At 72.4% G+C, this 56,071-nt stretch carries 53 protein-coding genes, 2 pseudogenes and 1 riboswitch (1 of these 56 cut by a window edge); of the genes and pseudogenes, 29 read left to right on the plus strand and 26 right to left on the minus strand.

Translation table 11 applies throughout. The annotated features are described in order from the left end of the window. Positions 1 to 472 (plus strand): annotated as a pseudogene (locus M8J74_RS14475) (streptophobe family protein); the annotation flags it as partial. Positions 473 to 608: 136 nt separating this feature from the next. Continuing rightward, positions 609 to 1,838 (plus strand): phosphoserine phosphatase SerB, encoded by a 1,230-nt coding sequence (serB, locus tag M8J74_RS14480; RefSeq protein WP_249836790.1) that lies wholly within the window; start codon positions 609 to 611, stop codon positions 1,836 to 1,838. 91 nt (positions 1,839 to 1,929) lie between these two features. Here serB and M8J74_RS14485 read toward each other — a convergent pair whose 3' ends face one another. From M8J74_RS14485 to M8J74_RS14495, 4 genes are all read right to left on the minus strand, one after another. Continuing rightward, positions 1,930 to 2,448: a SixA phosphatase family protein gene (locus M8J74_RS14485; RefSeq protein WP_249836791.1), complete on the minus strand. Its 519-nt coding sequence runs from the start codon at positions 2,446 to 2,448 to the stop codon at positions 1,930 to 1,932. Between the two features lie 65 nt (positions 2,449 to 2,513). Next, positions 2,514 to 2,720: a hypothetical protein gene (locus tag M8J74_RS14490; protein ID WP_058926163.1), complete on the minus strand. Its 207-nt coding sequence runs from the start codon at positions 2,718 to 2,720 to the stop codon at positions 2,514 to 2,516. Positions 2,721 to 2,886: 166 nt separating this feature from the next. Further along, positions 2,887 to 3,003: an SGM_5486 family transporter-associated protein gene (locus M8J74_RS44505; protein WP_107416183.1), complete on the minus strand. Its 117-nt coding sequence runs from the start codon at positions 3,001 to 3,003 to the stop codon at positions 2,887 to 2,889. 48 nt (positions 3,004 to 3,051) lie between these two features. Beyond that, on the minus strand, positions 3,052 to 4,356 hold the full coding sequence (locus tag M8J74_RS14495) for a CynX/NimT family MFS transporter (RefSeq protein ID WP_249836792.1): 1,305 nt from the start codon (positions 4,354 to 4,356) through the stop codon (positions 3,052 to 3,054). A gap of 82 nt (positions 4,357 to 4,438) precedes the next feature. Between M8J74_RS14495 and M8J74_RS14500 the strand changes: the two genes are divergently transcribed. Further along, a complete protein-coding gene (locus tag M8J74_RS14500; RefSeq protein ID WP_058926161.1) occupies positions 4,439 to 5,128 on the plus strand; it encodes a FadR/GntR family transcriptional regulator in 690 nt (229 codons plus the stop codon). Here the strand turns inward: M8J74_RS14500 and M8J74_RS14505 are convergent. The 3 genes from M8J74_RS14505 to fabG all read right to left on the minus strand — a co-directional run bounded on the left by M8J74_RS14505 (position 5,109) and on the right by fabG (position 7,081). Continuing rightward, the gene (locus M8J74_RS14505) at positions 5,109 to 5,450 is read right to left on the minus strand and encodes a hypothetical protein (protein ID WP_249836793.1); all 342 of its coding nucleotides are present in this window, start codon (positions 5,448 to 5,450) and stop codon (positions 5,109 to 5,111) included. The two genes, M8J74_RS14500 and M8J74_RS14505, sit on opposite strands and share 20 nt — an antisense overlap. Positions 5,451 to 5,603: 153 nt before the next feature. After that, positions 5,604 to 6,371 carry an enoyl-ACP reductase FabI gene (gene fabI, locus M8J74_RS14510; RefSeq protein ID WP_249836794.1) on the minus strand — a complete coding sequence of 256 codons (768 nt, stop codon included), beginning with the start codon at positions 6,369 to 6,371 and terminating at the stop codon, positions 5,604 to 5,606. 5 nt (positions 6,372 to 6,376) lie between these two features. Next, the gene (gene fabG, locus M8J74_RS14515; protein WP_058926158.1) at positions 6,377 to 7,081 is read right to left on the minus strand and encodes a 3-oxoacyl-[acyl-carrier-protein] reductase; all 705 of its coding nucleotides are present in this window, start codon (positions 7,079 to 7,081) and stop codon (positions 6,377 to 6,379) included. 252 nt (positions 7,082 to 7,333) lie between these two features. Between fabG and M8J74_RS14520 the strand changes: the two genes are divergently transcribed. Genes M8J74_RS14520 through tyrS form a run of 3 tightly spaced genes read left to right on the plus strand, consistent with a single transcriptional unit; the run spans position 7,334 to position 11,574 of the window. Continuing rightward, complete coding sequence (locus tag M8J74_RS14520; protein WP_249836795.1) at positions 7,334 to 8,857, plus strand: TldD/PmbA family protein; 1,524 nt, start codon at positions 7,334 to 7,336, stop codon at positions 8,855 to 8,857. After that, on the plus strand, positions 8,854 to 10,248 hold the full coding sequence (locus M8J74_RS14525) for a metallopeptidase TldD-related protein (protein ID WP_249836796.1): 1,395 nt from the start codon (positions 8,854 to 8,856) through the stop codon (positions 10,246 to 10,248). The genes M8J74_RS14520 and M8J74_RS14525 overlap by 4 nt, the downstream gene beginning before the upstream one ends. 57 nt (positions 10,249 to 10,305) lie before the next feature. Beyond that, positions 10,306 to 11,574, plus strand: coding sequence for a tyrosine--tRNA ligase (tyrS, locus tag M8J74_RS14530; RefSeq protein ID WP_249836797.1), 1,269 nt, complete (start codon positions 10,306 to 10,308; stop codon positions 11,572 to 11,574). Positions 11,575 to 11,625: 51 nt separating this feature from the next. Here tyrS and M8J74_RS14535 read toward each other — a convergent pair whose 3' ends face one another. After that, positions 11,626 to 11,904: a GlsB/YeaQ/YmgE family stress response membrane protein gene (locus M8J74_RS14535; RefSeq protein WP_249836798.1), complete on the minus strand. Its 279-nt coding sequence runs from the start codon at positions 11,902 to 11,904 to the stop codon at positions 11,626 to 11,628. A gap of 243 nt (positions 11,905 to 12,147) precedes the next feature. Between M8J74_RS14535 and M8J74_RS14540 the strand changes: the two genes are divergently transcribed. Beyond that, complete coding sequence (locus M8J74_RS14540; RefSeq protein WP_058926153.1) at positions 12,148 to 12,546, plus strand: DUF3099 domain-containing protein; 399 nt, start codon at positions 12,148 to 12,150, stop codon at positions 12,544 to 12,546. 213 nt (positions 12,547 to 12,759) lie between these two features. Continuing rightward, a complete protein-coding gene (locus tag M8J74_RS14545; protein ID WP_249836799.1) occupies positions 12,760 to 13,008 on the plus strand; it encodes a hypothetical protein in 249 nt (82 codons plus the stop codon). Between the two features lie 22 nt (positions 13,009 to 13,030). On the opposite strand, the gene M8J74_RS14550 is transcribed toward M8J74_RS14545, so the two are convergent. Next, positions 13,031 to 14,065, minus strand: coding sequence for a LacI family DNA-binding transcriptional regulator (locus M8J74_RS14550; protein ID WP_249836800.1), 1,035 nt, complete (start codon positions 14,063 to 14,065; stop codon positions 13,031 to 13,033). A gap of 287 nt (positions 14,066 to 14,352) precedes the next feature. Between M8J74_RS14550 and M8J74_RS14555 the strand changes: the two genes are divergently transcribed. The 4 genes from M8J74_RS14555 (at position 14,353) to M8J74_RS14570 (ending at position 19,225) form a co-directional block, all read left to right on the plus strand. Further along, positions 14,353 to 15,666: an ABC transporter substrate-binding protein gene (locus M8J74_RS14555; protein ID WP_249836801.1), complete on the plus strand. Its 1,314-nt coding sequence runs from the start codon at positions 14,353 to 14,355 to the stop codon at positions 15,664 to 15,666. Positions 15,667 to 15,754: 88 nt separating this feature from the next. Further along, complete coding sequence (locus M8J74_RS14560) at positions 15,755 to 16,750, plus strand: carbohydrate ABC transporter permease (protein ID WP_372500181.1); 996 nt, start codon at positions 15,755 to 15,757, stop codon at positions 16,748 to 16,750. Between the two features lie 15 nt (positions 16,751 to 16,765). Beyond that, positions 16,766 to 17,698 carry a carbohydrate ABC transporter permease gene (locus tag M8J74_RS14565; protein WP_058926149.1) on the plus strand — a complete coding sequence of 311 codons (933 nt, stop codon included), beginning with the start codon at positions 16,766 to 16,768 and terminating at the stop codon, positions 17,696 to 17,698. Between the two features lie 66 nt (positions 17,699 to 17,764). After that, entirely contained in the window at positions 17,765 to 19,225 is a 1,461-nt protein-coding gene (locus M8J74_RS14570; protein WP_249836802.1) for a GH1 family beta-glucosidase, read from the plus strand. 152 nt (positions 19,226 to 19,377) lie between these two features. Here M8J74_RS14570 and moaA read toward each other — a convergent pair whose 3' ends face one another. The 3 genes from moaA to M8J74_RS14585 form a co-directional block, all read right to left on the minus strand. Then, the gene (moaA, locus tag M8J74_RS14575) at positions 19,378 to 20,367 is read right to left on the minus strand and encodes a GTP 3',8-cyclase MoaA (RefSeq protein WP_249836803.1); all 990 of its coding nucleotides are present in this window, start codon (positions 20,365 to 20,367) and stop codon (positions 19,378 to 19,380) included. Positions 20,368 to 20,530: 163 nt separating this feature from the next. Then, the gene (locus tag M8J74_RS14580; RefSeq protein WP_249836804.1) at positions 20,531 to 22,156 is read right to left on the minus strand and encodes a monocarboxylic acid transporter; all 1,626 of its coding nucleotides are present in this window, start codon (positions 22,154 to 22,156) and stop codon (positions 20,531 to 20,533) included. After that, positions 22,153 to 22,509, minus strand: a complete 357-nt coding sequence (locus M8J74_RS14585) for a DUF485 domain-containing protein (RefSeq protein ID WP_058926145.1) — start codon at positions 22,507 to 22,509, stop codon at positions 22,153 to 22,155. The genes M8J74_RS14580 and M8J74_RS14585 overlap by 4 nt, the downstream gene beginning before the upstream one ends. 251 nt (positions 22,510 to 22,760) lie before the next feature. Here M8J74_RS14585 and M8J74_RS14590 point away from each other — a divergent pair, with 251 nt between their 5' ends. From M8J74_RS14590 to M8J74_RS14605, 4 genes are all read left to right on the plus strand, one after another. Beyond that, positions 22,761 to 24,290, plus strand: coding sequence for a S8 family peptidase (locus M8J74_RS14590; RefSeq protein ID WP_249836805.1), 1,530 nt, complete (start codon positions 22,761 to 22,763; stop codon positions 24,288 to 24,290). A 101-nt stretch (positions 24,291 to 24,391) separates the two neighbouring features. Continuing rightward, positions 24,392 to 25,924 (plus strand): S8 family peptidase, encoded by a 1,533-nt coding sequence (locus tag M8J74_RS14595; protein ID WP_249836806.1) that lies wholly within the window; start codon positions 24,392 to 24,394, stop codon positions 25,922 to 25,924. Between the two features lie 53 nt (positions 25,925 to 25,977). Next, entirely contained in the window at positions 25,978 to 27,342 is a 1,365-nt protein-coding gene (locus M8J74_RS14600; protein WP_249836807.1) for a CoA transferase, read from the plus strand. Positions 27,343 to 27,443: 101 nt separating this feature from the next. Then, complete coding sequence (locus tag M8J74_RS14605; protein ID WP_249836808.1) at positions 27,444 to 28,454, plus strand: CopD family protein; 1,011 nt, start codon at positions 27,444 to 27,446, stop codon at positions 28,452 to 28,454. A gap of 14 nt (positions 28,455 to 28,468) precedes the next feature. Here the strand turns inward: M8J74_RS14605 and M8J74_RS14610 are convergent, their stop codons facing one another. The 3 genes and pseudogenes from M8J74_RS14610 to M8J74_RS14620 form a co-directional block, all read right to left on the minus strand. Then, the gene (locus M8J74_RS14610) at positions 28,469 to 29,515 is read right to left on the minus strand and encodes a zinc-dependent alcohol dehydrogenase family protein (protein WP_249836809.1); all 1,047 of its coding nucleotides are present in this window, start codon (positions 29,513 to 29,515) and stop codon (positions 28,469 to 28,471) included. Positions 29,516 to 29,551: 36 nt separating this feature from the next. Beyond that, positions 29,552 to 29,920, minus strand: a pseudogene (locus M8J74_RS14615) (lysoplasmalogenase family protein); the annotation flags it as partial. A gap of 81 nt (positions 29,921 to 30,001) precedes the next feature. Next, the gene (locus M8J74_RS14620; protein WP_249836810.1) at positions 30,002 to 30,715 is read right to left on the minus strand and encodes a VIT1/CCC1 transporter family protein; all 714 of its coding nucleotides are present in this window, start codon (positions 30,713 to 30,715) and stop codon (positions 30,002 to 30,004) included. 199 nt (positions 30,716 to 30,914) lie between these two features. Here M8J74_RS14620 and M8J74_RS14625 point away from each other — a divergent pair, with 199 nt between their 5' ends. The 5 genes from M8J74_RS14625 (at position 30,915) to M8J74_RS14645 (ending at position 35,681) form a co-directional block, all read left to right on the plus strand. Beyond that, on the plus strand, positions 30,915 to 31,895 hold the full coding sequence (locus M8J74_RS14625; RefSeq protein WP_249836811.1) for a DEDDh family exonuclease: 981 nt from the start codon (positions 30,915 to 30,917) through the stop codon (positions 31,893 to 31,895). An 80-nt stretch (positions 31,896 to 31,975) separates the two neighbouring features. Further along, positions 31,976 to 32,209: a metallothionein gene (locus M8J74_RS14630; RefSeq protein WP_063824492.1), complete on the plus strand. Its 234-nt coding sequence runs from the start codon at positions 31,976 to 31,978 to the stop codon at positions 32,207 to 32,209. A gap of 50 nt (positions 32,210 to 32,259) precedes the next feature. Further along, complete coding sequence (locus M8J74_RS14635) at positions 32,260 to 33,051, plus strand: SURF1 family cytochrome oxidase biogenesis protein (protein ID WP_249836812.1); 792 nt, start codon at positions 32,260 to 32,262, stop codon at positions 33,049 to 33,051. Positions 33,052 to 33,132: 81 nt separating this feature from the next. After that, positions 33,133 to 34,920 carry a glycoside hydrolase family 15 protein gene (locus M8J74_RS14640; protein WP_249836813.1) on the plus strand — a complete coding sequence of 596 codons (1,788 nt, stop codon included), beginning with the start codon at positions 33,133 to 33,135 and terminating at the stop codon, positions 34,918 to 34,920. A 5-nt stretch (positions 34,921 to 34,925) separates the two neighbouring features. Next, positions 34,926 to 35,681: an SDR family oxidoreductase gene (locus tag M8J74_RS14645; RefSeq protein ID WP_249836814.1), complete on the plus strand. Its 756-nt coding sequence runs from the start codon at positions 34,926 to 34,928 to the stop codon at positions 35,679 to 35,681. Between the two features lie 15 nt (positions 35,682 to 35,696). On the opposite strand, the gene amaP is transcribed toward M8J74_RS14645, so the two are convergent. From amaP to M8J74_RS14670, 5 genes are read right to left on the minus strand one after another with little or no spacing between them, the layout of a single operon-like run. Further along, a complete protein-coding gene (gene amaP / locus M8J74_RS14650) occupies positions 35,697 to 36,275 on the minus strand; it encodes an alkaline shock response membrane anchor protein AmaP (protein WP_249836815.1) in 579 nt (192 codons plus the stop codon). A gap of 5 nt (positions 36,276 to 36,280) precedes the next feature. Then, on the minus strand, positions 36,281 to 36,925 hold the full coding sequence (locus M8J74_RS14655) for a DUF6286 domain-containing protein (RefSeq protein WP_249836816.1): 645 nt from the start codon (positions 36,923 to 36,925) through the stop codon (positions 36,281 to 36,283). Then, complete coding sequence (locus tag M8J74_RS14660; RefSeq protein WP_283948176.1) at positions 36,922 to 37,305, minus strand: Asp23/Gls24 family envelope stress response protein; 384 nt, start codon at positions 37,303 to 37,305, stop codon at positions 36,922 to 36,924. Before M8J74_RS14660 ends, M8J74_RS14655 begins: the two co-directional genes overlap by 4 nt. A gap of 5 nt (positions 37,306 to 37,310) precedes the next feature. Then, positions 37,311 to 37,496, minus strand: a complete 186-nt coding sequence (locus tag M8J74_RS14665) for a hypothetical protein (RefSeq protein WP_062649848.1) — start codon at positions 37,494 to 37,496, stop codon at positions 37,311 to 37,313. 37 nt (positions 37,497 to 37,533) lie between these two features. Beyond that, a complete protein-coding gene (locus tag M8J74_RS14670) occupies positions 37,534 to 38,031 on the minus strand; it encodes an Asp23/Gls24 family envelope stress response protein (protein ID WP_249836818.1) in 498 nt (165 codons plus the stop codon). 88 nt (positions 38,032 to 38,119) lie between these two features. Here M8J74_RS14670 and M8J74_RS14675 point away from each other — a divergent pair, with 88 nt between their 5' ends. After that, complete coding sequence (locus M8J74_RS14675; protein ID WP_249836819.1) at positions 38,120 to 38,830, plus strand: nucleopolyhedrovirus P10 family protein; 711 nt, start codon at positions 38,120 to 38,122, stop codon at positions 38,828 to 38,830. Between the two features lie 4 nt (positions 38,831 to 38,834). On the opposite strand, the gene M8J74_RS14680 is transcribed toward M8J74_RS14675, so the two are convergent. The 6 genes from M8J74_RS14680 to M8J74_RS14705 form a co-directional block, all read right to left on the minus strand. Next, positions 38,835 to 39,638 (minus strand): enoyl-CoA hydratase/isomerase family protein, encoded by an 804-nt coding sequence (locus M8J74_RS14680; RefSeq protein WP_058926128.1) that lies wholly within the window; start codon positions 39,636 to 39,638, stop codon positions 38,835 to 38,837. 123 nt (positions 39,639 to 39,761) lie between these two features. After that, on the minus strand, positions 39,762 to 39,983 hold the full coding sequence (locus M8J74_RS14685; protein WP_004002281.1) for a helix-turn-helix domain-containing protein: 222 nt from the start codon (positions 39,981 to 39,983) through the stop codon (positions 39,762 to 39,764). A gap of 352 nt (positions 39,984 to 40,335) precedes the next feature. After that, positions 40,336 to 41,934, minus strand: a complete 1,599-nt coding sequence (locus M8J74_RS14690; protein WP_058926127.1) for an ABC-F family ATP-binding cassette domain-containing protein — start codon at positions 41,932 to 41,934, stop codon at positions 40,336 to 40,338. Positions 41,935 to 42,083: 149 nt separating this feature from the next. Further along, positions 42,084 to 43,481, minus strand: coding sequence for a hypothetical protein (locus M8J74_RS14695; RefSeq protein WP_249836820.1), 1,398 nt, complete (start codon positions 43,479 to 43,481; stop codon positions 42,084 to 42,086). A 169-nt stretch (positions 43,482 to 43,650) separates the two neighbouring features. Continuing rightward, positions 43,651 to 44,769 (minus strand): alpha/beta hydrolase, encoded by a 1,119-nt coding sequence (locus tag M8J74_RS14700; RefSeq protein WP_249836821.1) that lies wholly within the window; start codon positions 44,767 to 44,769, stop codon positions 43,651 to 43,653. Positions 44,770 to 44,885: 116 nt separating this feature from the next. Then, complete coding sequence (locus M8J74_RS14705; protein WP_249836822.1) at positions 44,886 to 45,614, minus strand: class II aldolase/adducin family protein; 729 nt, start codon at positions 45,612 to 45,614, stop codon at positions 44,886 to 44,888. Between the two features lie 236 nt (positions 45,615 to 45,850). Between M8J74_RS14705 and M8J74_RS14710 the strand changes: the two genes are divergently transcribed. The 7 genes from M8J74_RS14710 to cobO all read left to right on the plus strand — a co-directional run. After that, on the plus strand, positions 45,851 to 47,095 hold the full coding sequence (locus tag M8J74_RS14710; protein WP_249836823.1) for an inorganic phosphate transporter: 1,245 nt from the start codon (positions 45,851 to 45,853) through the stop codon (positions 47,093 to 47,095). A gap of 34 nt (positions 47,096 to 47,129) precedes the next feature. Continuing rightward, positions 47,130 to 47,357, plus strand: a complete 228-nt coding sequence (locus M8J74_RS14715) for a hypothetical protein (RefSeq protein ID WP_058926122.1) — start codon at positions 47,130 to 47,132, stop codon at positions 47,355 to 47,357. Between the two features lie 127 nt (positions 47,358 to 47,484). Further along, a riboswitch (cobalamin riboswitch) is annotated at positions 47,485 to 47,624 on the plus strand. Positions 47,625 to 47,725: 101 nt separating this feature from the next. Continuing rightward, positions 47,726 to 48,667, plus strand: coding sequence for a cobalamin biosynthesis protein (locus tag M8J74_RS14720; RefSeq protein WP_249836824.1), 942 nt, complete (start codon positions 47,726 to 47,728; stop codon positions 48,665 to 48,667). After that, the gene (locus M8J74_RS14725; RefSeq protein ID WP_249836825.1) at positions 48,664 to 50,175 is read left to right on the plus strand and encodes a cobyric acid synthase; all 1,512 of its coding nucleotides are present in this window, start codon (positions 48,664 to 48,666) and stop codon (positions 50,173 to 50,175) included. Before M8J74_RS14720 ends, M8J74_RS14725 begins: the two co-directional genes overlap by 4 nt. Beyond that, the gene (cobN, locus tag M8J74_RS14730; protein WP_249836826.1) at positions 50,172 to 53,825 is read left to right on the plus strand and encodes a cobaltochelatase subunit CobN; all 3,654 of its coding nucleotides are present in this window, start codon (positions 50,172 to 50,174) and stop codon (positions 53,823 to 53,825) included. Before M8J74_RS14725 ends, cobN begins: the two co-directional genes overlap by 4 nt. Further along, positions 53,822 to 55,810, plus strand: a complete 1,989-nt coding sequence (locus tag M8J74_RS14735; RefSeq protein ID WP_249836827.1) for a putative cobaltochelatase — start codon at positions 53,822 to 53,824, stop codon at positions 55,808 to 55,810. Before cobN ends, M8J74_RS14735 begins: the two co-directional genes overlap by 4 nt. Next, a protein-coding gene (gene cobO / locus M8J74_RS14740; RefSeq protein ID WP_249836828.1) for a cob(I)yrinic acid a,c-diamide adenosyltransferase crosses the window boundary here: on the plus strand, positions 55,810 to 56,071 show its start. It continues 338 nt past the right edge of the window; the window shows 262 of its 600 coding nt (coding positions 1–262); its start codon is at positions 55,810 to 55,812; its stop codon lies beyond the right edge, outside the window. The genes M8J74_RS14735 and cobO overlap by 1 nt, the downstream gene beginning before the upstream one ends.

The raw sequence follows: 56,071 nt of genomic DNA on the forward strand, positions 1-56,071 counted from the left end.
CGCCGCGCGGCCGCGGTACGCGCCGGAGTCCGGGGTGCCCGCGGGGGCGACGGGCGCGCAGGGGCCGTATGCGGGTGGCTCGGGGCCGTACACGCCCGCCGGGTCCTACCGGGCGCCCAATCCCGCCACCAATCCGTACCTTCGGGTGCCGGACGAGGCCAGGGAGCCCGAGGACGCGCGGCCACCCGACCGCCCCGCCACCGGCTCCGGCTCCGGCTCCGGCTCCGGCTCCGGCTCCGGCTCCGGCTCCGGCTCCGGCTCCGGGGAGGGCGTACCGCCGCCCGGCGCCGGGAACCGCGACGTGTACGGCGCTCCCACCGTCGTCCGGCCGCTCGGCAACCCGCCGCCCGGCCGGCAGCCGCCGCGGCCCGGCCGCGGGGACCGTCCCCGGTCGTCGTGGGGCGACGGCCCGCCACCACCGCCTCCGCCGCCACCCGCTCCCCCGCCGGGGAGCCCGAAGAAGGATCACTGAGCACCGCCGCGGGGAGGTCCGGACGTCGCCACCGCGTCGCAAGGTGCCGGTCACCCGCCCGACACCCGATGTTCGGTGTCCGCCAGACGGACCGCGGCGGCGGACGGCACTGGGTGCCGGATACGGTGGGTACACCATGAGCGCTTCGCAGACCTCGCCCTCCGACGTGGCCCCTGACGCCCCCACTCTCCTCGTCAAGATCTTCGGCAAGGACAGGCCGGGCATCACGGCCGGACTCTTCGACACCCTCGCCGCCTACTCCGTCGACGTGGTCGACATCGAGCAGGTCGTCACCCGTGGCCGTCTCACGCTCTGCGCGCTCGTGACGCAGCCGGTGGCCGCCGGACTCGAGGGCGACCTGCGGGCGACCGTCCACAGCTGGGCGGAGTCGATGAAGATGCAGGCGGAGATCATCTCCGGCCACGGCGACAACCGTCCCCGCGGTCTGGGCCGCTCCCTGGTCACCGTCCTCGGTCATCCGCTCACGGCGGAGGCGACCGCCCGGATCGCGGCGAAGATCGCCCACGCCGGCGGCAACATCGACCGTATCTTCCGGCTCGCCAAGTACCCGGTCACGGCCGTCGAGTTCGCGGTCTCCGGCGTCGAGACCGGACCGCTGCGCACGGCCCTGGTGACGGACGCGGCGGCACTGGGTGTCGACGTGGCGGTCGTCGCCGCGGGGCTGCACCGGCGGGCGCAGCGGCTCGTCGTCATGGACGTCGACTCCACCCTCATCCAGGACGAGGTGATCGAGCTCTTCGCCGCGCACGCGGGCTGCGAGGACAAGGTCGCCGAGGTCACCGCGGCCGCGATGCGCGGGGAGCTGGACTTCGAGCAGTCGCTGCACGCGCGCGTGGCGCTGCTGGAGGGCCTGGACGCGTCGGTCGTCGACAAGGTGCGCAGCGAGGTGCGGCTGACACCGGGTGCCCGGACGCTGATCCGCACGCTGAAGCGGCTGGGCTACCAGGTGGGTGTGGTCTCCGGCGGCTTCACCCAGGTCACCGACGATCTCAAGGAGCGGCTCGGGCTGGACTTCGCCCAGGCCAACACGCTGGAGATCGTCGACGGGCGGCTGACCGGCCGGGTCACCGGCGAGATCGTGGACCGCGCGGGCAAGGCGCGGCTGCTGCGCCGGTTCGCCGCTGAGGCGGGCGTGCCGCTCGCCCAGACCGTGGCGATCGGTGACGGCGCCAACGACCTGGACATGCTGAACGCGGCCGGTCTCGGGGTCGCCTTCAACGCCAAGCCGGTCGTCCGGGAGGCGGCGCACACCGCGGTGAACGTGCCGTTCCTGGACACCGTCCTGTATCTGCTGGGCGTCACCCGCGAGGAGGTCGAGGCCGCGGACACCCAGGACGACCGGTAGCCGGCCGGCGCGCGGACCACGCCTCACGCCGTACGCCCGAGGGGCCCGGCACCACCATGGTGCCGGGCCCCTCGGGCGTCCGCGCGGGGTGTCACTCGCTGGGCGCCCAGTAGTCGGTGAGGGTGGCCACGGCCGGCTCCAGGGATTTCCAGGAACCGTCGAAGGTCAGGACGGCGAAGGCGGCGGCCGGGAAGCCTCGGCCGTTCATCCGCTCGCGGGCGTCGCCCTCGGCCGAGCCGGCCAGGATGTCGGCGAGGCCCTGCACGCCCGGGTTGTGACCGATCAGGATGACGTTCTGGGCGTCGTCCGGGGTCTCGTTCAGCAGGGCGATCAGCTCGCCGGGCGAGGCCTCGTAGATCCGCTCCTCATAGACGGTTTTCGGCCGGTGCGGGAACTCGTGGACGGCGAGTTTCCAGGTCTCCCGGGTCCGGGTCGCGGTGGAGCACAGGGCCAGGTCGAAGGTGACGGCGGAGTCGGCCAGCTTGCGTCCGGCGACTGCGGCGTCCATGCGTCCCCGCTCGGCGAGGGGGCGCTCGTGATCGGTCACCTGGGGCCAGTCGGCTTTCGCATGCCGGAAGAGGACGATCCTGCGGGGTTCTGCGACGCTCATGCCACCCAGCTTCGCATGAAACAGGCCAACGGGCGCAGGGAGTTGACCGGCGGCTTCGGGCGTGCTCAGCGGGCCATGAGCTGCTGCACGCGCTCGAAGAGGTGCGTGATCGCCGGGTCGCCGGCCGCCGCCTGCGCGTCCGTCGGGTTCAGCATGAGCGCCAGCAGCACGATGAAGGCGAGGGTGGGCAGGGCGAGGGCCCACCAGGGCAGCCGGATGTCGACGCGGCCCGTGGTCGCCGCGTGGGGCCGGGTGTGCGACTGGGCCGACATGGGTTCCTCCGTGGGTCTTCGGGCCGGTGGTCCGCCGGTCGCGGCCACACTTCGAAGGTACGGAGCCGGGCGCCCTCAACCCATCCGGAGATCCACCCAGTTGACCCTGACACTCACCCCCTAGGGGATGGTGGGGCTAGCACCACCATGGCCCCCGCAGGGGGTGTCAGGGGGAGGCGAGCGTCGCGATGACGGCGATGATCACGAAGATGGCGAAGAACGCGCCGAAGACGATCAGCATCTTCTTCTGGCCGTTCTGGGGGTTCGGATCGAGCACTGGCATACGGCAAGTCTCGCACCCCTCCCCCGCCCGGGGGCCGCCGGGGTGAGGTCAGCGGGCCGCCTCGTCCTCGACCGTGCGGTTCCGGCCCGCCAGCACGCCGACCACCATCTGCGGGATCATCAGCGCGGACATGAGGGCGATCGGCAGGCCCCAGCCGCCGCTGTGCTGGTAGAGCACGCCCACCAGCAGCGGGCCGGGGATGGAGATCAGATACCCGGTGCTCTGCGCGAAGGCCGACAGCTGGGCGACGCCGGCGCCGGTCCTGGCCCGCATGCCGACCATGGTCAGGGCGAGCGGGAAGGCGCAGTTGGAGACGCCGAGCAGCAGGGCCCAGGCCCAGGCGCCGCCGGCCGGCGCGAGGTAGAGGCCGGCGTATCCGGCCAGTCCGCAGACGCCGAGCGCGAGCACGATCGGGCCCTGGTGCGGCAGCCGGGTGGCGACGCGCGGGATGACGAAGGCGAGCGGCACGCCCATCACCATGGTGACCGCCAGCAGCAGTCCCGCGGTGCCGGCGGACACGCCCGCGTCCCGGAAGATCTGCGCCATCCAGCCCATGGTGATGTAGGCGGCGGTGGCCTGGAGGCCGAAGAAGACGGCGAGGGCCCAGGCGGTACGGCTGCGGGTGATGCGCAGCGCGGGCGCCGCGTCGTGGGCGGAGCGCTCCCGCACGCGCCCTTCTTCCCGCGTCGCCGGCTCCTCGGCGGGGGTCGCCTCCCGGCGCCGTACGAACGGGATCCACGGCAGTACGGCCGCCCCGGCGAGCGCCGCCCACACCGCGAGGCCGGTCCGCCAGGAGCCGCCCAGGGCGTCGGTCATGGGGACGGTGATCGCGGCGGCGGACGCGGTGCCCAGGGCGAGGGCCATGGAGTACAGGCCGGTCATGGAGCCGACCCGGTCGGGGAACCAGCGCTTGACGATGACCGGCATCAGGACGTTGCTGACGGCGATGCCCATGAGGGCGAGCGCGCTGGCGGCCAGGAAGCCCGCCGTGCCGCCCGCGTACGGGCGTATCAGCAGGCCGGCGGTGATGGCGAGCATGCCCGCGCACACCACTGCGGCGAGGCCGAAGCGGCGGGCCAGGCGCGCGGCCATGACGCCGAAGACGGCGAAGCAGAGCGGGGGCACGGAGGTGAGCAGTCCGGCGACGCTGCCGCTCATGCCCAGCCCGTCGCGGACCTCCTTCAGGAGCGCGCCGAGGCTGGTGATGGCGGGGCGGAGGTTCAGCGCGGTCAGCACGATGCCGATCAGGAGCAGTCGTGTCGTCCACGCGTGCGTGGCGGGTCGCGGTGGCTCCTGGGCGGCCGGGCCGCGAACCGCCGTGGACGTCGTCGTGCTGGTTTCCTCACGTGCCATGAGACCCATCATAGAATCATGGGATGATTGGTTGTCCATGCCCGGGTCCGCCGTACCCGGCCGCCGCGTGCGAAGGTGTGCCATGCCCCTGAGCCATCCCCGTCGTTCGGCCCTGTCCGAGCAGGTCATCGCCGCGCTGCGGAACCAGATCACCTCCGGCGAGTGGCCGGTGGGCTCGCGCATCCCGACGGAGCCGGAGCTGGTCGAGCAGCTCGGCGTCGCCCGCAACACGGTCCGCGAGGCCGTCCGCGCCCTCGCGCACAACGGCCTGCTGGACATCCGCCAGGGCTCGGGGACCTACGTCGTCGCCACCAGCGAGCTGGCCGGCGTGATGCACCGCCGGTTCGCCGACGCCGACCCCCGGCACATCGCCGAGCTGCGCTCCACGCTGGAGTCCTCCGCGGCGCGGCTGGCCGCCCGGCGGCGCACGGAGAAGGACCTCAAGCAGCTCGACGCGCTGCTGGTGCGGCGCGAGGAGGCGTGGGCGTCGGGCGACACGGAGGCGTTCGTGACGGCCGACTCCACCTTCCACCTCGCGGTGGTCTCCGCGTCCCACAACGACGTGATGACCGAGATGTACGCCGACCTCGGCGAGGTGCTGCGGGACTGGCTGCGCGAGGACGTCGGCGAGGAGCTGACGCCGGAGACGTACATGGACCACACGCGGCTGGTCGACGCGATCCGCGCGGGCGACGCCGAGGCGGCGGGCACGGAGGCGGCGAGCTATCCGTTCCTGTGCCGTCCCGGGCGGTTCAGCCCTTCTGGTGACTGACCCACGCCGTGCGCACGTCCTCCCAGCAGCGCCCGGTGAGCCGTACGGTCAGCGCCGGCGGGACGTCGACGAGGGTGCCGTCGCTGTCGATGTCCCACCACTGGTCGCACTCGATGTGCAGGCTGACGCGGTCGGTCTCGGGATAGGGGTTGTGGCAGTAGGCGGTCACATGGGAGCCGGTGACCCTGGTGCGGCACTCGGCCCCGAAGGGCTCGGCGGAGGCGGCTCTCGGCACGCGCGCGTGCGGCACCGCCTCGAACGGCAGGGACATCACGAGAGCGACGGCGGCGGTCACTGAGGCCAGGCTGCGGGACAGGCGCACAACGGGGACCTCCTCGGCCGGGCTGGGGAGGGAGCGTGTGGTGAACGCCCCTCCAGCGTGCCCGGTCACCGGCCGCCGGCGCCCGGCCGGATAGGCCGAACGGGCGACGCCCCGCTGCCTTGCGGAAGCGGGGCGTCGAGAGAACGCGGGCGGTCAGGCGCCGATGGCGTGCAGACCGCCGTCCACGTGGATGATCTCGCCGGTCGTCTTCGGGAACCAGTCGCTCAGCAGGGCGACGATGCCCTTGCCGGCCGGCTCCGGGTCCTTCAGGTCCCACTCCAGCGGGGAACGGCTGTCCCAGACGGCGGCCAGGTCGCTGAAGCCCGGGATGGACTTGGCGGCCATGGAGCCGATCGGGCCCGCGGAGATCAGGTTGCAGCGGATGTTCTGCTTGCCCAGGTCGCGGGCGATGTAGCGGCTGGTGGCCTCCAGGGCGGCCTTCGCCGGGCCCATCCAGTCGTACTGCGGCCACGCGTACTGCGCGTCGAAGGTCAGGCCGACGACCGAGCCGCCGTTCTGCATCAGCGGCAGGCAGGCCATGGTCAGCGACTTCAGGGAGTACGCCGAGACGTGCATGGCCGTGGCGACCGACTCGAACGGCGTGTTGAGGAAGTTGCCGCCGAGCGCGTCCTGCGGCGCGAAGCCGACGGAGTGCACGACGCCGTCGAGGCCGCCGAGCTCCTCGCCGACCACGTCGGCCAGACGGCCCAGGTGCTCGTCGTTGGTGACGTCGAGCTCGATGACCTTGGTGGGCTTGGGGAGCTTCCTGGCGATGCGCTCGGTCAGCGTGGGCCGCGGGAACGCGGTCAGGATGATCTCGGCGCCCTGCTCCTGGGCCAGCTTGGCGGCGTGGAAGGCGATGGAGGACTCCATCAGCACACCGGTGATCAGGACGCGCTTGCCCTCGAGGATTCCGCTCATGGTGTTCAGTGACCCATTCCCAGTCCGCCGTCAACGGGGATGACGGCTCCAGTGATGTACGAGGCGTCGTCCGAGGCGAGGAACCGCACCGTCGCGGCGACCTCCTCGGGCTGTGCGTAACGGCCGAGCGGCACCTGGGACACGATGTTCTCGCGCTGCTCGTCGGTGAGCGCCTTGGTCATGTCGGTGTCGACGAAGCCGGGCGCGACGACGTTGAAGGTGATGTTGCGCGAGCCCAGCTCACGGGCGAGGGAGCGCGCGAAGCCGACCAGTCCGGCCTTGGAGGCGGCGTAGTTGGCCTGGCCGGGGCCGCCGAACAGGCCGACGACCGAGGAGATCAGGACCACGCGGCCCTTCTTGGCGCGCAGCATGGCGCGGTTGGCCCGCTTGACCACGCGGAAGGTGCCGGTGAGGTTGGTGTCGAGGACGGACGTGAAGTCCTCCTCCGACATGCGCATCAGGAGCTGGTCCTTGGTGATGCCGGCGTTGGCGATCAGGACCTCGACGGGGCCGTGGGCGTCCTCGATCTCCTTGTAGGCCTGCTCCACCTGCTCGGTGTCGGTGATGTCGCACTTGACGGCCAGGAAGCCGGCCGGCGGCTCACCCGAACGGTATGTGATCGCGACCTTGTCGCCGGCATCGGCGAACGCGCGGGCGATGGCGAGGCCGATGCCCCGGTTGCCTCCGGTGACGAGAACCGAGCGGCTCAACGGATCACCCTTTCGATAGGGGTCTGACACATCCGCCCGGACAGCTGGACGACAGGCGGCTTCCCTCGAAAACCTATCGGGCCGGGCCCTCCCGCGGACAATCGGGCACCGACAGTGGCTCGGGGGACTCGCTGTCGGGTCCCTACAGAAAGTCGCCGGGCACGCCCGCAAACGTGTGGTCCGCCACCCGGTCGTCGCGACATGATCGGGGGCAACCGCCGGTCACTGTCGGGTCAACAGGAAGAGACGCAGGTGCCTCATACCATCGACGAAGCCTTCACGGCACTCCCGCTACGCGCCCTCGCGGACGCCGCGCTCGCCCGCGCGCGTGCGCTGGGAGCCGAGCACGCGGACTTCCGCCTGGAACGGGTGCGCAGCGCTTCCTGGCGCCTGCGGGACGCCAAGCCCGCCGGGTCGTCGGACACCACCGACCTCGGGTACGCGGTGCGCGTCGTGCACGGCGGTACCTGGGGCTTCGCCTCGGGCGTCGACCTGACCCTGGACGCCGCGGCCAAGGTCGCCTCGCAGGCGGTGGCGATGGCGAAGCTGTCCGCTCAGGTGATCAAGGCCGCGGGTTCCGACGAGAGGGTGGAGCTCGCCGACGAGCCCGTGCACGCCGACCGGACGTGGGTGTCGTCGTACGAGATCGACCCGTTCTCGGTGCCGGACAAGGAGAAGTCGGCGCTGCTGGCCGACTGGAGCGCGCGGCTGCTCGCCGCGAACGGCGTCAACCACGTCGACGCCTCCCTGCTCACCGTGCACGAGAACAAGTTCTACGCCGACACGGCCGGGACCGCGACGACGCAGCAGCGCGTCCGGCTGCACCCGTCCCTGACGGCCGTGTCGGTCGACGAGTCGAGCGGCGAGTTCGACTCGATGCGGACCGTCGCGCCGCCCGTCGGACGGGGCTGGGAGTACCTGACCGGCACCGGCTGGGACTGGGACGGGGAATTGGAGCAGATTCCGGAGCTGCTCGCCGAGAAGATGCGGGCGCCGAGCGTCGAGGCGGGCCTGTACGACCTGGTCGTCGACCCGTCCAACCTGTGGCTGACCATCCACGAGTCCATCGGCCACGCCACCGAGCTGGACCGCGCGCTCGGCTACGAGGCCGCCTACGCCGGCACCTCCTTCGCCACCTTCGACCAGCTCGGCAAGCTGCGCTACGGCTCCGAGCTGATGAACGTCACCGGCGACCGCACCGCCGAGCACGGTCTCGCGACGATCGGCTACGACGACGAGGGCGTCGAGGGCCAGTCCTGGGACCTGGTCAAGGACGGCACGCTCGTCGGCTACCAGCTCGACCGCCGCATCGCGAAGCTGACGGGCTTCGAGCGCTCCAACGGCTGCGCCTTCGCGGACTCCCCCGCACACGTGCCCGTGCAGCGCATGGCCAACGTCTCGCTCCAGCCGGACCCGGCCGGGATGTCCACGGAGGACCTGATCGGCGGGGTCGACCGCGGGATCTACGTCGTCGGGGACCGCTCCTGGTCCATCGACATGCAGCGCTACAACTTCCAGTTCACCGGCCAGCGGTTCTTCCGGATCGAGAACGGGCGGATCACCGGGCAGCTGCGGGACGTCGCCTACCAGGCGACGACCACCGACTTCTGGGGCTCGATGGCCGCGGTGGGCGGCCCGCAGACCTATGTCCTGGGCGGCGCCTTCAACTGCGGCAAGGCCCAGCCGGGCCAGGTCGCCGCCGTCTCCCACGGCTGCCCCTCGGCGCTCTTCCGGGGCGTCAACATCCTCAACACCACGCAGGAGGCCGGTCGATGAGCGCCCGCAGCAGCAAGCCGCACGAGATCGTCGAGCGGGCGCTGGAGCTGTCCACCGCCGACGGCTGTGTCGTCATCGCCGACGAGCAGTCCACCGCCAACCTGCGCTGGGCGGGCAACGCGCTCACCACGAACGGTGTGACCAGGGGCCGTACGCTCACCGTGATCGCGACCGTCGGCGGCAAGGAGGGCACGGCCTCCGGTGTCGTCTCGCGCTCGGCCGTCACCGTCGAGGAGCTGGAGCCGCTGGTGCGGGCCGCGGAGGCCGCCGCGCGCGCCGCGGGCCCGGCCGAGGACGCGCAGCCGCTCGTCACGGACGTGCCGGCCTCCCCGGACTTCACCGACGCGCCCGCGGAGACCGGCTCCGCCGTGTTCGCCGACTTCGCACCGGCGCTCGGCGAGGCCTTCGCCCGCGCGCGTGCGGGCGGACGCGAGCTGTACGGCTTCGCCAACCACGAGCTGGTGTCGACCTACGTGGGGACGTCGACGGGGCTGCGTCTGCGCCACGACCAGCCCAACGGCACGCTGGAGATCAACGCCAAGTCGCCCGACCGCAAGCGCTCGGCGTGGGCCGGGCGGTCCACGCGGGACTTCAAGGACGTCGACCCGGCGGCGCTGGACGCCGAGCTCGCCGTACGCCTCGGCTGGGCCGAGCGGCGGATCGCGCTGCCCGCCGGGCGGTACGAGACGCTGCTGCCGCCGACCGCCGTGGCCGACCTGCTGATCTACCAGCTGTGGTCCGCCTCGGGCCGGGACGCGGTCGAGGGGCGCACGGTGTTCTCCAAGCCCGGCGGCGGCACGCGCGTGGGCGACCGGCTCAGCGAGCTGCCGCTGACGCTGCGCAGCGACCCGAACGAGCCCGGCCTGGAGTCGGCGCCCTTCGTGATCGCCCACTCCTCCGGCGGCGACCAGTCGGTGTTCGACAACGGCCTGCCGCTCACGGCGACCGACTGGGTGCGCGAGGGAGTGCTGACGAACCTCGCCACCACCCGGCACAGCGCCGGTCTGACCGGACTGCCGGTGGCCCCGGCGATCGAGAACCTGATCCTGACCGGCGGCGAGGACCGCTCCCTGGAGGAGATGGTCGCGAACACCGAACGCGGGCTGCTGCTGACCTGCCTGTGGTACATCCGCGAGGTCGATCCGGCCACGCTGCTGCTGACCGGCCTGACCAGGGACGGCGTCTACCTCGTGGAGAACGGCGAGGTGACCGGTGAGGTGAACAACTTCCGCTTCAACGAGTCGCCGGTGGACCTGCTGGGCCGGGCCACCGAGGCCGGGCGTACGGAAAAGACGCTGCCCAGGGAGTGGAGCGACTGGTTCACTAGGACCGCGATGCCCGCCCTGCGGGTGCCCGACTTCAACATGAGCTCTGTCAGCCAGGGCGTATAACCTCGTAGGCGGCTGTCAGCCGACTGCCCGAGGATCATCCAAGGAGATACGAGAACCGTGACGGACATCGTCGACGAGCTGAAGTGGCGTGGGCTGTGGGCCCTGTCCACTGACGAGGACGCTTTGCGCAAGGCGCTCGCGGACGGTCCCGTCACGTTCTATTGCGGTTTCGACCCGACCGCGGCCAGTCTGCACGTCGGTCACCTGGTGCAGGTCCTCACCATGCGCCGGCTCCAGCGGGCCGGACTGCGCCCGCTGGCGCTGGTGGGCGGGGCGACCGGCCAGATCGGCGACCCGCGGCCCACGGCGGAGCGCACGCTGAACGACCCGGAGACGGTCGCGAACTGGGTGACCCGGCTGCGCGCGCAGATCGAGCCGTTCCTGTCCTTCGAGGGCGCGAACGCCGCGGTGATGGTGAACAACCTGGACTGGACGGCCGGCATGTCGGCCATCGAGTTCCTGCGGGACATCGGCAAGCACTTCCGCGTCAACAAGATGCTGACCAAGGACTCCGTCGCCCGGCGGCTGGAGTCGCAGGAGGGCATCAGCTACACGGAGTTCAGCTACCAGCTGCTCCAGGGCATGGACTTCCTGGAGCTGTACCGGCGCTACGGCTGCACGCTCCAGCAGGGCGGCAGCGACCAGTGGGGCAACCTCACCGCGGGCCTCGACCTCATCCACCGGCTGGAGCCCGAGGCCGAGGTGCACTGCCTCGCGACACCGCTCATGGTCAAGGCGGACGGCACCAAGTTCGGCAAGACCGAGGGCGGCGCCATCTGGCTCGACGCCGAGATGACCACGCCGTACGCGTTCTACCAGTTCTGGCTGAATGTCGACGACCGGGACATCTCCACGTACATGCGCATCCTGTCCTTCCGATCCCGTGAGGAGCTGGAGGAGCTGGAGAAGCAGACCGAGGAGCGCCCGCAGGCCCGCGCCGCCCAGCGCGCGCTGGCCGAGGAGCTGACGACCCTGGTGCACGGGACCGACCAGACGGCCGCGGTGATCGCCGCGTCCAAGGCGCTGTTCGGGCAGGGCGAGCTGGCGGACCTGGACGACAGGACGCTGGCCGCGGCGCTGTCCGAGGTCCCGCACGTCCAGGTCACCGAGCTGGGCCCGGTCGTCGACCTGTTCGCCGAGGTCGGCCTGGTGGCCAGCAAGTCGGCCGCGCGACGGACGGTGAAGGAGGGCGGCGCGTACGTGAACAACGTCAAGGTCGCCTCCGAGGACGCCGTGCCCGACAAGGAGGACCTGCTGCACGGTCGGTGGCTGGTGCTGCGCCGGGGCAAGAAGAACCTGGCGGCGGTCGAGGTCGCGTCCGCCTAGACGCACGTCGAAAGGGGCCGGCTCCGATGGGAGCCGGCCCCTTTCCCGTGCTCAGGCGGTCTGCTTCTGCTTGCCCAGGGTCGCCATGTACAGCATGTCGACCACGAAGACGATGACGATCGCGGCGACGAGCTGGAAGGCGTGCCGGCTCCAGTCGATGCCCGAGGTCGACTCCACTCCGAACGCCCTCGCGATCGCGTTGCCGACGATGGCGCCGAGCATGCCGCAGATGGTGGTCAGCCAGAGGGGGCTGTGCTGCTTGCCCGGGATGATCGCCTTGGCGATCAGACCGAGCACGAATCCCACGATGATCGCCCACAACCAGCCCATGGCTGCCTCCTTGTACGGCTCGACGCGAGCATTACGACAAGCCTCGGGCGGTACGCCGTACGGCGCATGTCGGGTACGGCCGTACGTGCTCCGGACGAGGGCGTTCGCCCAGCGTGGAGGGGACCCGGTCTCGTAGGCGGCGCAGGCGCGGCGTACCGTGGAAGCAGTCCGGATCCCCACCCCGGCCGGGGTGGACCGGACACGGGGACAGGCAGGGCCGATGCGGGCGGATGGTGGAATGTGATGCGAAAGCAGCACGGCGGCGGCAACGGCCAGGTGTTCCGGATCACCGGCGCCCGGACGGGCCTGCAGGAGGACGTGCGCGGGCGGCAGCGCCGGTACGTCATCTCCATGTCGATCCGTACGGTCTCGGTCATCCTCGCGGCCTCGCTGTGGAACGTGGAACGGCCGGTCGCGATCGTGGCGTTGGTGCTCGGCGCGGTCCTGCCGTACATCGCGGTGGTGGTCGCGAACGCCGGGCGGGAGAACGCGCCGAGTCTGCCGTCGACGTTCGTCTCGGTGCCGATGCGCCCGATGATCGCGCCGTCGCGGACGAACGACGGTTTCACGGAACCGGCTCCGGAAGATGTCGCGGCGGAGCCAGCGGCGGGCGCACGAAGCGAGCCGCACGACCCGGCGTGACCCGCACCGGGGCGTGACAAACGGAAGGCGTCTTCGCGCCAAGCTCAAGAAATGCTCAGATCAATCATGTTGTTCAGGTGCCGGGCGACGGGTGACCCGTGACATACTTCGTAGGCGCTCCGCATCCCCCGTCGGAGCGACGGACCGACGCCGGGCAGCTCCCCCCGTGGCTGCTCGGCGTCGCCTTGTTTGCAGCGGTTGTGAGACATACCTGTGAGTGACACCCCCATCTGCTCCGCCAAGGGCTGCCGTGCCGACGCCGTGTGGGTGCTGGCGTGGAACAACCCGAAGATCCATACGCCGGAGCGCCGCAAGACCTGGCTCGCCTGCGACGAGCACCGCGAGCACCTGTCGCAGTTCCTCGGGGTGCGGGGGATGCTCAAGGACGTCGTGACCCTCGCGGAGTGGGAGTCCACGAGGGCCGCCGACCCCCCGGGCACGGACGGGGTCCGCGACCGCTGACGCCGGTGCCGTCGCCCTTCCCTCAGTCGGCCGACGGCCCCCCGGACGACTCGCGTACGACCAGCCGGGTCGGCAGGACGACGTGCCGGCGCGGGGTTCGCGGGTCGTCGATCTCCTCCAGGAGCAGCCGCGCGATGGTGCTGCCGATCTTCTCGACGGGCTGGCTGACGCTGGTCAGCGGGGGGTTGCTGTGCCGGGCGAGGATCGAGTCGTCGAACCCGACCACGGCCACGTCGTCGGGGACCCGGCGCCCCGACCGGCGCAGCTCCAGCAGCGCGCCGACCGCCATGACGTCGGAGGCGGCGAACACGGCGTCCAGATCCGGGAGTTGTTCGAGAAGTGAACGCATCGCGGCCCGTCCGCCGTCCTCGGTGAAGTCGCCCCTGGCGACCAGCTCGGGACCGGCCGGCAGGCCCGCCCGCTCCAGCGCCTCCCGCCATCCCTGAAGCCTGCTGCGGGCCACGTCCATGTCCAGCGGTCCGGTGATGGTGGCCACTTTCGTACGCCCCTGGTCCAGCAGGTGCCGGACCGCCGCCGCGGCCCCGCCCTCGTTGTCCGAGTGGACGTGGCTCAGCGGCTCCTGCCGGCCGCGCCGGCCGGCGAGCACGGTGGGCAGGCCCATCTCCTCCAGCATGCCCGGCAGCGGATCGTGCTCGTGGACGGAGACGAGGAGCACCCCGTCGACCCGCCGCTCCGCCACCGACGCGGTGAGCTGGTCGCGTTCGCCCTGGTCGCGGACCAGCATGAGCTGGAGCTGGGTGCGGGTCTCCGCGAGGACCGTGCTCACGCCGCGGATGACGGCCGAGAAGTACGGTTCCGAGCCGAGCCGGCTCTCGGACTCCGGGATGACGAGCGCCACGGAGTTGGTCTTGCTGGTGACCAGGCCGCGGGCCACGGAGTTGGGGACGTAGTTCAGTTCGGCGATGGCGGCCAGAACGGCGGCCTTCGCCTTGTCGCTGACGAGTTCCGAGCCGTTGATGACTCGTGAAACCGTGGTCCGCCCGACACCGGCGCGTGCGGCGACGGTCTTGATCGTCGGCCGCTGCCTCTCCCCCATGGCCCCTCCTTGCCTGCCGCGCCGCCGGACGCGTGCCACCTGCGCATTGTGCCAGAGGCGTGCGGGCGCCGATCCGACCGGCCGGGGGGCCGCCGCGACATCGCCCCGTAACCGACCGCGTTCACCTTCTTGACATGACGACGGCCGCACGGTCAGTCTTCACCCACCTTGGTGGGCACGTTCCCACCAACGTTTGGGAACGTACCCACCAGACTAATCCGGACAAATAGCCGTCCTGTTTCGACTGGTGTCCCGGTGCGTCGGCAGCCACGGCTAGGGAGACGGAAATGAGCAGCACCCGCACGAAGTTGCGTACAAGAATCGCGGCCGCGATATCGGCCGCGACGGTCCTCGGGCTGGTCGCGGGCTGCGGTTCGGGCGGTGGCTCCGGCACCGGCGGAGGCCACGAGAACGGCAAGACCGTGATCACCATGGGTCTCTTCGGCGTCATGGGCTTCAAGGAGACCGGTCTGCTGGAGAAGTACATGAAGCTGCACCCGGACGTCGTCATCAAGGCGGACGTCGCCGGCGACGAGCAGACGTACTACACCGCTCTGCAGACCCATCTCGCCGCAGGCAGCGGCCTGAAGGACATCCAGGGCATCGAGGTGGGCCGCGCCAAGGAACTGGTCGACACCCAGAAGGACAAGTTCGCCGACCTCTCGGACGTCCCCGGCACCGCCCACTTCCTGCCCTGGAAGCTCAGCCAGGTCACCGCCCCCGACAAGAAGGTCATCGGGCTCGGCACGGACATCGGCCCGATGGCGGTCTGCTACCGCAAGGACTTCTTCGAGAAGGCCGGGCTGCCCACCGACCGGGACCAGGTGGCCAAGCTGTGGGCGGGCGACTGGTCGAAGTACGTCGCCGTGGGCAAGCAGTTCAAGGCCGGCCTCAAGGGCTCCAAGGCCGCCTACATGGACAGCTCCAGCGGCCTGTTCAACGCCATGATCTACGGCAACTCCGAGCAGTTCTACGACAAGAGCGGCAAGCTGATCTACGCGAAGAACCCGGTCGTCAAGGACGCCTGGAAGCTCGCCTCACAGGCCGCGACCTCGGGGCTCACCGCGAAGCTCCGGCAGTTCCAGCCGGGCTGGGACCCCGGTCTGGCGAACAGCACCTTCGCCACCACGGTCTGTCCGGCGTGGATGCTCGCCCACATCAGCGAGAAGGCCGGGCCCGCGAACAAGGGCAAGTGGGACGTCGCCAAGGCGCCGAAGGGCGCGAACTGGGGCGGCTCCTTCCTCGGCGTCATGGAGAAGAGCCCGGTCAAGAAGGAGGCGAAGGAGCTCGTCGCCTGGCTCACCGCTCCCGAGCAGCAGTCCTACCTCTTCGAGAAGATCGGCAACTTCCCGTCGTCGGCGACGGCGCTGAAGTCGCCCGCGGTGACCGGGGCGAAGTCGGAGTACTTCAGCGGCGCGCCCATCGGCAAGATCTTCGGTGAGGCCGCCACGGAGATCCCCGACGAGCAGGTGCTCGGCCGCAAGGACGGCACGATCAAGGACATCTTCTCGCAGGGCCTGACGCTGATCGAGTCGCAGGGCAAGAGCCCCGACGACGCCTGGAAGACCACGGACGAGCGCATCAAGAAGGCCACCGGCTGAGCCGTCCCTCCCGTCGCACCAGCCCGGCGGCCCGGTTCGGGCCGCCGGGTCCTCGAGCCCGTCACCCCGCGAAGGAAGGAAGCCTCCGGTGGCCACCTCCACCCCGATCACCCAGGGTGGTGCTCCAGGCACCGCTCCCCCGCCCGCCAAGAGGGCGCGCGAAGACCGCCAGGGCCTGCGCAACCTGCTGCACCGTCTCGACCTGCGAGGAGCGCCGTACGCGTTCATCGCCCCGTTCTTCGTGGTCTTCGCGGCCTTCAGCTTCTACCCGCTGATCTACACGGCCTGGATCTCCCTCCACCACGTCGAACTGTCGTCGCTGAGCCTGATGGAGTGGGTCGGCTTCGACAACTACACGGCCCTGTGGAACGACGACCGCTTCTGGAACGCGCTGGCCAACACCATCACCATCGGCGTGATCTCCACGGTCCCGCAGCTGCTGATGGCCCTGGGCCTGGCACACCTGCTCAACTACCGGATGCGCGGGTCGACGTTCTTCCGGGTCGCCTCCCTCACCCCGTACGCCACCTCGGTCGGTGCGGCCGCCCTGGTGTTCACCATGCTGTTCGAGCGGGACTTCGGCATGATCAACTGGATGCTGAGCCTGGTCGGGGTGGACCACATCGACTTCGAGAACAACAAGTGGGCGGCCCAGATCGCGATCTCCACGATCGTCATCTGGCGCTGGACCGGCTACAACGCCCTCCTCTACCTGGCCGCGATGCAGGCCGTCCCGCGCGACCGCTACGAGGCCGCGGCCATCGACGGGGCCTCCCGCTGGCAGCAGTTCCTCAAGGTCACCGTGCCGGGCATCCGGGCCACGATCGTCTTCACCATCGTGCTGTCCACGATCGGTGCCACGCAGCTCTTCGGAGAGCCGCTGATCTTCGGGCAGGGGCCCAACGGCATCACCGGCGGCGCCGACAACCAGTACCAGACGCTGGGCCTGCTGCTGTACGAGGAGGGCTGGAAGAACTACCAGATGGGCCGCGCCGCCACCGTCGCCTGGGCGATGTTCCTGCTGCTCATCCTCGTCTTCGTCGTCCAGCGAGTCCTCAAGCGCGCGCTGGCGCGCAGGTCCTGACCAGGAGTGCTTCCCATGACCACTGACAGTCTCCCGGTCCGGACGGCGGACACCCGGCCCCGCACCGGCGCCCCCGAAGGGTCCACCGGCCGGCGCCGGACGCGCCTGTGGCTGCGGCCGCGCGCCGGACGCCAGCACCACGCCGGTCCCCTGGCCTACGTCCTGCTCGGCTTCGCCGCACTGGTGTCGCTGTTCCCGCTGTACTGGACGATGGTGGCCGCCTCCAGCGACAACACCCGTGTGACGCAGAGCCCGCCGCCGTTCCTGCCCGGCCCGCACCTGCTGGAGAACCTGGGCAAGGCCTGGCGCGACGCGGCGCTGGGCAAGGCCATGGTCAACAGCCTGATCGTGGCCGGCGTGATCGCGCTGTCCACCGTGCTGTTCGCCACCCTGGCCGGGTTCGCCTTCGCCAAGCTGCGCTTCAAGGGCCGCAACGCGCTGCTGATGCTGGTCATCGGGACGATGATGGTGCCGCCGCAGCTCGGTGTGGTGCCCCTGTTCATGATGATGACGGACCTCGGCTGGGGGCAGCAGCTGCCCGCCGTCATCTTCCCCACCCTGGTGAGCGCCGTCGGCGTGTTCTTCATGCGGCAGTACCTCGCCGAGGCCCTTCCCGACGAGCTGGTCGAGGCGGGCCGGGTGGACGGCGCGCACTCGCTGCGCATCTTCTGGAGCATCGTGCTGCCCGTCGCGCGCCCGGCCATGGCGGTGCTGTTCATGATCACGTTCGTGCACGCCTGGAACGACTTCTTCTGGCCGTTCATCGTGCTCGACATGACCAACCCGACGGTTCCCGTCGCCCTCACCCAGCTCAGCGCGGGGTATGTGCGCGACCAGTCGCTGATCATGGCCGGCGCCCTGCTGGGCACCCTGCCGCTGCTCGCCCTGTTCGTCGTCTTCGGCCGCCAGATCGTCGGCGGCATCATGCAGGGCGCGGTCAAGGGCTGACCCGCGCGGTCCCCCCACGCCTTCCCCTGCACCGGCATGTCCCTCGCCCCACCCGAAAGGATCTCCGTGACCACCGCTACCCGACGTGTCGCACCCGGGCCGCAGAACACCTCCGCCCTGGTCTTCCCCAGCGGTTTCCGCTGGGGCACCGCGACCGCCGCCTACCAGATCGAGGGCGCCGCCGCCGAGGACGGCCGCACCCCCTCGATCTGGGACACCTACTCGCACACGCCCGGACGGGTACGCAACGGGGACACCGGCGACGTGGCCTGCGACCACTACCACCGGTGGCGCGAGGACGTCGACATCATGGCCGACCTCGGCGTGGACGCCTACCGTTTCTCGATCTCGTGGCCGCGGGTGCAGCCGACCGGCCGCGGCCCCGCCGTCGAGAAGGGCCTGGACTTCTACCGGCGGCTGACCGACGCGCTGCTGGAGAAGGGCATCGAGCCAGTGGTCACCCTCTACCACTGGGATCTGCCGCAGGAGCTGGAGGACGCCGGCGGCTGGCCCGAGCGGGCAACCGCGGAGCGGTTCGCCGAGTACGCCTCACTCGCGGCCCGTGCGCTGGGCGACCGGGTGAAGATCTGGACCACGCTCAACGAGCCCTGGTGCAGCGCCTTTCTGGGATACGGCTCCGGGGTGCACGCCCCCGGACGCACCGACCCGGTGGCGGCGCTGCGGGCCGCCCATCACCTGAACCTGGCCCACGGCAGGGCGGTTCAGGCGCTGCGGGCCGAACTGCCCGGTGACGCGCAGACGTCGATCACCCTCAACATCCACCACGTCCGGGCGCTGACCGACCGCCCGGAGGACGTCGACGCGGCCCGCCGGATCGACGCGCTGGCCAACCGCGTCTTCACCGGACCCCAGTTGCTCGGCGCCTACCCGGACGACCTCGTCGCGGACACCTCCCGGCTGACGGACTGGAGCTTCGTGGAGGACGGCGACCTCTCCGCCATCCACCAGCCGCTGGACTTCCTCGGCGTCAACTACTACTCGCCGACGCTGGTCTCGGCCTCGGACGGGCGCGGCACCCACACCTCGGACGGCCACGGCCGCAGTGAGCACAGCCCGTGGCCCGCCGCGGACCAGGTGGCCTTCCACCTGCCGCCGGGCGACCGGACGGCGATGGGCTGGGCGGTCGACCCGAGCGGTCTGTACGAGCTGCTGCTGCGGCTGAAGGCGGACTTCCCCGGGCTGCCGTTGATGATCACGGAGAACGGCGCGGCCTTCGACGACTACGTGGACCCGCAGGGACGGGTCGCCGACCCCGACCGCATCGCCTATCTGCGCGGGCACCTGAGCGCCGTGCACCGGGCGATCGAGGAGGGCGTCGACGTCCGCGGGTACTTCCTGTGGTCGCTGCTGGACAACTTCGAGTGGGGCTACGGCTACAGCAAGCGGTTCGGCGCGGTGTACGTGGACTACCCCACCGGCCGGCGCATCCCGAAGGCGAGCGCACGGTGGTACGCCGAGGTGGCGCGCACCGGTGCGGTTCCCACGGAGGAGCCCGGCGACGTGTGACCTGAGCGGGGGGCGGGGCGGCGTCCGGCTTCGGAAGCGGCACGGTGTCACCCGTCGCCAGGCCGGTGTCGCCCGTCGGGAGGCCGGTGTCGCCCGCCATGCGTTCGCGCCCGGAGGCCGGCCGGGCTCGTCCGCCGGAAGGCAGGTGCCGGTCAGCCGCCGATGGCCGACATCGGCCGGTCCGGCTGGACGAACGACGGGTCGTCCAGGCCCGCGCCCGCCTTCTTGCCCCACATGGCCAGCCGCCAGATGCGGGCGATCTCCTCGTCCGGGGAGCCGTCGCGCAGGGCGGTGCGCAGGTCCGTCTCCTCGCGGGCGAACAGGCAGGTGCGTATCTGGCCGTCGGCCGTCAGGCGGGTGCGGTCGCAGGCGGCGCAGAAGGGCCGGGTCACCGAGGCGATGACGCCCACGCGGTGCGGCCCGCCGTCGACCAGCCAGCGTTCGGCCGGGGCCGAGCCGCGCGCGTCGGCGCCCTCGGGGGTGAGGTCGAAGCGGGTGCGCAGGGAGGCGAGGATGTCGCCGGCGGTGACCATGCCCTCGCGCTTCCAGCCGTGCTGGGCGTCCAGCGGCATCTGCTCGATGAACCGCAGTTCGTAGTCGTGCTCGACGGCCCAGGCCAGCAGGTCGGGGGCCTCGTCGGCGTTCAGGTCCGGCATCAGGACCGCGTTGACCTTCACCGGGGTCAGGCCCGCGTCGCGGGCGGCCCGCAGGCCCTCCAGGACGTCCTTGTGGCGGTCCCGGCGGGTGAGGGTCTTGAAGACGTCCGGGCGCAGGGTGTCCAAGGAGACGTTGACCCGGTCCAGGCCCGCGGCCTTCAGGGCCTTCGCCGTGCGCCCCAGGCCGATGCCGTTGGTGGTCAGGGACATCTGGGGGCGGGGGTCCAGCCGCGCGACCCGCTCGACGATGCCGACCAGGCCGGGGCGGAGCAGGGGTTCCCCGCCGGTGAAGCGGATCTCCTGGATGCCCAGGGTGGTGACGGCGATGTCGATCAGGCGGACGATCTCGTCGTCGGTGAGCAGATCGGGCTTGGCCAGCCACTGCAGGCCCTCCTCGGGCATGCAGTACGTGCAGCGGAGGTTGCACCGGTCGGTCAGCGAGACCCTCAGGTCGGTGGCCACCCGGCCGTAGGTGTCGATGAGCACGTGGGCCCCCTCCCTCGTAGCGGATCAGTGCGGGTCGTCATGTCCGTCCCTTGCGAGCCTACGTGACGTCACCGACAACGACAGCGGCCCGGATCCCACGAGGTGCGGCGCGGCCGCGTCGTAGGGATCTACGACGCGGCCGCTCAGGGGGCGTGCGGGGGTGTCAGTGGGCGCCGGTGCCGGTCAGCGAGCGGACCTCCAGCTCCGCGTACTTGCCGGCGTCCGGCTCCTCCTTGGAGAGGTAGGTGCCGAGAATGCCGAGCAGGAAGCCGACCGGGATCGAGATGATGCCCGGGTTCTCCAGGGGGAACCAGTGGAAGTCGACGTCCGGGAACATCGACGTCGGCTTGCCCGAGACGACCGGCGAGAACAGCACCAGACCGACCGCGCTGACCAGGCCGCCGTAGATCGACCACAGGGCGCCGGAGGTGGTGAACCGCTTCCAGAAGAGGCTGTAGATGATCGTCGGGAGGTTGGCGGAGGCGGCGACCGCGAAGGCGAGGGCGACCAGGCCGGCGACGTTCAGGTCGCGGGCGAGGGCGCCCAGGACGATGGAGACGGCGCCGATGCCGACGGTGGCCCAGCGGGCGGCGCCGAGCTCCTGCTTCTCGGTGGCCGTGCCCTTCTTGATGACGTTGGCGTAGATGTCGTGGGCGAAGGACGAGGACGAGGCCAGGGTGAGGCCGGCGACGACCGCAAGGATCGTGGCGAAGGCGACCGCCGAGATCGTGGCGAGCAGGATGGCGCCCCAGTTGGAGTCGACGCCGCCGAGGTGGAGGGCGAGGAGGGGCGCGGCGGTGTTGCCCGCCTTGTTGGAGGCGATGATCTCGTCCGGCTTGATCAGCGCGGCGGCGCCGAAGCCGAGGGCGAGGGTCATCAGGTAGAAGGCGCCGATCAGGCCGATCGCCCAGATCACGGACTTACGGGCGGCCTTGGCGGTGGGCACCGTGTAGAAGCGGATCAGGATGTGCGGCAGGCCGGCGGTGCCCAGCACGAGGGCGATGCCGAGGGAGATGAAGTCCAGCTTGGTGGTGCCCGTGGCGCCGTACTTCAGGCCAGGCTCCAGGAAGGCCGAGCCCTTGGCGCTGTTGTCGGCGGCCGAGCCGAGCAGGTCGGAGATGTTGAAGTGGAACTTCAGCAGCACCAGGAAGGTGAGCAGCAAGGCGCCGGCGATCAGCAGGACGGCCTTGACCATCTGCACCCAGGTGGTGCCCTTCATGCCGCCGATGGTGACGTAGACGATCATCAGGACGCCGACCAGGGCGACGATGCCGATCTTGCCGCCGTCGCTGGTGATGCCGAGCAGCAGGGAGACCAGGACGCCGGCGCCGGCCATCTGGGCCAGCAGGTAGAAGATCGAGACGACGATGGTGGAGGTGCCGGCCGCGGTGCGGACGGGGCGCTGGCGCATCCGGTAGGCGAGGACGTCGCCCATGGTGTAGCGGCCGGAGTTGCGCAGCGGTTCGGCGACCAGGAGCAGGGCGACCAGCCAGGCGACGAGGAAGCCGATGGAGTACAGGAAGCCGTCGTAGCCGAAGAGGGCGATGGCGCCGGCGATGCCGAGGAAGGACGCGGCGGACATGTAGTCGCCGGAGACGGCGAGGCCGTTCTGGAAGCCGGTGAACTGACGGCCGCCGGCGTAGAAGTCGGCCGCGTCCTTGGTCTGGCGGCCGGCCCAGATGGTGATCACGAGGGTCGCGGCGACGAACACCGCGAACAGCGTGATGATCAGCGTCCGGTGCTGGCTCGCCTCGCCGGCCGCGATCAGGGTGTGCTGTGCGGGGCTCATGCGCCGCCCTCCATCCGGGACTTGATCGCCTCGGCCTTGGGGTCGAGCTTGGCGGCGGCGTGCCGTGAGTACCACCAGGCGATGAGGAACGTGGTCAGGAACTGCGCGAGGCCGAGGACGAGGGCCACGTTGATGTTGCCGAACAGCTTCGTGCCCATGAAGTCGCCCGCGTAGTTCGACAGCAGGACGTACAGCAGGTACCAGGCGATGAAGCCGACGGTCAGCGGAAAGGCGAACGAGCGGTAGGAGCGGCGCAGTTCACCGAATTCCGCGCTCTCCTGCTCGGCGACGAACGCCTCGGTGGCAGGGAGCCGGGTGGGGGTCTTCGAGGGGGGCGGTGTCTCGGTGGCCACGTAGTCTCCTCGCGTTGCGGATGCGGTCGTCTCGGGGAGCCGGCACGTGTCCCGCTGCTCCCTGCCCAAGGTCACGGCGCCGCGCGAGGGCGGGTTCAACTCCCTTGACCGTTTTCCTAACTCGCCTTGGGCAACTCATTGCTGACCAGCGACTTCCAGAGATAGTTTTCGGCCTGGACCGCCCGTCATGTACCTGCCCGAGCACCACCTGTGTCTCGGGCGGCTTCGTTTCCGGATGATGTGGAGACCCCATGGTTCATCTGCGTTCCAGACGTCGGCTCGCTCTCGCGGTGCCGGTCGTGCTGTCGCTGACCGCCTCGCTCGGCTTCCTGCCGGCGGCGGCCCAGGCCGCTCCGCGCGTGGAGTCTGCCGCTCAGGCGGCCGCCGGCGCGGACACGTATGCATACCTCGTCAACACGAAGACGGACTCCTCCACGATCAAGTCGGTCAAGGCGGCGATCAAGGCGGCCGGCGGTTCGATCGTGGTGTCGTACGACAGGATCGGTGTCATCGTGGTCCACTCCGCGGACCTCGACTTCGCGAAGAAGATACGCGGGGTGCGCGGTGTGCAGTCCGCGGGTGCCTCGCGGACCTCGCCGGTGCAGGCGGCGGGGACGACGGACGAGGGCGCCGCGCAGTACCTGTCCGAGGCCGAGGCCGCGAAGGTGGAGAAGGGCTCGGCGGCCGGTGAGGAGCCGCTGGAGGCCGACCAGTGGGACCTCAGGGCGATCGGCGCCGACAAGGCGGCCGCGATCGACCCGGGCAGCAGGAAGGTGACGGTCGCGGTGATCGACGTGGGCGTCGACGACACCCACCCCGACCTGGCCCCCAACTTCTCCCCCTCGCAGTCCGCGAACTGCGTCAGCGGCAAGGCGGACACGACGTACGGCTCCTGGCGGCCGGTGGACGCCGAGCACTACCACGGCACCCATGTGGCGGGCGAGATAGCCGCCGCCCGCAACGGCATCGGTGTCGCGGGCGTCGCGCCCGGCGTGAAGGTCGCCGGCATCACGGTGGCCCAGCCGGACGAGAACCAGCTGTTCTTCCCCGAGAGCGTGGTCTGCGCGTTCGTGTTCGCCGCCGACCACGGCGTCGAGATCACCAACAACAGCTACTACGTCGATCCCTGGCAGTACAACTGCATGGCCGACCCCGATCAGCGCGCCATCGTCGACTCGGTCAACAGGGCCCAGCTGTACGCGCAGAGCAGGGGCACGCTCAATGTGGCCGCCGCGGGCAACGCCAACGACGACCTCGACTCGGACGCCCTGGTCGACGACGCCAGCCCCGACGACTCCACCCCGGTGACGCGGACGGTCGACCCGCACAAGTGCTTCGACCTGCCGACCCAGCTGCCGGGCGTCGTCACCGTCAGCGCGGTGGGCGTCAAGGGCACCAAGTCGTACTACTCCAGCTACGGCTACGGGGTCGTGGACGTCGCGGCACCGGGCGGCGACAAGTACCAGATCCCGGACACGCCGTCCAAGAACGGCCGCATCCTCTCCACCATGCCCAACGACCAGTACGGCTTCCTGCAGGGCACGTCGATGGCCACACCGCACGTGGCGGCCGTCGCCGCGCTGCTGAAGTCGGCGCACCCGTGGGCGACCCCGGCCCAGCTGCAGGCGCTGCTCAAGGCGGAGGCCGTCAACCCGGGCTGCCCGAGCGACCCCTACGACGGGAACGGCGACGGCGTGGTGGACGCGACCTGCGTGGGCGCCAAGCGGGTCAACGGCTTCTACGGCTTCGGCGTCGTCGACGCGCTGCGCGCGGTGAAGTGACCCCGGCCGGCTCACCGTCCACCCGCTCCGGGGGACGCCTGCGTCCCCCGGGGCTCCCGCACGGCCCTCTCGTACCGCGAACGAACTGGAGACCCCGACACATGACAGCGCCTCATCCGCGCTCGCGCCGCGCGCTCGCCCTTCCGCTCGGGATGGCGATGGCGACGGCTCTCGCGTTCCTGCCGAACATCACGGCCTCGGCGGCGGAGACCGCGTCGACGGCCGCGGCCACGACCACGGCCGGCGACGCCACCTCGCTCAGCTACGTCGTCAACGTCCGCCCCGGGCACGGCCCTTCGGCGCGCGTGAAGAAGGCGATCGCCGAGGCCGGCGGCACGATCGTGACGTCGTACGACCAGATCGGCGTGATCGTCGTCCACTCGTCGAACGCCGACTTCGCCAAGATCCTGCGCGCGGTGCCCGGCGTGCAGTCGGCGGGCAACACCCGCAACGCGCCGCTGCCCGCGCAGTCGACCGACGACATGGGCACGCCGAAGGTGCTCTCCGCGCGGGAGGTCGCCGCCGCGCGGGCCGCCGACGGGCAGGACCCGCTCGAACCCCAGCAGTGGGACCTGGCCGCCATCAAGGCGGACAAGGCGCACGAGGTGTCGCTGGGCAGCCCGAAGGTGACGGTCGCCGTCATCGACACCGGCGTCGACGACACGCACCCGGACATCGCGCCCAACTTCGACCGCAAGGCGTCGGTCAACTGCGTGGCGGGCAAGCCGGACACGGCGGACGGCGCCTGGCGGCCGAGCGCCTCGGAGAGCCCGCACGGCACGCACGTGGCGGGCGAGATCGCGGCCGCGAAGAACGGCGTCGGCATGACGGGCGTGGCGCCCGGGGTGAAGGTCGCCGGCATCAAGGTGGCCAACCCGGACGGCTACTTCTACACGGAGGCCGTGGTCTGCGGCTTCGTGTGGGCGGCCGAGCACGGCGTCGACGTGACGAACAACAGCTATTACACCGACCCGTGGTACTTCAACTGCACCGACGACCCGGACCAGAAGGCGCTGGTGGACGCCGTCACCCGGGCCTCGCGGTACGCGGAGCGACGGGGCGCGGTCAACGTGGCGGCGGCCGGCAACGAGAACTACGACCTCGCCGCCGACACGATCACCGACCCGGTGTCGCCGAACGACGGCACGCCCTCGGACCGGGTGATCGACCCGACCAAGTGCTTCGACATACCGACCCAGTTGCCGGGTGTGGTGACGGTCGCGGCCACGGGCGCCAAGGGCCTGAAGTCGTCCTTCTCCAACTACGGCCTCGGCGTCATCGACGTCGCCGCGCCGGGCGGCGACTCCACCCGCTACCAGACCCCGGCCCCGCCGGCCACCAGCGGCCTGATCCTGGGCACGCTGCCCGGCGGCAAGTGGGGCTACATGGCGGGGACGTCGATGGCGTCGCCGCACGTCGCGGCGGTCGCCGCACTGATCAAGTCGACGCATCCGCACGCCTCGCCGGCCCTGGTGAAGGCGCTGCTGTACGCCGAGGCCGACGGCACGCCGTGCACGGACCCGTACGACATCGACGGCGACGGCAAGGTCGACGCGGTGTGCGAGGGCACGAAGAACCGCAACGGCTTCTACGGCTGGGGCACCGTGGACGCGCTGGCGGCGGTGACGAAGTAATCGTCCGTTGACCGGTCAATATATTGATTGAGTCAATACTGCATAGTGCAGTCATGACTGCAATCAAGTTCGCATGGTCGGAGCTGGGCGGCGATCCCGCCCTGCTCTCCGGGGTGTCGACCACCGCGCGGGAGGGCGCTCTTCAGGGGCGCCTTCCCGCGCGGGAGCTGGCGCGGGCCTGCGTCGGGGCGTGCGCGCTGGCCGCCGCCGAGCTGGGGGCGCGGCGGGCCGGGCTCGCGCGGGTGCCCCGGGTGCGGATCGACGACGGGGCGGTCGCGACCGCGTTCCACAGTGAGCGGCATCTGCGGGTCGACGGGCGGACACCGGTCGTCTTCGCGCCGCTGTCGCGGTTCTGGCGGACCGCGGACGGATGGGTGCGCACGCACGCCAACTACCCCCACCACCGGGCCCGGCTGCTGGACGTGCTGGGGACGCCCGAGGACGTGGCCGCCGTCGAGGCGGCGCTGGCGCGAAGGTCGTCGCTGGAGGCCGAGGAGGCCGTGTACGAGGCCGGTGGTCTCGCGGTGGCGCTGCGGACGCCGAAGGAGTGGGCCGCGCACGAACAGGCCACCGAGGTGCGCCGACGGCCGCTCGTCGAGCGCGGGCGGCTGGACTCCGCTCCCGCGCGCGTGCTCCCGCCGCTCGACGGACCCGTCCTGCTGCCCGCCGCCGGGCTGCGCGTCCTGGACCTGACCCGGGTGCTCGCGGGACCGGTCGCCACCCGCACGCTCGCCCTGCTGGGCGCGGACGTCCTGCGCCTGGACCCCCCGGATCTGCCCGAACTGCCCGACCAGCACGCGGACACGGGCTTCGGCAAGCGGTCGGCGCTGCTGGACCTCGGGGCCGACCGGCGCGCCTTCGACGACCTTCTCGCGCGCGCGGACGTCGTCGTCACCGGCTACCGTCCGGGCGCCCTGGACCGGTTCGGCCTGTCGCCCGAGGCGCTGGCCGAGCGGCGGCCGGGACTGGTCGTGGCGCAGGTGTCGGCGTGGGGCGCGTGCGGGCCGTGGGCCGGGCGCCGGGGCTTCGACAGCCTGGTGCAGGTCGCGACCGGCATCGCCGCCCTGGAGGGTTCGCCGGAGCGGCCGGGCGCGCTGCCGGCGCAGGCCCTGGACCACGGGACGGGGTATCTGCTGGCGGCAGCGGTGCTGCGGGCGCTGACCGAGCAGTCGTACGACGGCGGCGGCCGGTCCGTGCGGCTGGCGCTGGCCCGGACGGCCGGCTGGCTCGTGGACGGCGTCGAGGCGGGCGGTCACGGCGAGGCCGCGTACGACGGACCGGAGCCCTGGCTGACCGAGACCGACAGCGCCCTGGGAAGACTGCGGCACGCCCGGCCGCCGGTGTCCTTCGACGGCGGACCGGCCGGCTGGGCGCGCCCGTCGGAGCCGTGGGGGTCCGCTCCCGCGCGTTGGGTCTGAGCCAAGGGACGGCCAAGAACCTCTTGTGCGGGCGGAATGGCGTACCGTCAGTTGTTTTACTTCGGTTGCCCTGTTCTGCGACGGCTGGTGAAGTTCTCGAGGTGACGTCGATACGACCCTCCGCCGGGGTGGCGGACGCGAGCGGGCCCGGACGGCGCCCCGGCGCCGGCGGGGCCGTCGCCGTCCTGGTCCTGGTCGCGCTGGCGGCGCTGATACCGCTGCTGGGCCCGTCCGCCGCCCTGCACGGCACCGGGGAGGCCGCCGCGCCCGGCACGCGGGGCATCGGGCTGCTGCGGGCCGTGCTGTTCGCCGCGCTGTGCGTCCCGGTCGGCGAGGCGTTCGTGGACCGTCTGGCGCGCTCGCTGCCCGGCGCCCCCGGGGACGCGCCCCGCAGCTGGGCCCCGTACGCGGCGATCGCCGGTCTCGTGGCCGCCCTGGGGCTGGCGTCGGTCGTCTCGACGGGCAACCTGGTGCCGCACAGCCCGGCCCAGATCGACGTCGGGGGGCTGTACGGCTCGCGGGACGGCAGGCTCGCCCTGGTCGAGGTCAACGCCTTCCTCGCGGCCCTCCTGTGCGCCCGCTCGCGCCGCCCGGCCGTCCGGCTCTGGCCGGTGGCCGCGGTGATCGTGGCGGAGGCCCTGCGGGCGCACCCCGCCGCCGAGCACGCCCCCCTGGTCGGATCCGGGCTGACGCTCCTCCACCTGACGTGCGCGTCACTGTGGACGGGCGGTCTGCTGCACGCGCTGCGGACGCTGCGCCGCTGGGGGCGCGCCGAGGCCGGCCCCGCGCTGCTGGGGCTGTACGCGCGCGTGGCGGCCGTGCTGCTCGGCGTCATCACCGCGACGGGCGTGTGGAGTTCGCTGCGCCGCATGCCGTCGGCGACGATCCTGGACCAGCTGACGACGACGGGCTACGGGCGCACCCTGCTGGCCAAGGTGATCCTGGTGGCCGCCGTCGCCGTGCTCGCCGGGTGGGCGCGGCTGCGGCTGCGCCGCGCCGCCGACCCGCTGACGGCCTGTGCTCCCGCCCGCGCGGAGGTCGTGGCCCTCGGCGCGGTGGTCGCCGTGTCGGGTCTGCTGACGGCGCTGCCGCTGCCGATCCGCTGGTCGTGACGTCGACGCGTCGATCAGCCGTTGGTGACGAGGACCTTGAGGGCGGTGCGCTCGTCCATCGCCTTGTAGCCGTCGGGCACGCCCTCGACGTCGACGGTCATGTCGAAGACGGGCGAGGGGTCCACGGTGCCGTCGAGGACGTCGGGCAGCAGCTGCGGGATGTAGGCGCGCACGGGTGCCACCCCGCCGCGCAGCGCGATGTTCCGGTCGAACATGACGCCCAGGTCGAGACCGGTGCCGCTGCCGTGCGGCACCCCGACGAAGCCGATGGCGCCGCCGTCGCGGGTGATCTCGACCGCCGTGCGCATGGACTGCTCGGTGCCCACGGCCTCGACCACGGCGTGCGCGCCCTGGCCGCGGGTGAGTGCGCGCACGGCCTCGACGGCCGCTTCCCCGCGCTCGGCGACGACGTCGGTGGCGCCGAAGCGGCGGGCGATGTCGGTGCGCACTTCGTGGCGGCCGAGGGCGATGATCCGCTCGGCGCCGAGCCGCTTGGCGGCGAGGACCGCGCACAGGCCGACGGCTCCGTCGCCGACGACGGCGACCGTGGCGCCCGGGCGGACGCCGGCGCCGAGGGCCGCGTGGTGGCCGGTGCCCAGGACGTCGGAGAGGGTCAGCAGGGCGGACAGCAGGTGCTCGTCGGAGGCGGCCTCCTTGGGCAGTTGCACGAGGGTGCCGTCGGCGAAGGGGACGCGCACCGCCTCGCCCTGGCCGCCGTCGTAGCCGACGGAGCCCCAGAAGCCGCCGTGCTCGCAGGAGGTGGTCAGGCCCTCCCGGCAGTAGTCGCAGACGCCGTCGGACCACATGAACGGGGCGACCACGAGGTCTCCCCGCCGGAAGCCCGCGACCTCGCTGCCGGTCTCCTCGACGACACCGAGGAACTCGTGCCCGATCCGCTGTCCCGGCTGCCGGGCGGCCTCGCCGCGGTACGCCCACAGGTCGCTGCCGCAGATGCAGGCACGCAGCACCCGCACGACGGCGTCGGTGGGCAGCTGCACCACGGGCTCGGGGACGTCCTCCACGCGCATGTCGTACGGGGCGTGGATGGTGGTGGCGCGCATGGCGAGGATCCCTCTCGTGCGGTGTCGTGGGCGCGCTCAGGGGGTGGTCGAGCGCACTTCACGGTACGCCGTCGCCGTCGCGGGCCGCTCGTCGAGGGCCCCTTGGACCAGCAGGAACTGGGCTGCGGCATAGGTCAGCATGATCCACAGGTCGGGCCGCGGCGGCTGCGGCCAGTCGGCGACGCCGGTCGCGATCAGGGTGTCGGAGAGCATGAGGAGCGCGCCGCCGGCGGCGGCCCGGGGGCCGAGCCGGGTGGCGGCGCCGTACGCCATGGCCGTGAGCAGGGTGCTGTAGCCGGCGACCGGGACGCGCAGGTCCGCCGGGAGGTCCGGCCACAGCAGGGCGACCGTGGCGGCGAGGGCGACGGCGTAGACCGGGGCGAGAAGACGGGCCCGCGCGTGGGGGGGGCGCCGTGGCGCAGGGCCGGGGTACGCGCTTGCTTTTGGGGATCTCCGCCAAGGCGCCCCCGCCGCCGCGGTGCGCGGCTACACCCCGACCGCTCCCAGCAGCGCCCCCGCCGCGTAGGTGATCCCCATGGCCAGCGCCCCGCCCACCGCGTTGCGCAGCACCGCGCGCCCCGGCTCGGCCGCGCCGAGGCGGGCGCTGCTCCACCCGGTCAGGACGAGGGCCGCGAGGACCGACACCACGGTGATCCACAGCCGCCAGCCCGCGGGCGGCAGCACGATCGCGAGCAGCGGCAGCAGCGCGCCGACGGTGAACGCGAGGAAGCTCGCCCACGCCGCGTGCCAGGGGTTGGTCAGCTCGTCGGGGTCGATGCCGAGCTCTACGCGCGCGTGCGCCCTGAGCGCGTCACGTTCCGTCAGCTGCTCGGCCGCCTCCCGGGCGACGTCGTGGGACAGCCCGCGCTCCTGGAGCAGCTGGGTCAGCTCCTCCAGCTCGGCCTCCGGCTGTTCGCGCAACTCCCGCTTCTCCAGGGCGAGGGCGGCCACCTCGGAGTCGCGCTGGGTGGAGACGGAGACGTACTCGCCCGCGGCCATCGACATCGACCCGGCGAGCAGCCCCGCGAGGCCGGCGGTGAGCAGCGCGGAGCGGCTGTCGGTCGCGCCGGCCACGCCGACGACGAGGCCGGCGGTGGAGACGATGCCGTCGTTCGCGCCGAGCACGGCCGCGCGCAGCCAGTTCAGCCGCTGTCCCAGCGCGCCCCCGTGGGCTTCGCCGCTGTGCGTTGGTTCGGTCACACCCGGAGGATGCCACCCGAACGCCGTTCGCACGCGCACCGACGCTCTCGCGGCCCCCACCGGTATCGCACAGGGGCTCGACCAACGAACGGGGCGTGCCCGTGGATTGGGGAGGGCCCATTGCCGCGAGAACGGACATTCCGTACGTGGAGCCCCTGTTGGACGGGACTGTCAGTCATGGCCCGTATCCTCAGGGACCATGCTCGAAGACCCCACGACCGCAGCGTCCTTGCCCACCGGGTGGCCGGCGGCGTATCCCCCTGGATACGCGGTCGTTGACGTGGAGACGACCGGCCTGGCCCGGGACGACCGCATCATCTCCGCGGCCGTCTACCGGCTGGACGCGCACGGCGAGGTCGAGGACCACTGGTACACGCTCGTCAACCCGGAGCGGGACCCGGGCCCGGTGTGGATCCACGGCCTGACGAGCGAGATGCTGGAGAGCGCTCCTCTTTTCACGGACATCGCCGAGGAGTTCGCGACCCGCCTGGAGGGCCGGGTGCTCGTCGCGCACAACGCTGTCTTCGACTGGCAGATGATCGCGCGGGAGTACGCGCGCGCCCGCCGGGAGGCGCCGGTGCGGCAGCGGCTGTGCACCATCGCGCTCTCCAAGGAGCTGGCGTTGCCGCTGCCCAACCACAAGCTGGAGTCGCTGGCCGCCCACTTCGGCGTGGTGCAGCGGCGCGCGCACCACGCGCTGGACGACGCGCGGGTGCTGGCGGAGGCGTTCCGGCCGAGCCTGCGGGCCGCGGCGGCGGGCGGCGTACGGCTGCCGCTGCTGGAGTGCCGGCCGCTGACGGAGTTCACGGACCGGCCGGTGCCCCGCCAGGCGGGCGGCTACGGCGGCTATCGGCCGACGAGTTGGCGCCCCTCCCGCAAAAGGCCCGCATGCCCCCATCCCAACCCGGGCCGCTACGAAGACGGCAAACCGCTCAAGCAGGGCATGCGGGTCGCCTTCTCCGGGGACACCTCCGTCGAGCGGGAGCTGCTGGAGGACCGCGCGGCCGAGGCAGGCCTGCACGTCGCCACCAGCCTGTCCCGGCTGACCAGCCTGCTGGTCACCAACGACCCCGACTCGGGCACGTCGAAAGTGGTCAAGGCCCGGCAGTACGGGACGCCGGTGGTGGACGAGGCGGCGTTCGGACAGCTGCTCAGGGACGTCGAACCGGCGGACGAGTGACCCGTACGGACGGGTGATTGCCGCGCGACTCGCCCGGCGCCCGCTCGCCCGCGCGGCGCCGACGGCCCACCCTGTGGCCCATGGCGAGATGCGAAGTTTGCGGCAATGACTACGGAATGAGCTTTGAGGTGCACGCGCAGGGCGCGGTGCACGTCTTCGACTGCTTCTCCTGTGCGATCCATCGCATGGCACCGATCTGCGAGCACTGCCGGGTGCAGATCATCGGTCAGGGCGTCGAGGCCGACGGCCAGTGGTACTGCGGTGCCCACTGCGCCCGCGCGGCCGGGAAGGCCGGCATCGTCGACCGCGTCTGAGGCACACCCCTGGCGACGGCACCCCGCGGCCCGAGAGGTACGGTCGTGGGGTGTACCGCTTCCTGTTGACCCGGCAGTGGGTGATCCTCACGCTGGTCGCCCTGCTGCTCATCCCCACGATGATCAGGCTGGGCATCTGGCAGATGCACCGCTACGAGATGCGCTCCGCGCGCAACCAGCTGGTGTCGGACGCGCTGCACGCCAAGCCCGTCCCCGTGGAGGAGCTGACCTCCCCCGGGCACGCCGTCACCACCCACGACCGCTACCGCACGGTGACCGCGACGGGGCGCTTCGACACCGCGCACGAGGTCGTCGTCCGCCGCCGCACCAACTCCGACGACGAGGTCGGCTACCACGTCCTGACCCCCTTCGTGCTGTCGGACGGCCGGGTGCTGCTGGTCAACCGGGGCTGGATCCCCTCCGACGGCCCGAGCCAGACCACCTTCCCCAGGGTTCCCGCGCCGCCGAGCGGCCAGGTCACCGTCCAGGGCCGGCTGATGCCCGACGAGACGACGTCGGCGAGCGGCATCAAGGACCTCAAGGGGCTGCCGGCCCGGCAGATCATGCTGATCAACAGCGAGGAGCAGGCCCGGCGCCTGCACGCCGAGGTCCTCGGCGGCTACATCCAGCAGACGGCGCCCGAGCCGAAGGGCGGCAGCCCGGAGCAGATCTCCGACCCGGGCAAGGAGGACGCCCCGCTGAACTACGCGTACATGATCCAGTGGTGGCTGTTCGCGGCCGGTGTGCCGTACGGCTGGTGGGTCCTGGTGCGCCGGGAGCGCCGCGACCGGGCGGCGGCGGCCCGGGAGGCCCAGACGGAGGCGACCCCCGCCTCGGTGTGACCCGCCGGTCCGCCCCGGCGCACTCACTCCCCCGGCCCACCCCCTGATTGCCCGCTCCGCAGGCCGGGAACCCGCACCTTCGTGCATCCCCGTATCGAGGACTACGCCCTCATCGGCGACGAGCAGACCGCGGCCCTGGTCGGCCGGGACGGCTCCGTGGACTGGCTGTGCCTGCCCCGCTTCGACTCGGGGGCCTGTTTCGCCCGGCTGCTCGGCGACGAGGAGAACGGCCACTGGCGTATCGCCCCCAGGGACGTCGACGGGCCCTGCACCCGCCGCGCCTACCGCCCGGACACCCTCGTCCTGGACACGGAGTGGGAGACCGCCGAGGGCGCGATCCGCGTCACCGACCTGATGCCGCAACGCGACCGCGCCCCCGACCTGGTGCGCGTCGTCGAGGGCCTGAGCGGCCGGGTGACCGTCCGCAGCACGCTGCGCCTGCGCTTCGACTACGGCTCGATCGTGCCGTGGATGCGCAAGTCCGACGGGCACCGCGTCGCGGTCGCCGGGCCGGACTCGGTGTGGCTGCGCAGCGAGCCCTCCGTGCGCACCTGGGGCGAGGACCTGACCACCTACTCGGAGTTCACCGTGGAGGAGGGGGAGAAGGTCGCGTTCGTCCTGACCTGGCATCCCTCGCACCAGCAGCGGCCACCCCTCGTCGACCCGCACAAGGCGGTGCACGCCAGCGTCAAGGACTGGCGCAAGTGGGTGCGGCGCTGCCGCTACGACGGCCCGTACCGCGACGCCGTCGTGCGCTCCCTGATCACCCTCAAGGCGCTGACCTACCGGCCGACCGGCGGCATCGTCGCCGCCGCCACCACCTCGCTGCCCGAGGAGCCGGGCGGCGTCCGCAACTGGGACTACCGCTACTGCTGGCTGCGCGACTCCACCCTGACCCTCAACGCCGGCCTGGCGGCGGGCTACCGCAAGGAGGCGGAGGCCTGGCGGAACTGGCTGCTGCGCGCGGTCGCCGGCGACCCCGCCGACCTGCAGATCATGTACGGCCTCGCGGGCGAGCGGCGGCTGCCGGAGACGGAGCTGCCGTGGCTGTCGGGCTTCGACGGCTCGGCGCCCGTACGGATCGGCAACGAGGCCGTCAACCAGCTCCAGCTCGACGTGTACGGCGAGGTCATGGACTCGCTGGCGCTGGCCCGCCGTTCGGGCCTGCCCCCGCGGCCGCACATGTGGTCGATCCAGCGGGCGCTGATGGACTGGCTGTGCGACGAGTGGCGGCAGCCCGACGAGGGGCTGTGGGAGGTGCGCGGCGGCAGACGCCACTTCGTCCACTCCAAGATCATGGTGTGGGTGGCCGCCGACCGCGCGGTGCGGACGCTGGAGGAGGAACCGGATCTCGGCGGGGACCTCGACCGCTGGCGCGCGCTGCGCGAGGAGGTGCACCAGGAGGTGTGCGAGAAGGGCTACGACGCCGAACGCAACACCTTCACGCAGTCCTACGGCTCCCGCGAGCTCGACGCCGCGCTGCTGCTGATCCCGCGCCTGGGCTTCCTGCCGCCGGACGATCCACGGGTCACCGGGACCATCGAGGCGATCCGCGGCGAGCTGGGGCACCACGGCCTGCTGCGCCGCTACAGCACGGACGGCACGACCGTCGACGGGCTGCCCGGCGACGAGGGCACGTTCCTGGTGTGCTCGTTCTGGCTCGCGGACGCCCTGCACATGACGGGCCGCAGCGAGGAGGCACGGGAGCTGTTCGAACGGCTGGTGGGCCTCTGCAACGACGTGGGACTGCTGTCCGAGGAGTACGACCCGGTGAGCGGACGTCAGCTGGGCAACTTCCCGCAGGCCTTCAGTCACGTCGGTCTGGTCAACACCGCCCTCGCCCTGTCCGGGGACGGGGAGGCAGGATAGGGGCCATGGATCTTGGACTGAAGGACCGGGTGTACGTCGTCACCGGGGCCACGCGCGGCCTGGGCAACGCGGCGGCACGGGAGCTGGTGGCCGACGGCGCGAAGGTCGTCGTGACCGGCCGGGACGAGAAGCGGGTGGCCGACGCGGCGGGCGAGTTGGGGCCGAACGCCTTCGGGGTGGCCGTCGACAACGCCGACCCGCAGGCGCCGGCCCGGCTGATCGAGGCCGCGCGGGAGAGGTTCGGCGGGTTCGACGGCATCCTGGTGAGCGTGGGCGGGCCCGCGCCCGGGTTCGTCGCCGACAACACCGACGAGCAGTGGGACGCCGCCTTCGAGTCGGTGTTCCTCGGCGCGGTGCGGCTGGCCCGGGCGGCGGCGCAGGAGCTGGAGGCGGGGGGTGTCATCGGGTTCGTGCTGTCGGGGTCCGTGCACGAGCCGATTCCGGGGCTGACGATCTCCAACGGTCTGCGCCCGGGGCTCGCCGGGTTCGCGAAGTCGATCGCCGACGAGCTGGGGCCGCGCGGCATCCGGGTCGTCGGGCTGCTGCCGGCCCGGATCGACACCGACCGGGTCCGCGAGCTCGACGGCATGTCCGCGGACCCGCAGGCCACGCGGACGGCCCATGAGTCCCGTATCCCGCTGCGGCGCTACGGCAGGCCGGAGGAGTTCGGGCGGACGGCGGCATTCCTGCTGTCGCCGGCCGCCTCCTACCTGACCGGGATCATGGTGCCGGTCGACGGCGGTATGCGGCACGGGTTCTGAACCCGGACCGCAGGCTCAACTGACCCTCTCCGCACGGTGCTTGACCGCCTTCATGCGGACCTCGGAGGGCAGCGCGGCGAGTCCCGCCGAGGCGCGGGCGCGCGTCAGGGACCCGGTGGCGAGGTGGTGCAGGGCCGCCGCCGGGTCCACGTGGGGTTCCAGCAGGAGCCGCACACGGGAACCGGGGGCGGTACGGCGGCCGGTCAGCCGGGCCTGCGCGTGGGCCACGCCGTCGAGTTCGGCCGCGTCGCCCGCCAGGACGTTCTCCAGGGCCCGGCCCCGCAGCAGCGCGCCCTCGCCGTCTCCGGTGTCGACCAGGACCTCGGTGAGACGGCGGCGGCGCAGCACGGCCGTCAGCCACCACAGGGCGAGCAGCACGAGGACCGCGAGGACGGCCAGAACGGTCGGCCACCACCAGCCGTGGCCCTGCCACTTCGTCCGCTCGGCGTCGCTGAGCAGGACGTCGTGCCGCCCGTCGTGGATCCACCAGGAGGGCGGCGGCGCGCCCAGCCCGACGGCGAGCACCGAGCCACCGACGACGACCAGCACGAGCCCGACGAGCCCGATCAGTACGCGGTTGACGATGCGGAGCATCCCGCTCACCCCTTTCGCCCGGGTCGCCGTACATGGACCGACAGCGCGGGGGGACGGGCGAGGCCGAGGCCCTCGATCGCGTACTCCAGGGCCGCGTTCAGGTCGGCCCGCACGTCGTCCAGGTCACGGAAGTGGGAGACGGCGCGGACGTCTGCGCGGGAACGGCGCACGCGGATGCGCACCGACTGGACGCCGGCCACCTCCATGGCGCGGTCGCGCAGGACGAGGGCGGCGGCCTCGCGGTGCAGGCCGGCGTGGACGTCGGGGTGCACGCGCCGCATCGGCAGGACGCCGCGCAGGCCGGGGGTGCAGGCGAGCACGATCAGCCAGAGGCCGAGAGCCGCGGCGACCCCGGCGCCGACCAGGACCCAGAGGTCGTCGAGGGGGCGCTGCGCGAGCTGCCGGGCCAGTTCGCGGCGCCAGGCCATCGCGGGCCGGTGGGCCCGGACGGCCGCGACGTCGTAGAGGAAGGTGCCCGCGACGGCCAGCAGCAGCACCGCCACGACGGCCGCGGGGACGCGGCGCGCGGACCAGAAGCGGCCCTGAACGCCCGTCGGCGGTAGCGGCCCGTGGTCGGGCTCCTCCTCCGGTGCTCTCTCGATCACCGGCAGCCGCTGTGTGATGCCCTCGGAGCCCTGGAGCTCGCTCATCGCGTCCTCCCCTGTGCCGCGCCGTGTGCCGGGGGCAGGTGCAGCCGCTCCACGTGAACGGCGACCTCCGGCACCTCCATGCCCACCAACGCGCGTACCCGGGAAGCGACATGTCGACGCACATCCGCGCACCGGGCCCCGATGTCGCAGGGGTAGTCGAGTTCGAGATGGAGCCGGACACGGACGGTCCCGTGGTGGACGGCGACCGTGGCGTGCGGGGACGCGGCCCGCCTCGACTGGTCGCCGAGGCGTTCACGGGCCGCCTGCGCGGCGATCTTGGCCACGACCCGGTCGGCGATCCGGGTGGCACCGCGCTCCCCCGGCGCGACGGCGCCGCGCGGTCCGCCCCGCTCGCCGACGCCCTCGTGCACTGTGGTCAACGCCGTCACCGCCGCCGGTCGTCACGGGTGCGGAAGAAGTCGCCCAGTTCCAGGTCCCCCTCCAGGAACCGGCCCACCACGAAACCGACGGCGCCCAGGGCGGCCACCAGCAGGAAGGCTCCGAAGCCGCCGAAATAGCCGGCGAAGCCCAGGGCCATTCCGGCGATCATGCCGACCACGGCCATGCTCATCGTGCGCTCCCCTCACGGTTGTCCGCTCGCCCACCGGTCACTGGAGCCGGGGCTCCGGCTCCTCGTCCTCTTCCTCGGGCAGCTTCACGTCGCTCACCGCGATGTTGACCTCGACCACTTCCAGGCCGGTCATCCGCTCCACCGCCGCGATGACGTTCTCCCGCACGGCGCGGGCGACGTCGGAGATCGACACGCCGTAGTCGACGACGAGCTCCAGGTCGAGCGCCGTCTGCACCTCGCCGACCTCGACCTTCACGCCGCGTGTCACGGACTTCGAGCCGCCGGGCACCCGGTCGCGCACCGCCCCGAAGGTGCGGCTGAGCCCGCTGCCCAGGGCGTGGACGCCGAGCACGTCCCGGGCGGCCAGCCCGGCGATCTTCTCCACGACCCCGTCGGCGATCGTCGTCCGGCCGCGGGCGCCGGGGTCTCCGCCACCGCGCCGGGTCATCTGCGCCTTCCGGGTACCGGAGGTCTCCGGCACCTCCGTCTCGACTCCCGGGGTCCCCGTCCGGTTCGGTTCCGTCATGTCCGTCATCGCCGCACGTCCCTTTCGGTTCGTCGTCCTGTGACCACGGTAAGTGGCGCAACGCCGCAGCGCGCCCGGGATGCGGCAGGCTGGAGGAATGACGGCGGACGGATGGACGCGGACGGTGCGGCACCGGCTGGGGCTGGGCAGGCTGCTGCCGCTGGGCGGGCCGCGCGACGGCGCGTGGATCTCGGAGGAGGCCGCTGCGGCGGCACTGCGGCGGGCCGCGGGGGAACTGCGCGGCGTACGGCTGGACGTGCTCCGCATCGGCCTCGCCGATCCGCAGGACACGGACGAGCCCGTCGTCCCGCCGCCGCCGAGCGCCCTGCCGCCCGGTCCGCTGCGGGTGTCGGCGGACCTCGCGGCGTCGCCGGCCGAACCGCTGCCGGTGACGGCCGCCTGGGTGCGGACGACGCTGGCGGACGCGGCGGCGGAGCTGCTCGGCCTGACGGTGACGGAGGTGGACCTGCGGGTCACGTCCCTGCTGGACGAGGTGCCGCCACCGGCCGCGGTGGCGGCGCCCGGTCCGCCGCCGGCCGGGGAGCCGGCCGCCGGGGAGGAGACGCGCGCGGCCTCCGCCGCGCTGTCGGTCCCCGGCGTCGACCGTCTCACCGCCGGCCTGGGCCGCGCGGTGCACCTCGAGGAGCGGCACCGGGAGGGCGCCCTGCCGCGCCGCCACGCGCGCGTGGAGATCGCGGTGCGCGCGGACCACCGGGCCGTGGAGGTGGCCCGGGAGGTCCGGGCGGTGGTCGCCGAGGCGCTACCGGATCACCCGACGGTGGCGGTGCTCGTCACGGCGATCGTCTGAGAGGTCACTCGCCGAGGCCGGCGAGGTCCCGCAGGCGCCGGGCCTGCGCGGCCCGCTCGGCAGCCCGCTGGTCGTCGTAGGAACGCCCCTGCGCCCCGCGGATCAGGGCCTTGGTCTCGATCACGGCGTCGCGGGGCGCGGCCAGGATCGCCGAGGCGAGGTCCCGTACGGCGGCGTCGAGCTGGTCGGCGGGGACGGCGAGGTTGGCGAGGCCGGTGGCGACCGCCTCCTCGGCCTGGACGGAGCGGCCGGTGACGCAGATCTCCAGGGCACGGGCGTAGCCGACGAGGGCGACGAGCGGGTGCGTGCCGGTCAGGTCCGGCACCAGTCCGAGGCTGGTCTCGCGCATGGCGAACTGCACGTCGTCGGCGACGACGCGCAGGTCACAGGCGAGGGCGAGCTGGAAGCCCGCGCCGATGGCATGCCCCTGCACGGCGGCGACGGAGATGAGGTCGCTGCGCCGCCACCAGGTGAAACCGTCCTGGAAGCCGGCGATGCTCGCGTCGAGTTCACCGTCGCTGCTGCGTGCCAGGTCGATGAACGTCGGCTCGCCCTCGATGCCCTCGGGCGTGAACATCTGCCGGTCGAGGCCGGCGGAGAAGGACTGCCCCTCGCCCCGCAGCACGACGAGGCGGACGGAGCCCGGCAGGACCCGCCCGGCCTCGGCGAGCGCGCGCCACATGGCGGGGCTCTGCGCGTTGCGCTTGGCCGGGTTGGTCAGCGTCACCGTGGCGATCGCGTCGTCGACGGTGAGCCGTACGCCGTCCTTGTCGAGTACGGGACCGAGGTCCTTGGCGGGCGTGGCCATGGGGCGCCTCCGATGAGTGCGGTCAGCAGAGCAGACGTACAAGCTAAGTGACTGCACAGTAACCACCCGGCCGGTCAGCCGACCGACCGGGTGGCCACCATCGAAGCCGGTGGGCCGCCCGGGTCAGGACGAGGCGGCCTTCTTGCCCCGTGTCGCGCCGCCACGCCCACGAAGCGTGACGCCCGACTCGCTGAGCATCCGGTGAACGAAGCCATACGAGCGGCCGGTTTCCTCGGCCAGTGCCCGAATGCTCGCACCGGAGTCGTACTTCTTCTTCAGGTCTGCCGCGAGCTTGTCGCGCGCGGCGCCGGTCACCCGGCTGCCCTTCTTCAGAGTCTCGGCCACCCGTGCCTCCTCATGGGAAGTGCGCTCTGGTCTCCTCATGATCACCCCTCCGGGGCGCGATGGCCACCCATTCGGCAAGGTCCGTGAGACAGGGTTTTGACGACAGGAGCGCATCCCCACAAGCGGAATCAGGAATTCCACGACGGGGCGTTCGTACCGCCGAACGGGTTCTTTCGACAACCGGCAGGTCAGGGACGTACGACGGCCGAGCCCTTGTCGATAAAGGACTCGGCCGCGAAATGGATGTAGGACACACGACGGTACGAGGAGATCTCACACAGATGGTGGATCACCGGTCGGCCGAATGATCCATACGCCGTTGATCACACATTCGATCAAGCGGTGCTGACCCTCAGGCCAGGGCCACGAGGTCCGCGTAGTCGGCACCCCACAGGTCCTCGACGCCGTCCGGCAGCAGGATGATGCGCTCCGGCTGCAGCGCCTCGACGGCGCCCTCGTCGTGGGTGACGAGCACGACCGCGCCCTTGTAGGTGCGCAGCGCGCCGAGGATCTCCTCGCGGCTGGCGGGATCGAGGTTGTTCGTCGGCTCGTCGAGCAGCAGGACGTTCGCGGAGGACACCACGAGCGTGGCCAGGGCGAGACGGGTCTTCTCACCGCCGGACAGGACGCCGGCCGGCTTGTCGACGTCGTCGCCGGAGAACAGGAAGGAGCCGAGCACCTTGCGGACCTCCACGAGGTCCATGTCGGGGGCGGCCGAGCGCATGTTCTCCAGGACGCTGCGGTCGGCGTCGAGGGTCTCGTGCTCCTGGGCGTAGTAGCCGAGCTTGAGGCCGTGACCGGGCACGACCGCGCCGGTGTCGGGCTGCTCGACGCCCGCGAGGAGCCGGAGCAGGGTGGTCTTGCCGGCGCCGTTGAGGCCGAGGATGACGACCCGGGAGCCCTTGTCGATGGCCAGGTCGACGTCGGTGAAGATCTCCAGCGAGCCGTACGACTTCGACAGGCCCTCGGCGGTCAGCGGGGTCCTGCCGCACGGCGCGGGCTCGGGGAAGCGGAGCTTGGCGACCTTGTCCTGCATCCGCACCGCCTCGAGGCCCGCGAGGAGCTTGTCGGCGCGCTTGGCCATGTTCTGCGCGGCGACCGTCTTGGTCGCCTTGGCGCGCATCTTGTCGGCCTGCGAATGCAGGGCCGCGGCCTTCTTCTCGGCGTTCTGCCGCTCGCGCTTGCGGCGCTTCTCGTCGGCCTCGCGCTGCTGCTGGTAGAGCTTCCAGCCCATGTTGTAGACGTCGATCTGGGCGCGGTTGGCGTCCAGGTAGAACACCTTGTTGACGACCGTCTCGACCAGGTCGACGTCGTGGGAGATCACGATGAAGCCGCCGCGGTAGGTCTTCAGGTAGTCCCGCAGCCAGATGATCGAGTCCGCGTCGAGGTGGTTGGTGGGCTCGTCGAGCAGCAGGGTGTCCGCGTCGGAGAACAGGATGCGCGCCAGCTCGATACGGCGGCGCTGACCGCCGGAGAGCGTGTGCAGGGGCTGGCCGAGGACCCGGTCGGGCAGGTTGAGCGCCGCGGCGATCGTGGCGGCCTCGGCCTCGGCGGCGTACCCGCCCTTGGTGAGGAACTCCGTCTCCTGGCGCTCGTACTGCCGCATGGCCTTCTCGCGGGTGGCGCCCTGGCCGCTGGCGATGCGCTGTTCGTTCTCGCGCATCTTGCGCAGCAGGACGTCCAGGCCGCGCGCGGAGAGGATGCGGTCGCGGGCGAGGACGTCGAGGTCGCCGGTGCGCGGGTCCTGCGGGAGGTAGCCGACCTCGCCGGAGCGCGTGATGGTGCCGCCGGCGGGGATGCCCTCGCCGGCCAGGCACTTGGTGAGGGTGGTCTTGCCGGCGCCGTTGCGGCCGACCAGGCCGATGCGGTCGCCCTTGGCGACCCGGAAGGTGGCGGACTCGATGAGGACTCGGGCGCCGGCGCGCAGCTCGATACCGGAGGCGGAGATCACGGACAGACTCCAGGGCGGATATGGGTGTTGACGGGTGGGCGGCTGAGGACGTTCCCGCCGTCTAATGCGCGAGGAGAATGGCCATGGGAGAAGTCTAACGGGGCCGTGCAAGCACTTTTCCGGCGTCCAGGTGTTCGTTACGGCACTCCTCAGCTGCCTCCGGTGTGCACCTGGAAGGCGGCCCGGCGCACGGCCTTGGCGAGGGCCGGGTCGGGGTGCGCGGCGGCGAGGGCGACCAGCACCTGGACGGTACGGGGGTGGCCGACGGCGCGGACCTCGTCGAGGAGCATCGGCACGGTGGGCTGCACGGCCGACTCCAGGTGCCGCACGAGCATCGGGGCCTCGCCGTGGTCGGCGACGGCGGCCGCGGTGTCCACCCACAGCCAGGTGGCCTCCTGCCGGGTGAGCACCTCGTGGGCGTCCTCGGCGTCGGCGCCGTCGTGCTCGGCCAGCCACAGCAGGGCGTACGGCCGCAGGGTGGGCTCCTCGGCGACGGCGCGGACGTCGGGCTCGGCGGGGGCGCCGACCACGCGCAGCGCCTCGAAGGCCAGGCCGCGCAGCAGGGCGTCGTCGCCGCGGGCGGCGGCGATGAGCTCGGTGACGGCGCTGCCGACCGGGCGGGCGGCGAGCCAGGCGCGGTACTCGGCGCGGGCCGCGTTCGGGCGGAGCTGGGCGCAGCCGCGCAGCATCTCCTCGGCGACGGCCTCGATGTTCCCGGCGGGGCTCTGCGCGGCCACGCAGATCTGCTCCAGCTTGACCCACACCGCCCAGCTGCCGAGCGGGGTGAGCGTGGCGTGCCCGTCGCCGTAGGTGAGGGCGCCGACGGAGGCGAGGGCGTGCAGGGCCCAGTCCAGGAGGGGGGCGAGCGGCGTGTCCTCGGACCGCGGGGGCTCGACGCGCTCGGGCTGCGGCCCGTAGGGGATCTCGCAGCGTTCGGTGCGCAGTTCGGTGACGCGCTGCTCCAGCAGGTCCAGGAGCTGCTCGACGGGGACGGGCCCGGCGGAGAGCTGGAGGAAGGAGAGTACCTGGGGCATGGCCGAGACGACCTCGGCGACGGCGGCGGGCTCGTGGTCCGCGGGCTCCGGGTACGCGAGCGACCAGGCGTCGAAGAGGGCGACCCAGCCGCGCAGCACGGCGCTGTCGTCGCGGTCCCACGCGCGCAGCCGCCAGCCGGGGCGGGCGCTGTCCCCGTGCACCTCGACGAGGCCGGCGAGGCGGGCGGTGTCCCAGTCGGCGCGGACCTGAGCGGCGGTCAGGCCGAGGTCCCCGGCCGCGCGTTCGGCGGTCGTGTCGGCGAGGGTGGCCTTGCCGTCTCCCGCGCCGTCGCTGCCCGGGCCGAGCGCGACGTCGGCCCAGCGGGCGACGCGGGCGGCGGCGGCCAGGTGGGAGCGCGCCATTCTGGCCAGCTCCGCGGGGGCCGGTGTGCCCTCCGGGGGGCGGGGCGCGGGGCGGCGCGGGCGCCGCTGGTTCACAGCTGTGGGGGCGGCGGCCAGGGGTCGGGGGCGGACGAGTCGAAGCCTGGAGTCGCGCGGGATACGGGACGTCACGGGTGCAGTCTTCCGGTTGACGGTCCGAAAACCCAAACGGAAGGTCACGGGCGGCGACGGGACTGGCCAAGGGCGGGCCCCCGGGGACGGCCCGGGACCGAGTTCAGGCCAGCGGTTCGACGTTAAACGGAACCGGGGCCAACGGTTCGGGCCGAGGGGGCCGGGGAGGTCACATCAGCGGGGTCAGGAAGCGGCGCAGCGCCTCCTCGTAGGCCTTCGGGTCGGCGTTCCACATGGCCGAGTGCGGGGCGTCCCGGACGGTGTGCAGGGCGACGAGGTTCGGGTGGGCGTCGGCGAGGCGGCGGGAGTGCTCCCAGGGGGCGAGGGTGTCGTCGGGGCCGTGGAAGAGCAGGGTCGGGACGGTGAGCCGGACGGTCTCGGCGGTGCGGTCGCGGTCGAGTCCGGTGCGGCCCTGGGCGGCGCGCACGGCGAGCGGCAGCAGGGCGCCGGGGGTGCGGTGGGCCGCGGCGAGGGCGCGCAGGGTGGTCGGCCAGTCGAGCACCGGGGAGTCCAGGATCAGTCCCGAGATCTTCCCGCGCAGACCGGAGTGCGCGGCGGCGCGCAGGGCCATGGCGGCGCCGGTGGACCAGCCGTGCAGGACGATACGTCCGGCGCCGTGGCTCATGGCGTAGCGGATGGCCGCGTCCAGGTCGCGCCACTCGGTCTCGCCGAGGTGGTTCAGGCCGTCCGGGGAGCGGGGGGCGCCGAGGTCGCCGCGGTAGGCGGGCGCGAGCACCGGGAAGCGCTGGCGGTGCAGGAACTCCATGACGTTCATGGGGAGTTCGCGGGTGGTGCCGAGGCCGTGCACCGCGATGACCCAGGTGTCGCGCACGCCGGGGACGAACCAGGCGGGCAGGGGGCCGAGTTCGCCGGGGATGTCGACGTCGGCGTGGTCCAGGCCGAGGGCGTCGCGGGGGTTGCCGACGTGGAGGTTGGGGGTGAACCAGACCTTGTCGCGGCGTTCGAGGGTGCCGTGCGTGACGCGCTCCAGCCGGCGCACGACGGTGTCGGCGGAGTGGTCGGCGGAGTCGAGCACGGGGCCGACGACCGCGTGGCTGGAGTCGCCCGCGAGACCGTAGACGCCTGGGCGCAGCGCCGCCAGGTGGCGGGTGAGGGTGACGCGGCCGGCCGCGGTGGCGTGCACGGTGAGGCGGGGCTCGGTGGGCAGGGGCCTGCCGGGCACCGTCTTGAGCGCGGCGCCGCTGGCGAGGCGGCCGGCGGCCACGGAGGCCGCGCCGGCGGCGAGGGCTACGGTGACGGCGGCGGCCGTCGCTTTGGCAGTACGCACCTGTCCAGTGTCCTGGCGGTGGGGGTGACCGGCCAGCGGAAGGCGGGAGCGGGGTGACGTCGTGCGGCGGCGATGTGGTGTGCTCACGCCCTCCCGGTTACCCCGTGACGCCCCCGTCAGCGCTGCCCGTACCCCTTCAGCTTCTCCCCCACCTCGTCCAGCTGTTCGCGGGTCAGGAGGTTCGGCGACAGGCCCGGCACCGAGGACGCGGTGAGCCACAGGCGGCACATCCACTCCAGTTGGGCCGTGCGGTCGTAGGCCTGGTCGAGGGTGGCGCCGTGGGCCATCGTGCCGTGGTTCTGCAGCAGGCACGCGGTGCGGCCGTCGAGGGCGTCGAGCATGTTCTCGGCCAACTCGCCGCTGCCGTACGTCGCATAGGGGGCGACTCGGACGGGTCCGCCGAGGGCGGCGGACATGTAATGGATCGTCGGGAGCTCGGGCACGAGGGTCGAGACGGCCGTCGCGTGCACGGCGTGGGTGTGGACGACGGCACGGGCGTCGGTGGAGCGGTGGATCGCGAGGTGCATGGGCAGCTCGCTGGTCGGCACCAGGGTGCCGAGGACCTGACGGCCGTCGAGGGCGACTCCTGTGATGTCGGCCGGGCCGAGGCGGTCGTAGGGCACGCCGGAGGGGGTGACCAGGACGGTGTCACCGACCCGCACCGAGACGTTGCCGGAGGTGCCGACGACCAGGCCGTCGGCGACGGTGCGGCGGGCCGTGGCGACGAGCGCCTCCCAGGCACGGGCCTCCTCGGGGAGGGCGGCCCTCCCCTGTCCCGGCGGCACGTCCCGCGCGTCCTGTCGGAGATCCCGCCCGTCACCCTGTTCCCGCCGCTGATCAGCCATACGGCGATCCTGCCAAAGAGGGTGCCGGACGTCTCCAGGCGCGTGCGATTCAGGGCGGAAGCCGCCCGTCCGAAACGCGCGGACGTATACAACCCGACGTGCTGCGGGCCGAGCGCGGACCGCACGACGCCCGGCGCCCCGTTTCCGACACCCTGATGCCCACCTCAGTTCATCTTCCGTTCACCCAGGTTATTTACGGTCAACCGTCCGATGACTTCGAACGATTGCCTGGGTAAATGGAAAACTTCTCGCTGATCCTCGCGATTGTGGTGGTAACCGCACTCGCGTTCGATTTCACGAACGGTTTCCACGACACCGCCAACGCGATGGCCACCACCATCTCGACCGGTGCACTCAAGCCCAAGGTCGCGGTGGCCATGTCCGCCGTGCTGAACCTTGTGGGCGCTTTCCTCTCCGTGGAGGTCGCCAACACGATCTCCAAGGGTCTCGTCGACGAGACCGGCATCCGTCCCGAGGTCATCTTCGCCGCCCTGGTCGGCGCGATCCTCTGGAACCTGCTGACCTGGCTGGTGGGCCTGCCCTCCAGTTCCTCGCACGCCCTCATGGGCGGTCTGATCGGCGCCACCGTCGCCTCGGCCGGCTTCGGCGCGGTCCACGGCGACGTGCTCGCGACCAAGGTTCTCCTCCCCGCGCTCGCCGCCCCGATCGTGGCCGGTCTGGCCGCGTTCCTCGCGACGCGCTTCTCCTACACCCTGGACAAGAAGGCCGACGGCAAGGCGGCGGCCAAGGGCTACCGCGCCGGGCAGGTCGCCTCCGCCGGCCTGGTCTCCCTGGCGCACGGCACGAACGACGCGCAGAAGACGATGGGCATCATCACCCTCGCCCTGGTCGCCGGCGGTGTCGTCGCCCCCGACGCCGACCCGCCCACCTGGGTCATCCTCTCCGCCGGTCTGGCCATCGCGCTCGGCACCTACATCGGCGGCTGGCGCATCATCCGCACCATGGGCAAGGGCCTGACCGAGCTGCGGCCGCAGCAGGGCTTCGCCGCCCAGACCAGCGCCGCCACGGCGATCCTGGCCTCCTCGCACCTCGGCTTCTCCCTGTCCACCACGCACGTCGTCTCCGGCTCGGTGATGGGCGCGGGCCTGGGCCGCAAGGGCGGTGTGGTGCGCTGGTCCACCGCGACCCGCATGCTGGTCGCCTGGGTCCTCACCCTCCCGGCCGCCGCGCTCGTCGGCGCGGGCGCCGAGTCCGTCACGGACCTCGGTGACTGGGGCACCGCCGTCGTCGCCGTCTTCCTGGTCGCCGCGAGCGCCGCGATCTGGAAGCTCTCGCGCCGCGAGGTCGTCGACGCGTCCAACGTCAACGAGACCGAGGAACCGCCCGGCGTGGTCACCACGGCCATCGCCGCCGTGATCCCGCCGCCCGCGGGCCCGGTCGGCGAGGAGCTGACGGCGACCATCTCGGCGCCGGCCACGTCCACGACCACGGAGTCGGCGGCCCCGCCGGCCGCCGTCTGAGTCCCGAGCATCCGGTAACGAAGGAATCAGCAGCATGAAGATCGACTGGGCAGCTCTGGGCTCCGTCTTCGGCGTCAGCCTCGCGGTCACCGTGGGTCTCGTCGCCCTGTTCACCCTCGGCGTGATGGGCCTGTCCCGCAAGGAGCGGGCCGTGGCCGAGGGCAACTCCGCGGCCCTCGCGGCGACCGGGGCCTACGTGGCCTTCGCGGGATGCGCGGCGGCCGTCGCGTACGGAATCTCGCTCATCATGAACAAGGCCTGAGCCTCGAACGCACCTGTGATGCCGGGACGGTGATCCGTCCCGGCATCACGCGTTCCGGTGACCCCGGCGACCCCCTGCGTGTGGGCCTCAGCACACTCCCGCGCCGCAGGTCAACGGCAAGTTGACTGCCGTTCGGGCGCATGGTGGACTGCCGGAGCCATGTACGGCGGCAAGGGAGGAAGCCGGTGCGATTCCGGCGCGGTCCCGCCACTGTCACCGGGGTAGGTAGCCCCGGGAGCCAGGAACTCCCACCGCCGGTCTCGTCGAACCAGGGCGCGGACACCCTGAGTGAGGACATATCGCCATGCGCGGCTGCCTGTTGAGGTGCACCACCCCCGTCCCGCCCGACCCTTCGGCGGGCTGAACCGGTGCGGGCCGATCGCGTCTTCGCGTACGGCGCCGCCGCCGGACTCCTCGGTGACCATCTCCTCGGCGATCCCCGCCGCGGGCATCCGGTCGCCGTGTTCGGACGTGCCGCCGGCGCCGTCGAGTCAGTGCTGTGGCGCGACCACCGGGGGTGGGGCGCGCTGCACACCGCCGTGTGCGTGGGCGGTGCCGTGGCCCTCGGTGCCGTGGCGCAGTCGCTCGTACGCCCTTCCCGTGCCGCCTCCGTCGCGCTGACCGCCGCCGCCACCTGGGCCGTGGTCGGCGGTACTTCGCTCGCGCGCGAGGCACGGACCGTCGGGCGGGCCCTGGAGGCGGGGGACGTCGAGGCCGCCCGGGCGCGGCTGCCGCATCTGTGCGGGCGGGACCCGCAGGCGCTGGACGCCGCCGGGATCGCGCGGGCCGTGGTGGAGTCGGTCGCCGAGAACACCTCCGACGCGGTGGTCGGGGCGCTGGTGTGGGGAGCCGTCGGCGGGGTGCCGGGGCTGCTCGGATTCCGGGCCGTCAACACGCTGGACGCCATGGTCGGGCACAGGTCGGCCCGTTACCGGCGCTACGGGTGGGCCTCGGCGCGCCTGGACGACGTCGCCGGATGGCCGGGGGCCCGGCTGACGGCCGGGCTCGCGACGGTCGCCGGGGGCGATCCGGCAGGGGCGGTGCGGGCCTGGCGTGCCGACGCCGGACGGCACCCGAGCCCCAACGCCGGGCCCGTGGAGGCCTCGTTCGCGGGAGCGCTCGGGGTGCGCCTGGGCGGGACCTTGTCGTACGGAGGGCGGGTCGAGCACCGGCCCGTGCTGAACAGGGAGGGGCGGCCGGTGGAGGTCGGGGACATCGAGCGGGCCGTGCGGCTGTCGCGGCGCGTGGGACTGCTCGCGCTCGGCGTGAGCGTTGCCGCGCGCGCCCTGCTGAAGGGGCGTGCGTCATGAGCGGCGGCGGGCTGCTGGTCGCCGGGACCACCTCCGACGCGGGCAAGAGCGTCGTCACCGCGGGGATCTGCCGCTGGCTGGTGCGACAGGGCGTCAAGGTCGCCCCGTTCAAGGCGCAGAACATGTCGCTGAACTCGTTCGTGACGCGCGAGGGCGCCGAGATCGGGCGGGCGCAGGCCATGCAGGCCCAGGCCTGCCGGATCGAGCCGACCGCGCTGATGAACCCCGTGCTGCTGAAGCCGGGCGGCGAGCAGAGCAGCCAGGTCGTGCTGATGGGCAAGCCCGTGGGCGAGTTGAGCGCGCGGGGGTACCACGGCGGCCGGCAGCAGAAGCTCCTGGGGACCGTGCTGGACTGCCTCGCCGAACTGCGGGGCACGTATGACGCGGTGATCTGCGAGGGGGCGGGCAGTCCGGCCGAGATCAACCTCAGGCGCACGGACATCGTGAACATGGGCATCGCCCGCAACGCGGGGCTGCCCGTGCTGGTGGTCGGGGACATCGACCGCGGGGGTGTCTTCGCCTCCTTCTTCGGGACGGTCGCGCTCCTGTCCCCCGAGGACCAGGCGCTCGTCGCCGCGTTCCTCGTCAACAAGTTCCGGGGCGACGTCAGTCTCCTGGAACCCGGCCTCGACATGCTGCACGGGCTCACCGGGCGGCGGACGTACGGCGTCCTGCCCTTCCGGCACGGGCTCGGCATCGACGAGGAGGACGGGCTGCGCGTGTCCCTGCGCGGGACCGTGCGGGAGTCGAACACCGCCCCGCCGGTGGGCGAGGACGTGCTGCGGGTCGCGGTCTGCGCGATCCCGCTGATGTCCAACTTCACGGACGTCGACGCGCTGGCCGCCGAACCGGGCGTCGTCGTGCGGTTCGTGGACCGGCCCGAGGAACTGGCCGACGCGGACCTGGTCGTGATCCCGGGGACGCGCGGGACCGTGCGGGCCCTGGAGTGGCTGCACGAGCGGGGACTCGCCGACGCGCTGCGCCGCCGGGCCGCCGAACAGCGGCCGATCCTCGGTGTCTGCGGCGGCTTCCAGGTCCTCGGCGAGCACATCGAGGACGACGTGGAGAGCCGGCGCGGGCAGGTGGACGGCCTCGGAATCCTGCCCGTGCGGGTGCGGTTCGCCCGCGAGAAGACCCTCACCCGGCCGGTGGGCGAAGCCCTCGGCGAGCGGGTCGAGGGGTACGAGATCCATCACGGGGTCGCCTCCCTGAGCGGAGGGGAAACCTTCCTCGACGGCTGCCGGGTCGGCCAGACCTGGGGCACGCACTGGCACGGTTCGCTGGAGTCGGACGGCTTCCGGCGCGCCTTCCTGCGCGAGGTGGCGGCCGCCGCGGGCCGCCGCTTCGTGCCGGCCGGCGACACCTCGTTCGCCGCGCTGCGCGAGGAGCAGCTCGACCGGCTCGGCGACCTGATCGAACAGCACGCGGACACGGACGCGCTGTGGCGGCTCATCGAGTCCGGCGCGCCGCAAGGACTGCCTTTCATTCCACCGGGAGCGCCCGCATGAGCACTGTGTTGTTGTTGTCCACCGCCGACACGGACCTGTTGGCGGCGCGGGCCGCGACCGGCGCCGACTACCGGATCGGCAACCCGATGCGGGTGGACGTGGCGGAGGAACTGCCCGCGCTCCTCGACGGCGCCGGCATCGCCGTCGTACGGCTGCTCGGCGGCAAGCGGGCCTGGGAGGACGGGCTCGCCGCGCTGAGGGCGTCCGGCGTTCCGACCGTGCTGCTCGGCGGCGAGGCCGTACCGGACGCGGAGCTGATGGCCGAGTCGTCCGTGCCGGCGGGTGTGGTGGCCGAGGCGCTGAAGTACCTCGTCGAGGGCGGGCCGGACAACCTCACCGAGCTGGCGCGGTTCCTGTCCGACACCGTGCTGCTGACCGGCGAGGGCTTCGTCGAGCCGCAGAAGATGCCGGAGTACGGCGTCCACGGCGCGTACGAGCGCGTCGACGGCCGCCCGACCGTGGGCGTGCTGTTCTACCGGGCCCACGAACTCAGCGGCAACACCGCCTTCGTGGACACCCTGTGCCAGGCGATCGAGGCGCGCGGCGCCAACGCCCTTCCCGTGTACTGCGGTTCGCTGCGCGGCGCGGACCCCGGGCTGTACGAGATCCTCGGCCGGGCCGACGCCCTCGTGGCCACCGTCCTGGCCGCGGGCGGCACGCACGCCTCGCAGGCCTCGGCGGGCGGCGACGAGGAGGCCTGGGACATCGGGGCGCTCGCCGACCTCGACGTGCCCGTGCTGCAGGGGCTGTGCCTCACCTCGTCCAGGGCCGCCTGGGAGGAGTCCGACGCGGCCCTCTCCCCCATGGACGCGGCGATGCAGGTCGCGATCCCGGAGTTCGACGGACGGCTGATCACCGTGCCGTTCTCCTTCAAGGAGCAGGGACCGGACGACGTGCCCGTGTACGTCGCCGACCCCGAGCGGGCCGCGCGGGTCGCCGGGATCGCCGTACGGCACGCGGCGCTGAAGCACAAGCCGAACGCCGACAAGAAGCTGGCGCTGGTCTTCACGGCGTACCCGACGAAGCACTCGCGGGTCGGCAACGCGGTGGGGCTGGACACGCCCGCCTCGGCGGTGCGGGTGCTGGACGCGCTGCGGGAGGCCGGGTACTCGCTCACCGAATACCCCGCCGGCGGCGACGAGTTGATCCACCGGCTGATCGAGGCCGGCGGTCACGACGTGGAGTGGCTGACCGAGGAGCAGCTGGCCGCGGCGCCCGCGCGGGTGCCGCTGGCCGACTACCGGGCGTGGTTCGACAAGCTGGACCCGGAGCTGCGGGACGGGATGCTGCAGGCGTGGGGCGAGCCGCCGGGCTCGCTGTACGTCGACGGCGACGACATCGTGCTGGCGTGCTTGCAGTTCGGGAACGTCGTCGTGATGATCCAGCCGCCGCGCGGCTTCGGCGAGAACCCGATCGCGATCTACCACGACCCCGACATGCCGCCGTCGCACCACTACATGGCCGCCTACCGGTGGCTGGAGAACTCCTTCGGCGCCGACGCCATCGTCCACATGGGCAAGCACGGCACGATGGAGTGGCTGCCGGGCAAGGGGCTCGGGCTCAGCGGGGGCTGCGCGCCGGACGCCGTCCTCGGCGAACTGCCGCTGGTCTACCCGTTCATCGTCAACGACCCCGGCGAGGGCACCCAGGCCAAGCGGCGCGGGCACGCCACGGTCGTCGACCATCTGGTGCCGCCGATGGCCCGCGCGGACACCTACGGCGACCTGGCCAAGCTGGAGCAGCTGCTCGACGAGTACGCGCTCGTCTCCGACCTGGACCCGACCAAGGCGCCCGCCGTGCGGGCCCAGATCTGGACGCTGGTGAAGGCGGCCGAGCTCCACCACGACCTGCATGTGGACGAGCAGCCGGACGACGAGGCGTTCGACGAGTTCGTCATGCACATCGACGGCTATCTGTGCGAGATCAAGGACGTGCAGATCAGGGACGGTCTGCACATCCTCGGCGGCGGTCCGGTCGGTGAGCCGCGCGTGAACCTGGTGCTCGCCGTGCTGCGCGCCTCGCAGGTGTGGGGCGGGCAGGCGAACGCGCTGCCGGGGCTCCGGGCCTGTCTCGCGGCCCACTTCGGGCTCGTCGAGAAGGAGCTGCTCGCCGAGCCGGGTGCGCCGGTGAAGGTGCCGGTCGAGCTGACGGATCTCGTCGAGGGGCCCTCCCGTACGGCCGCCGACGCGATCGACCTGCTGGAGCAGCTGTGCCGGCGGTTCGCGGAGGGGATGGAGGCCCGGGACTGGGCCGCGGACACCGTGCCCGCTCTCGTCCGTGGCGTGCTGGGCACCGAACTCCCCGACGCGGTGGCGGTGCTGGAGTTCGCGTGCACCGAGGTGGTCCCGCGGCTGGCCCGCACCACCGACGAGATCGGCCACATCCTCAAGGCGCTCGACGGCGGTTACGTCCCCGCCGGTCCCTCCGGCTCCCCCACCCGCGGTCTGGTCAACGTCCTGCCGACCGGGCGCAACTTCTACTCCGTCGACCCCAAGGCCATTCCCTCGCGGCTCAGTTGGGAGGTCGGGCAGTCGCTCGCCGACTCGCTCGTCCAGCGCTATCTGCAGGACACCGGCGAGTACCCGAAGTCGGTCGGGCTGACGGTGTGGGGCACGTCCGCGATGCGCACCCAGGGCGACGACATCGCCGAGATCCTGGCACTGCTGGGCTGCCGGCCGGTGTGGGACGACGCCTCGCGCCGGGTGACGGGCTTCGAGGTGGTCCCCCTCGCCGAACTCGGCAGGCCGCGCGTCGACGTCACCGTCCGCATCTCCGGGTTCTTCCGGGACGCTTTCCCGCACGTGGTCGGGCTGATCGACGACGCGGTGCGCACGGTCGCGGAGCTGGACGAGAGCGCCGAGCACAACTTCGTGAAGGCGCACGCCGACGAGGACACCGTCGCCCACGGCGACCGGCGCCGGGCCACCGCCCGTATCTTCGGCTCCAAGCCGGGTGCGTACGGCGCCGGTCTGCTGCCGCTCATCGACGCCCGCAACTGGCGCTCGGACGCCGACCTCGCCGAGGTGTACGCGGTGTGGGGCGGCTACGCCTACGGGCGCGGGCTCGACGGGCGGGCCGCGCGCGGCGACATGGAGACGGCGTTCCGGCGGATCAACGTCGCCGCGAAGAACGTCGACACCCGCGAGCACGACCTCGTCGACGCCGACGACTACTTCCAGTACCACGGTGGCATGGTCGCCATGGTGCGCCATCTGACGGGCGAGAGCCCCGAGGCGTACGTCGGCGACTCCGCCACCCCGGACCAGGTCAAGACGCGCACGCTCGGTGAGGAGACCCACCGCGTCTTCCGCGCCCGCGTGGTCAACCCCCGCTGGATGGCGGCCATGCGCCGGCACGGCTACAAGGGCGCCTTCGAGATGGCGGCGACCGTGGACTACCTCTTCGGGTACGACGCCACGGCCGGGGTCGTCGACGACTGGATGTACGAGAAGCTCAGCGCCGAGTACGTCTTCGCCCCGGAGAACCGGGAGTTCATGAAGCAGTCCAACCCGTGGGCGCTGCGCGGCATCACGGAACGGCTCCTGGAGGCGGCCGAGCGCGGGCTGTGGGCCGAGCCGGACGCCGAGACGCTGGAGCGGCTGCGCGCGACCTATCTCGAGCTGGAAGGCGACCTGGAGGGCGACCAGTGACCACCCCCTTTCCCTTTACCGCCGTCGTCGGTCAGGACGACCTGCGCCTGGCGCTGCTGCTGAACGCCGTCTCCCCGGCGGTCGGCGGTGTGCTGGTGCGCGGTGAGAAGGGCACCGCCAAGTCGACGGCCGTGCGGGCCCTTTCGGCGCTGCTGCCCGAGGTGGCCGTCGTGCCCGGCTGCCGCTTCTCCTGCGACCCGGCGGCACCGGACCCGTCCTGCCCGGACGGACCGCACGAGCCGGGTGCGGGGACCCGCCGCCCGGCCCGGATGGTGGAGCTGCCGGTCGGTGCCTCCGAGGACCGTCTCGTCGGCGCCCTCGACATCGAACGGGCGCTGGCGGAGGGCGTGAAGGCCTTCGAGCCCGGCCTGCTCGCCGACGCCCACCGCGGGATCCTCTACGTCGACGAGGTCAACCTGCTCCACGACCACCTGGTCGACCTGCTGCTGGACGCGGCCGCGATGGGCGCCTCCTACGTGGAGCGCGAGGGTGTGTCCGTCCGGCACGCCGCCCGCTTTCTCCTCGTGGGCACCATGAACCCCGAAGAGGGCGAGCTGCGGCCGCAGTTGCTCGACCGCTTCGGGCTGACCGTCGAGGTCGCGGCCTCGCGGGAGCCGGACCAGCGGGTCGAGGTGGTCCGGCGCAGGCTCGCCTACGACGACGACCCGGCCGGTTTCGCCGCGCGCTGGGCGGACGAGGAGTCCTCCGTACGTCAGCGGATCGTCGCGGCACGGCAGTTGCTGCCGTCGGTGCGGCTGGGCGACGGGGCGCTGCGGCAGATCGCGGCGACCTGTGCCGCCTTCGAGGTGGACGGCATGCGGGCCGACATCGTGATGGCACGCACCGCGACCGCGCTGGCCGCATGGGCGGGGCGGACGGAGGTGCTGGCCGAGGACGTGCGGCAGGCGGCGCTGCTCGCGCTGCCGCACCGCAGGCGCCGCAACCCCTTCGACGCGCCCGGCCTGGACGAGGACAAGCTGGACCAGACGCTGGAGGAGTTCGGCGAGGAGGACGACGATCCCGACCCCGACGGCGGCGGACCCGGTGGGGGCGGCGGGCAGCCGTCGCCGGACGCCGGACCGCAGGGCGGGGACACGGGCGCGCGCCCGGAGTCCGGTGAGGACGAGGGCGCGCCGCAGGCCTCCGGGGGCGGCGAGCAGTCCCCCGCACGGGCCGCGGAGCCTTTTCGCACCAAGGTGCTGAGCGTGCCCGGGATCGGGGAGGGCGCCGCGGGGCGGCGGTCGAGGGCGCGGACCGAGCACGGGCGCACGACCGGGGCCAGGCGGCCCCGGGGGGCGCTCACCAAGCTGCACCTGGCGGCGACCGTGCAGGCCGCGGCGCCGCACCAGCGGGCGCGGGGGCGGTCGGGGCCGGGGCTCGTGGTCCGGCGGGACGATCTGCGGCAGGCGACGCGGGAGGGGCGCGAGGGCAACCTGGTGCTGTTCGTGGTCGACGCCTCCGGGTCGATGGCGGCGCGGGCGCGGATGGGCGCCGTGAAGGGCGCCGTGCTGTCGCTGCTGCTGGACGCCTACCAGCGGCGGGACAAGGTGGGGCTGGTGACGTTCCGCGGGTCGGCCGCGGACGTGGCGCTGCCGCCGACCTCGTCGGTGGACGCGGCGGCGGCCCGGCTGGAGTCGCTGCCCACCGGTGGGCGGACGCCGCTCGCCGCGGGGCTGCTGAAGGCCCATGACGTGCTGCGGGTGGAGCGGCTGCGGGACCCCGCGCGCCGGCCGCTGGTGGTCCTGGTCACCGACGGGCGGGCCACGGGCGGCCCCGAGCCGGTCGCCCTCGCCGGGCGCGCGGCGCGGCTGTTCGCCGCCGACGGGGTGGCCTGCGTGGTCGTCGACTGCGAGTCCGGGCCGGTGCGGCTGGGGCTGGCCGGTCAGCTCGCCGGTGAGCTGGGCGGGACGGCGGTGACGCTCGACGAACTGCGGGCGGACAGCATCGCCGGGCTGGTGAAGGACGTACAGAGGAGGGCCGCGTAATGCCGCAGGGGCAGCCGAGTGTGGTGCCGGACGACGGGCTGACGACACGTCAGCGCCGCAACCGGCCGCTGGTCGTCGTGCACACGGGGATCGGCAAGGGCAAGTCGACCGCCGCGTTCGGGCTCGCGCTGCGCGCTTGGAACCAGGGGTGGCCGATCGGGGTGTTCCAGTTCGTGAAGTCGGCCAAGTGGAAGGTCGGCGAGGAGAACGCGCTGCGGGTGCTCGGTGCCAGCGGCGAGGGCGGAACGGTCGACTGGCACA

The organism is Streptomyces panaciradicis, from assembly GCF_023516615.1.
Classification (GTDB): Bacteria; Actinomycetota; Actinomycetes; order Streptomycetales; family Streptomycetaceae; genus Streptomyces; species Streptomyces panaciradicis.

What these genes read in the sequence shown, in the direction of transcription:
- serB (WP_249836790.1), top strand. Translation starts at nt 609, where the DNA reads ATGAGCGCTTCGCAGACCTCGCCCTCCGACGTGGCCCCTGACGCCCCC.
- M8J74_RS14485 (WP_249836791.1), bottom strand. Translation starts at nt 2,448, where the DNA reads ATGAGCGTCGCAGAACCCCGCAGGATCGTCCTCTTCCGGCATGCGAAA.
- M8J74_RS14490 (WP_058926163.1), bottom strand. Translation starts at nt 2,720, where the DNA reads ATGTCGGCCCAGTCGCACACCCGGCCCCACGCGGCGACCACGGGCCGC.
- M8J74_RS44505 (WP_107416183.1), bottom strand. Translation starts at nt 3,003, where the DNA reads ATGCCAGTGCTCGATCCGAACCCCCAGAACGGCCAGAAGAAGATGCTG.
- M8J74_RS14495 (WP_249836792.1), bottom strand. Translation starts at nt 4,356, where the DNA reads ATGGCACGTGAGGAAACCAGCACGACGACGTCCACGGCGGTTCGCGGC.
- M8J74_RS14500 (WP_058926161.1), top strand. Translation starts at nt 4,439, where the DNA reads ATGCCCCTGAGCCATCCCCGTCGTTCGGCCCTGTCCGAGCAGGTCATC.
- fabI (WP_249836794.1), bottom strand. Translation starts at nt 6,371, where the DNA reads ATGAGCGGAATCCTCGAGGGCAAGCGCGTCCTGATCACCGGTGTGCTG.
- M8J74_RS14525 (WP_249836796.1), top strand. Translation starts at nt 8,854, where the DNA reads ATGAGCGCCCGCAGCAGCAAGCCGCACGAGATCGTCGAGCGGGCGCTG.
- M8J74_RS14535 (WP_249836798.1), bottom strand. Translation starts at nt 11,904, where the DNA reads ATGGGCTGGTTGTGGGCGATCATCGTGGGATTCGTGCTCGGTCTGATC.
- M8J74_RS14540 (WP_058926153.1), top strand. Translation starts at nt 12,148, where the DNA reads ATGCGAAAGCAGCACGGCGGCGGCAACGGCCAGGTGTTCCGGATCACC.
- M8J74_RS14550 (WP_249836800.1), bottom strand. Translation starts at nt 14,065, where the DNA reads ATGGGGGAGAGGCAGCGGCCGACGATCAAGACCGTCGCCGCACGCGCC.
- M8J74_RS14555 (WP_249836801.1), top strand. Translation starts at nt 14,353, where the DNA reads ATGAGCAGCACCCGCACGAAGTTGCGTACAAGAATCGCGGCCGCGATA.
- M8J74_RS14565 (WP_058926149.1), top strand. Translation starts at nt 16,766, where the DNA reads ATGACCACTGACAGTCTCCCGGTCCGGACGGCGGACACCCGGCCCCGC.
- M8J74_RS14580 (WP_249836804.1), bottom strand. Translation starts at nt 22,156, where the DNA reads ATGAGCCCCGCACAGCACACCCTGATCGCGGCCGGCGAGGCGAGCCAG.
- M8J74_RS14590 (WP_249836805.1), top strand. Translation starts at nt 22,761, where the DNA reads ATGGTTCATCTGCGTTCCAGACGTCGGCTCGCTCTCGCGGTGCCGGTC.
- M8J74_RS14595 (WP_249836806.1), top strand. Translation starts at nt 24,392, where the DNA reads ATGACAGCGCCTCATCCGCGCTCGCGCCGCGCGCTCGCCCTTCCGCTC.
- M8J74_RS14600 (WP_249836807.1), top strand. Translation starts at nt 25,978, where the DNA reads ATGACTGCAATCAAGTTCGCATGGTCGGAGCTGGGCGGCGATCCCGCC.
- M8J74_RS14610 (WP_249836809.1), bottom strand. Translation starts at nt 29,515, where the DNA reads ATGCGCGCCACCACCATCCACGCCCCGTACGACATGCGCGTGGAGGAC.
- M8J74_RS14625 (WP_249836811.1), top strand. Translation starts at nt 30,915, where the DNA reads ATGCTCGAAGACCCCACGACCGCAGCGTCCTTGCCCACCGGGTGGCCG.
- M8J74_RS14630 (WP_063824492.1), top strand. Translation starts at nt 31,976, where the DNA reads ATGGCGAGATGCGAAGTTTGCGGCAATGACTACGGAATGAGCTTTGAG.
- M8J74_RS14645 (WP_249836814.1), top strand. Translation starts at nt 34,926, where the DNA reads ATGGATCTTGGACTGAAGGACCGGGTGTACGTCGTCACCGGGGCCACG.
- amaP (WP_249836815.1), bottom strand. Translation starts at nt 36,275, where the DNA reads ATGCTCCGCATCGTCAACCGCGTACTGATCGGGCTCGTCGGGCTCGTG.
- M8J74_RS14655 (WP_249836816.1), bottom strand. Translation starts at nt 36,925, where the DNA reads ATGAGCGAGCTCCAGGGCTCCGAGGGCATCACACAGCGGCTGCCGGTG.
- M8J74_RS14665 (WP_062649848.1), bottom strand. Translation starts at nt 37,496, where the DNA reads ATGAGCATGGCCGTGGTCGGCATGATCGCCGGAATGGCCCTGGGCTTC.
- M8J74_RS14670 (WP_249836818.1), bottom strand. Translation starts at nt 38,031, where the DNA reads ATGACGGACATGACGGAACCGAACCGGACGGGGACCCCGGGAGTCGAG.
- M8J74_RS14675 (WP_249836819.1), top strand. Translation starts at nt 38,120, where the DNA reads ATGACGGCGGACGGATGGACGCGGACGGTGCGGCACCGGCTGGGGCTG.
- M8J74_RS14680 (WP_058926128.1), bottom strand. Translation starts at nt 39,638, where the DNA reads ATGGCCACGCCCGCCAAGGACCTCGGTCCCGTACTCGACAAGGACGGC.
- M8J74_RS14705 (WP_249836822.1), bottom strand. Translation starts at nt 45,614, where the DNA reads ATGGCTGATCAGCGGCGGGAACAGGGTGACGGGCGGGATCTCCGACAG.
- M8J74_RS14710 (WP_249836823.1), top strand. Translation starts at nt 45,851, where the DNA reads ATGGAAAACTTCTCGCTGATCCTCGCGATTGTGGTGGTAACCGCACTC.
- M8J74_RS14715 (WP_058926122.1), top strand. Translation starts at nt 47,130, where the DNA reads ATGAAGATCGACTGGGCAGCTCTGGGCTCCGTCTTCGGCGTCAGCCTC.
- M8J74_RS14725 (WP_249836825.1), top strand. Translation starts at nt 48,664, where the DNA reads ATGAGCGGCGGCGGGCTGCTGGTCGCCGGGACCACCTCCGACGCGGGC.
- cobN (WP_249836826.1), top strand. Translation starts at nt 50,172, where the DNA reads ATGAGCACTGTGTTGTTGTTGTCCACCGCCGACACGGACCTGTTGGCG.